The 56,682-nt window shown below is 62.2% G+C and carries 54 protein-coding genes and 4 tRNA genes (1 of these 58 cut by a window edge); 8 read left to right on the top strand and 50 right to left on the bottom strand.

From position 1 onward, the window contains the following. The 21 genes from carB to HMPREF2757_RS00970 form a co-directional block, all read right to left on the bottom strand. Positions 1-2,415: the 5' portion of a carbamoyl-phosphate synthase large subunit gene (gene carB, locus HMPREF2757_RS01070; protein ID WP_070572556.1), read on the bottom strand. It extends 858 nt beyond the left edge of the window; only the first 2,415 of its 3,273 coding nucleotides appear in the window; the start codon lies at positions 2,413-2,415; its stop codon lies beyond the left edge, outside the window. Further along, positions 2,415-3,560 carry a glutamine-hydrolyzing carbamoyl-phosphate synthase small subunit gene (gene carA / locus HMPREF2757_RS01065; RefSeq protein WP_070572554.1) on the bottom strand — a complete coding sequence of 382 codons (1,146 nt, stop codon included), beginning with the start codon at positions 3,558-3,560 and terminating at the stop codon, positions 2,415-2,417. Before carA ends, carB begins: the two co-directional genes overlap by 1 nt. After that, a complete protein-coding gene (locus HMPREF2757_RS01060; RefSeq protein ID WP_070572552.1) occupies positions 3,557-4,039 on the bottom strand; it encodes a PH-like domain-containing protein in 483 nt (160 codons plus the stop codon). The genes carA and HMPREF2757_RS01060 overlap by 4 nt, the downstream gene beginning before the upstream one ends. Beyond that, positions 4,027-5,331, bottom strand: a complete 1,305-nt coding sequence (locus tag HMPREF2757_RS01055) for a dihydroorotase (RefSeq protein ID WP_070572550.1) — start codon at positions 5,329-5,331, stop codon at positions 4,027-4,029. Before HMPREF2757_RS01055 ends, HMPREF2757_RS01060 begins: the two co-directional genes overlap by 13 nt. After that, positions 5,328-6,308 (bottom strand): aspartate carbamoyltransferase catalytic subunit, encoded by a 981-nt coding sequence (locus HMPREF2757_RS01050; protein WP_070572548.1) that lies wholly within the window; start codon positions 6,306-6,308, stop codon positions 5,328-5,330. The genes HMPREF2757_RS01055 and HMPREF2757_RS01050 overlap by 4 nt, the downstream gene beginning before the upstream one ends. Then, positions 6,308-6,868: a bifunctional pyr operon transcriptional regulator/uracil phosphoribosyltransferase PyrR gene (gene pyrR / locus HMPREF2757_RS01045; protein ID WP_070572546.1), complete on the bottom strand. Its 561-nt coding sequence runs from the start codon at positions 6,866-6,868 to the stop codon at positions 6,308-6,310. The genes HMPREF2757_RS01050 and pyrR overlap by 1 nt, the downstream gene beginning before the upstream one ends. 69 nt (positions 6,869-6,937) lie before the next feature. After that, positions 6,938-7,417, bottom strand: coding sequence for a transcription antitermination factor NusB (nusB, locus tag HMPREF2757_RS01040; protein ID WP_070572544.1), 480 nt, complete (start codon positions 7,415-7,417; stop codon positions 6,938-6,940). Then, positions 7,414-7,977, bottom strand: coding sequence for an elongation factor P (gene efp / locus HMPREF2757_RS01035; protein ID WP_070572542.1), 564 nt, complete (start codon positions 7,975-7,977; stop codon positions 7,414-7,416). Before efp ends, nusB begins: the two co-directional genes overlap by 4 nt. A gap of 52 nt (positions 7,978-8,029) precedes the next feature. Continuing rightward, a complete protein-coding gene (gene aroB / locus HMPREF2757_RS01030; protein WP_070572541.1) occupies positions 8,030-9,133 on the bottom strand; it encodes a 3-dehydroquinate synthase in 1,104 nt (367 codons plus the stop codon). Further along, positions 9,130-9,762, bottom strand: coding sequence for a shikimate kinase (locus HMPREF2757_RS01025; protein ID WP_070572539.1), 633 nt, complete (start codon positions 9,760-9,762; stop codon positions 9,130-9,132). Before HMPREF2757_RS01025 ends, aroB begins: the two co-directional genes overlap by 4 nt. Continuing rightward, complete coding sequence (gene aroC, locus HMPREF2757_RS01020; RefSeq protein WP_070572537.1) at positions 9,759-10,943, bottom strand: chorismate synthase; 1,185 nt, start codon at positions 10,941-10,943, stop codon at positions 9,759-9,761. Before aroC ends, HMPREF2757_RS01025 begins: the two co-directional genes overlap by 4 nt. A 10-nt stretch (positions 10,944-10,953) precedes the next feature. Beyond that, complete coding sequence (locus tag HMPREF2757_RS01015; RefSeq protein ID WP_070572536.1) at positions 10,954-11,703, bottom strand: A24 family peptidase; 750 nt, start codon at positions 11,701-11,703, stop codon at positions 10,954-10,956. Beyond that, positions 11,700-12,545: a shikimate dehydrogenase family protein gene (locus HMPREF2757_RS01010; protein WP_070572534.1), complete on the bottom strand. Its 846-nt coding sequence runs from the start codon at positions 12,543-12,545 to the stop codon at positions 11,700-11,702. The genes HMPREF2757_RS01015 and HMPREF2757_RS01010 overlap by 4 nt, the downstream gene beginning before the upstream one ends. Then, positions 12,538-13,671, bottom strand: a complete 1,134-nt coding sequence (gene mltG, locus HMPREF2757_RS01005; protein WP_070572532.1) for an endolytic transglycosylase MltG — start codon at positions 13,669-13,671, stop codon at positions 12,538-12,540. The genes HMPREF2757_RS01010 and mltG overlap by 8 nt, the downstream gene beginning before the upstream one ends. Beyond that, the gene (gene ruvX / locus HMPREF2757_RS01000) at positions 13,668-14,144 is read right to left on the bottom strand and encodes a Holliday junction resolvase RuvX (RefSeq protein WP_070572530.1); all 477 of its coding nucleotides are present in this window, start codon (positions 14,142-14,144) and stop codon (positions 13,668-13,670) included. The genes mltG and ruvX overlap by 4 nt, the downstream gene beginning before the upstream one ends. Next, positions 14,141-16,798 (bottom strand): alanine--tRNA ligase, encoded by a 2,658-nt coding sequence (gene alaS, locus HMPREF2757_RS00995; protein WP_070572528.1) that lies wholly within the window; start codon positions 16,796-16,798, stop codon positions 14,141-14,143. Before alaS ends, ruvX begins: the two co-directional genes overlap by 4 nt. Positions 16,799-16,920: 122 nt before the next feature. Further along, a complete protein-coding gene (gene rpsD / locus HMPREF2757_RS00990) occupies positions 16,921-17,544 on the bottom strand; it encodes a 30S ribosomal protein S4 (protein ID WP_070572526.1) in 624 nt (207 codons plus the stop codon). Between the two features lie 224 nt (positions 17,545-17,768). Further along, positions 17,769-19,193, bottom strand: a complete 1,425-nt coding sequence (locus tag HMPREF2757_RS00985) for a replication-associated recombination protein A (protein WP_070572524.1) — start codon at positions 19,191-19,193, stop codon at positions 17,769-17,771. Continuing rightward, on the bottom strand, positions 19,194-20,975 hold the full coding sequence (gene aspS / locus HMPREF2757_RS00980; RefSeq protein WP_070572522.1) for an aspartate--tRNA ligase: 1,782 nt from the start codon (positions 20,973-20,975) through the stop codon (positions 19,194-19,196). 66 nt (positions 20,976-21,041) lie between these two features. Next, positions 21,042-22,385, bottom strand: a complete 1,344-nt coding sequence (gene hisS / locus HMPREF2757_RS00975; protein ID WP_070572520.1) for a histidine--tRNA ligase — start codon at positions 22,383-22,385, stop codon at positions 21,042-21,044. A gap of 47 nt (positions 22,386-22,432) precedes the next feature. Continuing rightward, positions 22,433-23,083, bottom strand: coding sequence for an MBL fold metallo-hydrolase (locus HMPREF2757_RS00970; RefSeq protein WP_070572518.1), 651 nt, complete (start codon positions 23,081-23,083; stop codon positions 22,433-22,435). Positions 23,084-23,096: 13 nt separating this feature from the next. Here HMPREF2757_RS00970 and HMPREF2757_RS00965 point away from each other — a divergent pair, with 13 nt between their 5' ends. Further along, the gene (locus HMPREF2757_RS00965) at positions 23,097-24,647 is read left to right on the top strand and encodes a DUF349 domain-containing protein (protein WP_226829181.1); all 1,551 of its coding nucleotides are present in this window, start codon (positions 23,097-23,099) and stop codon (positions 24,645-24,647) included. Positions 24,648-24,734: 87 nt separating this feature from the next. Continuing rightward, positions 24,735-25,304, top strand: a complete 570-nt coding sequence (locus HMPREF2757_RS00960) for a hypothetical protein (RefSeq protein ID WP_070572516.1) — start codon at positions 24,735-24,737, stop codon at positions 25,302-25,304. 62 nt (positions 25,305-25,366) lie between these two features. Here HMPREF2757_RS00960 and HMPREF2757_RS00955 read toward each other — a convergent pair whose 3' ends face one another. The 13 genes from HMPREF2757_RS00955 to HMPREF2757_RS00895 form a co-directional block, all read right to left on the bottom strand. After that, entirely contained in the window at positions 25,367-27,673 is a 2,307-nt protein-coding gene (locus HMPREF2757_RS00955) for a RelA/SpoT family protein (RefSeq protein ID WP_070572514.1), read from the bottom strand. A gap of 89 nt (positions 27,674-27,762) precedes the next feature. Beyond that, on the bottom strand, positions 27,763-28,782 hold the full coding sequence (secF, locus tag HMPREF2757_RS00950) for a protein translocase subunit SecF (RefSeq protein ID WP_070572512.1): 1,020 nt from the start codon (positions 28,780-28,782) through the stop codon (positions 27,763-27,765). Next, positions 28,782-30,707, bottom strand: a complete 1,926-nt coding sequence (secD, locus tag HMPREF2757_RS00945) for a protein translocase subunit SecD (RefSeq protein WP_070572510.1) — start codon at positions 30,705-30,707, stop codon at positions 28,782-28,784. Before secD ends, secF begins: the two co-directional genes overlap by 1 nt. Before the next feature lie 20 nt (positions 30,708-30,727). Continuing rightward, entirely contained in the window at positions 30,728-31,162 is a 435-nt protein-coding gene (gene yajC, locus HMPREF2757_RS00940) for a preprotein translocase subunit YajC (RefSeq protein WP_070572509.1), read from the bottom strand. 105 nt (positions 31,163-31,267) lie between these two features. Next, positions 31,268-32,338, bottom strand: coding sequence for a Holliday junction branch migration DNA helicase RuvB (gene ruvB, locus HMPREF2757_RS00935; RefSeq protein WP_070572507.1), 1,071 nt, complete (start codon positions 32,336-32,338; stop codon positions 31,268-31,270). Beyond that, entirely contained in the window at positions 32,335-32,937 is a 603-nt protein-coding gene (gene ruvA, locus HMPREF2757_RS00930) for a Holliday junction branch migration protein RuvA (RefSeq protein ID WP_226829183.1), read from the bottom strand. The genes ruvB and ruvA overlap by 4 nt, the downstream gene beginning before the upstream one ends. 49 nt (positions 32,938-32,986) lie before the next feature. Next, entirely contained in the window at positions 32,987-33,589 is a 603-nt protein-coding gene (ruvC, locus tag HMPREF2757_RS00925) for a crossover junction endodeoxyribonuclease RuvC (protein ID WP_070572503.1), read from the bottom strand. A gap of 1 nt (position 33,590) precedes the next feature. Beyond that, positions 33,591-34,346, bottom strand: coding sequence for a YebC/PmpR family DNA-binding transcriptional regulator (locus HMPREF2757_RS00920; protein ID WP_070572502.1), 756 nt, complete (start codon positions 34,344-34,346; stop codon positions 33,591-33,593). Positions 34,347-34,420: 74 nt separating this feature from the next. Continuing rightward, positions 34,421-34,918: an NUDIX hydrolase gene (locus HMPREF2757_RS00915; protein WP_070572500.1), complete on the bottom strand. Its 498-nt coding sequence runs from the start codon at positions 34,916-34,918 to the stop codon at positions 34,421-34,423. Then, positions 34,915-35,529, bottom strand: a complete 615-nt coding sequence (gene pgsA, locus HMPREF2757_RS00910; RefSeq protein WP_070572498.1) for a phosphatidylinositol phosphate synthase — start codon at positions 35,527-35,529, stop codon at positions 34,915-34,917. Before pgsA ends, HMPREF2757_RS00915 begins: the two co-directional genes overlap by 4 nt. Further along, positions 35,516-36,097: an HIT family protein gene (locus HMPREF2757_RS00905; RefSeq protein ID WP_070572496.1), complete on the bottom strand. Its 582-nt coding sequence runs from the start codon at positions 36,095-36,097 to the stop codon at positions 35,516-35,518. Before HMPREF2757_RS00905 ends, pgsA begins: the two co-directional genes overlap by 14 nt. Continuing rightward, the gene (gene thrS / locus HMPREF2757_RS00900) at positions 36,097-38,049 is read right to left on the bottom strand and encodes a threonine--tRNA ligase (RefSeq protein WP_370919376.1); all 1,953 of its coding nucleotides are present in this window, start codon (positions 38,047-38,049) and stop codon (positions 36,097-36,099) included. The genes HMPREF2757_RS00905 and thrS overlap by 1 nt, the downstream gene beginning before the upstream one ends. A 249-nt stretch (positions 38,050-38,298) precedes the next feature. After that, on the bottom strand, positions 38,299-39,462 hold the full coding sequence (locus HMPREF2757_RS00895; RefSeq protein ID WP_070572492.1) for a DUF4190 domain-containing protein: 1,164 nt from the start codon (positions 39,460-39,462) through the stop codon (positions 38,299-38,301). 407 nt (positions 39,463-39,869) lie between these two features. Between HMPREF2757_RS00895 and HMPREF2757_RS00890 the strand changes: the two genes are divergently transcribed. Then, the gene (locus tag HMPREF2757_RS00890) at positions 39,870-40,700 is read left to right on the top strand and encodes a DUF4352 domain-containing protein (protein WP_070572490.1); all 831 of its coding nucleotides are present in this window, start codon (positions 39,870-39,872) and stop codon (positions 40,698-40,700) included. A gap of 160 nt (positions 40,701-40,860) precedes the next feature. On the opposite strand, the gene HMPREF2757_RS00885 is transcribed toward HMPREF2757_RS00890, so the two are convergent. The 12 genes from HMPREF2757_RS00885 to hrcA all read right to left on the bottom strand — a co-directional run bounded on the left by HMPREF2757_RS00885 (position 40,861) and on the right by hrcA (position 49,118). Further along, positions 40,861-40,932, bottom strand: a tRNA-Val gene (locus tag HMPREF2757_RS00885). A 35-nt stretch (positions 40,933-40,967) separates the two neighbouring features. Next, a tRNA-Val gene (locus HMPREF2757_RS00880) sits at positions 40,968-41,039 on the bottom strand. A 13-nt stretch (positions 41,040-41,052) separates the two neighbouring features. Beyond that, positions 41,053-41,123 (bottom strand) — tRNA-Cys (locus HMPREF2757_RS00875). 29 nt (positions 41,124-41,152) lie between these two features. After that, positions 41,153-41,225, bottom strand: a tRNA-Gly gene (locus tag HMPREF2757_RS00870). 137 nt (positions 41,226-41,362) lie between these two features. Beyond that, complete coding sequence (zapE, locus tag HMPREF2757_RS00865) at positions 41,363-42,409, bottom strand: cell division protein ZapE (RefSeq protein WP_070573001.1); 1,047 nt, start codon at positions 42,407-42,409, stop codon at positions 41,363-41,365. 73 nt (positions 42,410-42,482) lie between these two features. Then, positions 42,483-43,418, bottom strand: coding sequence for a GTPase Era (era, locus tag HMPREF2757_RS00860; protein WP_070572488.1), 936 nt, complete (start codon positions 43,416-43,418; stop codon positions 42,483-42,485). Then, a complete protein-coding gene (locus HMPREF2757_RS00855; RefSeq protein ID WP_070572487.1) occupies positions 43,415-44,674 on the bottom strand; it encodes a hemolysin family protein in 1,260 nt (419 codons plus the stop codon). The genes era and HMPREF2757_RS00855 overlap by 4 nt, the downstream gene beginning before the upstream one ends. After that, positions 44,675-45,151 (bottom strand): rRNA maturation RNase YbeY, encoded by a 477-nt coding sequence (gene ybeY, locus HMPREF2757_RS00850; protein ID WP_070572484.1) that lies wholly within the window; start codon positions 45,149-45,151, stop codon positions 44,675-44,677. A gap of 13 nt (positions 45,152-45,164) precedes the next feature. After that, complete coding sequence (locus tag HMPREF2757_RS00845; protein ID WP_226829209.1) at positions 45,165-46,115, bottom strand: PhoH family protein; 951 nt, start codon at positions 46,113-46,115, stop codon at positions 45,165-45,167. A 34-nt stretch (positions 46,116-46,149) separates the two neighbouring features. Then, positions 46,150-46,923 carry a 16S rRNA (uracil(1498)-N(3))-methyltransferase gene (locus HMPREF2757_RS00840; RefSeq protein WP_070572482.1) on the bottom strand — a complete coding sequence of 258 codons (774 nt, stop codon included), beginning with the start codon at positions 46,921-46,923 and terminating at the stop codon, positions 46,150-46,152. Next, positions 46,920-48,026 carry a molecular chaperone DnaJ gene (gene dnaJ / locus HMPREF2757_RS00835; RefSeq protein ID WP_070572480.1) on the bottom strand — a complete coding sequence of 369 codons (1,107 nt, stop codon included), beginning with the start codon at positions 48,024-48,026 and terminating at the stop codon, positions 46,920-46,922. The genes HMPREF2757_RS00840 and dnaJ overlap by 4 nt, the downstream gene beginning before the upstream one ends. A gap of 87 nt (positions 48,027-48,113) precedes the next feature. Then, a complete protein-coding gene (gene hrcA, locus HMPREF2757_RS00830; RefSeq protein WP_070572478.1) occupies positions 48,114-49,118 on the bottom strand; it encodes a heat-inducible transcriptional repressor HrcA in 1,005 nt (334 codons plus the stop codon). Positions 49,119-49,350: 232 nt separating this feature from the next. Here hrcA and HMPREF2757_RS00825 point away from each other — a divergent pair, with 232 nt between their 5' ends. Both HMPREF2757_RS00825 and HMPREF2757_RS00820 read left to right on the top strand, forming a co-directional pair. Then, positions 49,351-50,199, top strand: coding sequence for a DUF3097 domain-containing protein (locus HMPREF2757_RS00825; RefSeq protein WP_070572997.1), 849 nt, complete (start codon positions 49,351-49,353; stop codon positions 50,197-50,199). Then, positions 50,199-50,738, top strand: coding sequence for a GNAT family N-acetyltransferase (locus HMPREF2757_RS00820; protein WP_070572476.1), 540 nt, complete (start codon positions 50,199-50,201; stop codon positions 50,736-50,738). Before HMPREF2757_RS00825 ends, HMPREF2757_RS00820 begins: the two co-directional genes overlap by 1 nt. Before the next feature lie 73 nt (positions 50,739-50,811). Here the strand turns inward: HMPREF2757_RS00820 and HMPREF2757_RS00815 are convergent, their stop codons facing one another. The 3 genes from HMPREF2757_RS00815 to HMPREF2757_RS11585 all read right to left on the bottom strand — a co-directional run bounded on the left by HMPREF2757_RS00815 (position 50,812) and on the right by HMPREF2757_RS11585 (position 52,769). Continuing rightward, entirely contained in the window at positions 50,812-51,168 is a 357-nt protein-coding gene (locus HMPREF2757_RS00815; protein ID WP_070572474.1) for a DoxX family protein, read from the bottom strand. Continuing rightward, the gene (locus HMPREF2757_RS00810) at positions 51,165-51,713 is read right to left on the bottom strand and encodes a TetR/AcrR family transcriptional regulator (RefSeq protein ID WP_256278248.1); all 549 of its coding nucleotides are present in this window, start codon (positions 51,711-51,713) and stop codon (positions 51,165-51,167) included. The genes HMPREF2757_RS00815 and HMPREF2757_RS00810 overlap by 4 nt, the downstream gene beginning before the upstream one ends. A 243-nt stretch (positions 51,714-51,956) precedes the next feature. Next, complete coding sequence (locus HMPREF2757_RS11585) at positions 51,957-52,769, bottom strand: hypothetical protein (RefSeq protein ID WP_141750122.1); 813 nt, start codon at positions 52,767-52,769, stop codon at positions 51,957-51,959. Between the two features lie 674 nt (positions 52,770-53,443). Between HMPREF2757_RS11585 and HMPREF2757_RS00795 the strand changes: the two genes are divergently transcribed. Continuing rightward, a complete protein-coding gene (locus HMPREF2757_RS00795) occupies positions 53,444-54,349 on the top strand; it encodes a DUF2268 domain-containing putative Zn-dependent protease (protein ID WP_070572466.1) in 906 nt (301 codons plus the stop codon). Positions 54,350-54,539: 190 nt separating this feature from the next. Further along, complete coding sequence (locus HMPREF2757_RS00790; protein WP_070572464.1) at positions 54,540-55,544, top strand: isopenicillin N synthase family dioxygenase; 1,005 nt, start codon at positions 54,540-54,542, stop codon at positions 55,542-55,544. Between the two features lie 118 nt (positions 55,545-55,662). On the opposite strand, the gene HMPREF2757_RS00785 is transcribed toward HMPREF2757_RS00790, so the two are convergent. Continuing rightward, a complete protein-coding gene (locus HMPREF2757_RS00785) occupies positions 55,663-56,193 on the bottom strand; it encodes a GNAT family N-acetyltransferase (protein WP_070572463.1) in 531 nt (176 codons plus the stop codon). A 118-nt stretch (positions 56,194-56,311) separates the two neighbouring features. Here HMPREF2757_RS00785 and HMPREF2757_RS00780 point away from each other — a divergent pair, with 118 nt between their 5' ends. Beyond that, complete coding sequence (locus tag HMPREF2757_RS00780) at positions 56,312-56,593, top strand: hypothetical protein (RefSeq protein ID WP_070572461.1); 282 nt, start codon at positions 56,312-56,314, stop codon at positions 56,591-56,593. Positions 56,594-56,682: the final 89 nt, after the last annotated feature.

Here is a 56,682-nt window from a genome sequence, read left to right as displayed (position 1 = left end):
TTCGCCCAAGCTGATCGACGGCAGGACAGACGTGGAGTCTCCGGAGTGCACGCCGGCTTCTTCGATGTGCTCGGATATGCCGCCGATGTAGAGCTCTTCGCCGTCGAACAGTGCGTCGACGTCGATTTCGACCGCGTCGTCGAGGAACTTGTCGACCAGCACCGGACGGTCGGACGAAACTTCGGTGGCGGTCTCCATGTAGGAGCGCAGCTGCTCGGAGTCGTAGACAATCTGCATACCGCGACCGCCCAGCACATAGGAGGGGCGCACGAGCACCGGATAGCCGATGTCTTCGGCAATGTCGACGGCCTCATCAAAGGTCACGGCGGTTCCGTGCTTGGGAGCGACGAGATGTGCTTCGGCCATGATCCGGCCGAACTCGCCGCGGTCCTCAGCGAGGTCAATCGCTTCGGGCTGCGTGCCGAGAATCGGCACGCCCGCTTCCTTGAGCGCAGTCGCCAGACCCAGCGGAGTCTGCCCGCCCAGGGTGCAGATGACACCGGCGACCGGGCCGGCCTGCGCCTCGGCGTGGTACACCTCGAGGACGTCCTCGAGTGTCAGCGGCTCGAAGTACAGGCGGTCAGCGGTGTCGTAGTCCGTCGACACGGTCTCCGGATTGCAGTTGACCATGACGGTTTCGTAGCCGGCGGATTCGAGCGCCATCGCCGCGTGCACGCAGGAATAGTCGAATTCGATTCCCTGCCCGATGCGGTTGGGACCCGAGCCCAGAATGATGACGGCTTCCCGATTCCGCGGCGCAACTTCGCTGGTCGCGTCATAGCTCGAGTAGTAGTACGGAGTCTTCGCCTCGAATTCTCCGGCGCAGGTGTCTACCGACTTGTAGACGGGGCGAACGCCCAATGCGTGGCGCACACCCATGACAACGGCCGGGTCAAGGCTGCGCAGCTGTGCGATCTGCTTATCGGAGAAACCGTGCTTCTTGGCTATGACGAGAACTTCGAAGCTGAGTTCTTCGGCTGCGCGGACGTAGTCGGCGACCTCGTTGATCAGCGCAATCTGATCGAGGAACCACCGGTCGATCTTGGTGTGCTCGAAGACCTCGTCAATGCGCATGCCCGACATGAGAGCACGCTGGACCGTGTAGATGCGGTCTTCTGTCGCGTGTGCGAGTTTGGCTTCGACCTCTGCGCGGACACTGCTGTCTTCGAGGTTGAACGCCGCATCGAAGGCGAACTCGGAATTCTTCTTCTCCAGGCTGCGCAGAGCCTTCTGCAGCGCCGTCGTGAAGTTGCGGCCAAGCGCCATGACTTCGCCGACGGCTTTCATGGTGGTCGTCAGGGTCGGGTCGGCGGCGGGGAACTTCTCGAAGGCGAAGCGCGGAATCTTCGCGACTACGTAGTCCAGGGCCGGTTCGAATGCGGCCGGAGTTGTTGCGGTGATGTCGTTTGGAATCTCATCGAGCGTGTAGCCCACCGCGAGCTTCGCTGCGATCTTCGCAATCGGAAAGCCGGTTGCCTTCGACGCCAGGGCCGACGACCGGGACACGCGGGGGTTCATTTCGATGACGACGATTCGGCCGGTCTCCGGGTGGATTGCGAACTGGATGTTGCAGCCGCCGGTCTCCACCCCGACACCGCGGATGATCGCAATCCCGATGTCGCGCATTTTCTGGTATTCGACGTCGGTCAGAGTCAACGACGGCGCCACCGTGATGGCATCACCGGTGTGCACGCCGACGGGATCGAAGTTCTCAATTGCGCACACGACGATGACGTTGTCGTTCTTATCGCGGATGAGTTCAAGCTCGAACTCCTTCCACCCGAGGATGCTCTCTTCCAGCAGCACCTCGTTTGTCAGCGAGTCGTGCAGACCGTCGCCGGCAATTCGGCGCAGGTCCTCTTCGCAATAGGCCATGCCAGAGCCCAGGCCGCCCATCGTGAATGACGGACGCACCACCAGCGGGTAGCCGAGCTTCGCAGCACCGTCGAGCACCTCGTCCATTGTGTTCGCAATATAGGACCGGGCGACTTCGGCGCCGCACTGTTCGACGACGTCTTTGAACTGCTGGCGGTCTTCGCCGCGTTCAATCGCGTCGACATCAGCGCCGATGAGCTCCACACCGTGCTTGGCGAGAACACCCGATTCGTGCAGATTGATTGCGGCGTTCAGTGCCGTCTGCCCTCCGAGGGTGGGCAGGAGCGCATCGGGCTTCTCCTTTTCGATGATCTTTTCGATGACATCGGGGTCGATCGGCTCAACGTAGGTGGCGTCGGCCAGTTCTGGGTCGGTCATGATCGTCGCCGGATTGGAGTTGACGAGCACAACCCGCATGCCCTCACGGCGCAGGATGCGGCAGGCCTGAGTGCCGGAATAGTCGAATTCGCAGGCCTGGCCGATGACAATCGGACCAGAGCCGATCACGAGGACGGTTTTGATGTCTGTACGCAGCGGCATCAGTTCTCCTTGGCGTTGTCAGCCAACAGCTGGGCGAAAGTGTCGAAAAGGGTGCGCGAGTCGTGCGGTCCCGCCGCTGACTCCGGGTGGAACTGCACCGAGAACGCCGGGATGTCGAGGCATGTCAATCCCTCGACTACTTGGTCGTTCATGCCGATGTGCGAAACCTGCACCCTGCCGTACTCAGCGTTCGGTGCCGTGCCCGGATCGCCCAGCGGCGCATCGACGGCAAAACCGTGATTCTGCGTGGTGATTTCGACACGCCCCGATGCGACGTCGAGAACCGGCTGGTTCGAACCGCGGTGGCCGAAAGTCAGTTTGTAGGTGTCAAAGCCCAGTGCTCGGCCCAGCAGCTGGTTGCCGAAGCAGATGCCGAAGAACGGGATGCGCTCTTTCAGCACGTGTTGCAGTACTGCGATCGGCTGCTTCATGGCCGAGGGGTCACCCGGTCCGTTCGAGAAGAACACGCCGTCGGGGGCAAGCTCCGTGAGCTCATCGACCGTCGTGCCTGCAGGCACCACAGTCACTTCGAGGCCGCGCTGGGCCAGCTGGTCCAGCGTTGTCTTCTTCACACCGAGGTCGTAGGCGACAACCGAGAAGCACTTCTCGCCTTCCGCGGGGACGGTGTACGGCTCCTGGCAGGTGACTTCCGAGGCGAGGTCCGCGCCCTGCATCTGCGGGGCCCGGCGGACGATCTCGAGCAGCTCATCCAGGGACTTCTGGGCGTCATCGCCGGAGAAGACGCCCATCCGCATGGCGCCCTTGTCGCGCAGGTGCAGTGTGAGTGCGCGAGTGTCGACATCGCAGATTCCCACGAGCCCAATCGATTTAAGATGCTCTTCGTAGTCGCCTTCGGCACGCCAGTTCGACGTGATCCGAGAAGGGTCGCGGACGACGACCCCGGCGGCCCAGTACCGGCCCGATTCGCTGTCTTCGCTGTTGACCCCGACATTGCCGATGTGGGGGAACGTGTGAATCACGATCTGCCGGTGATACGAGGGGTCCGTCAGGGTCTCCTGGTAGCCGGTCATAGCGGTGGTGAAGACCGCCTCGCCAACCGTTGTCCCCAGGGCGCCGAACGCGTATCCCGTGTAGTGCGTGCCGTCTTCCAGAACAAGCCGGGCCGGCTGTGTGCGCAGGCTCATCGTCTCCTACCTCTGAGTATCTCGATTTCTGCGGCGATGGTCTTCTTAGCGCTGTGTTCCCTTGGGCGGAAGCCGGTGTCGACTTCGTGGTCACCGAGGTTCCAGCGGATGATGACGATTCCGTCTTTCTCTACAAACTTGCCGATCATGCCCGAGCCGAAGAACACATCCACGATGTCTTCGGCGGGAATCCGAAAGGGCGTACGGCCGTCGAGGCTGAACACAACACCGTCATCCTGGATGTCGAGCCCAGCGCCCGTGCGCACGCCGAGGCCGTGGACGCTGATCCTCTCGAGGTGCTGGTCGGCGAAGGTGGTGGCAATGTAGTAGCCGTCATAGCCGCTGTCGGTGGGCTCGGCCGATTGCGGGGCCGGGATGTCCGCCTGGCGATTCTGTCTGGCCTTCCACCCCCAGCGCATGAGCAGCAGGACGGCCACCGCGACTGCAGCGAGGACGAGGACGGGGATCAGGCGATCCACGAGCCCTCCCGAAGTTCGTGTTTGCGCACAATCGAACCGTCTTCGACGATGTGTGTGCCGTACAGGACGGTGTGGACGACGCGCGTGTTGATCTCCAGACCGCGGAAGGGGTTGTTGCGGCCCTTGGTTGCATGGGTGTCGGGTTCGATCACACCGGGTGAGCTCGGGTCGACCAGAATGATGTTCGCACCCGTTCCGACCTCGAGGGAACCGTGTTCTGCGTGCCCGGCGATAGCCGCCGGATTCGCACTCATGACGCGGGCGATATCGGCCCAGCCGAAGTCGTAGTCGCGCATGGCCTCGACCACGATCGGCAGAGCCGATTCCATGCCGACCATGCCCATGGCCGCAGCCGACCATTCGCAGCACTTGTGTTCGGCCGGGTGGGGTGCGTGGTCGGTGGCGACGATGTCGATCGTGCCGTCGGCCAGCCCTTCGCGGACGGCTTCGACATCGCGGCGAGTGCGAAGCGGCGGATTGACCTTGTACACAGGGTCGAAGGTTTCGACGAGTTCGTCGGTGAGCATCAGGTGGTGCGGTGTGACCTCGGCCGTGACCCGGACACCGCGGGATTTCGCCCAGCGCACGAGGTCCACGGAACCTGCAGTCGACAGGTGGCACACGTGCAGGCGCGAATCCACGTGTTCGGCCAGAAGAATGTCCCTGGCGATGATCGACTCTTCGGCAACGGCGGGCCAGCCCGGCAGGCCGAGCTTTGCTGAGATCGTGCCCTCGTTCATCTGGGCGCCCTCGGTCAGGCGAGGGTCCTGCGCGTGCTGGGCGATGATGCCGTCGAAGGTTTTGACGTACTCGAGGGCGCGACGCATGAGAAGCGGGTCGTGGACACACAGACCGTCATCGGAGAAGACGCGCACCTGCGCGGCGCTGGCCGCCATCGCACCGAGCTCTGCCAGCTGGGCGCCCTCCTGTCCGACCGTGACCGCTCCGATCGGCGCGACTTCCGTCAGCCCCACCTCGCGGCCCAGGTGCCACACCTGCTCGACAACACCGGCGGTGTCAGCAACCGGCTGTGTGTTCGCCATGGCGTTGACTGCGGTGAAGCCGCCCCGAGCGGCCGAGGCCGAACCAGTGGCAACTGTCTCGGCGTCTTCTTTTCCGGGTTCGCGCAGGTGGACGTGCATGTCGACCAGGCCCGGCAGGGCCACCAGCCCCGTCGCGTCGATCGTGGTGTCGGCAGCCTCGACAGATTCGACGATCCGGCCGTCGCGCACCGCAATCGAGCCGGTGCTGCCGTCGGGCAGCTGAGCGTTGGTGATGAGCAGCGATGTCATTGCATGTCCTCCGAAGTGCGACCGGTCAAAAGACGATAGAGCGCAGCCATGCGCACGTAGACGCCGTTCTCCACCTGTCCGAGGACAGCGGCGCGGGGCGAATCGGCTGCGGCCGCACAGATTTCAAAACCGCGGTTCATAGGTCCGGGGTGCAGTATTGCGGCAGCTTCAGGCAGTCTGCGGTAGCGCTCCTCGGTGAGGCCCCACAGCCGCGTGTATTCGCGCGGGCCGGGGAAGAATGCCTGATGCATGCGCTCGCGCTGGACTCTCAGCATCATGACGGCGTCGAAGTCGAACTCTTCAAGGGCGGTATCGAAGTCGTAGCGGATTTCACACGGCCAGCCTTCCACTCCCCACGGCAGCAGGGTGGGCGGAGCGATGAGAACGACAGAAGCCCCCAGGGTCTCCAGCAGGTGCACATTTGAGCGGGCTACGCGGGAGTGCAGAACATCGCCCACGATTGCCACTCGCATACCGGCCAGGTCCTTGCCGAAGCTGGTCTCAGAGGGCCCGGAAACAGGTTCGTCAGACAGTATGCGGCGCAGGGTGAAGGCGTCCAGCAGTGCTTGTGTGGGGTGTTCGTGCATACCGTCGCCGGCGTTGAGAATATGCGCGTCCGTCCATTCGCTGCCGGCCAGGAAGTGCGGTGTTCCGGACCCGGGGTGGCGGATGACGATCGCATCAATGCCCATGGCGCCGAGCGTCTGGACGGTGTCTTGGAGGCTTTCGCCCTTGGAAACCGAAGAGCCTTTGGCGGAGAAGTTGATGACGTCCGCACTCAGGCGCTTGGCGGCGGCCTCAAAGGAAATGCGCGTTCGGGTGGAGTCTTCAAAGAACAGATTGACAACTGTGCGCCCCCGCAGGGCGGGCAGCTTCTTGACCGCCTGCCCACCGGAAACGGTCATGGCTTCGGCAATGTCGAGCAGGTCGACCGCATTGGCCTTGCCCAGGCCCGAGGTGCCAAGAAGGTGGCGCATCACCCCTCACCTCGTTCTGGGGAGGTGATGATGACCCGGTCGCAGGCGTCGTCGGTTTCTGACAGCGACACCGCGACGCGCTCTTCGGCAGAGGTCGGCAGGTTCTTGCCGACAAAATCAGCGCGGATGGGCAGCTGACGGTGCCCGCGATCAACGAGAACAGCCAAGCGGACCGCCTGCGGGCGTCCGTAGTCGTGCAGCGCATCGAGTGCTGCGCGCACGGTGCGCCCCGAGTAGAGAACATCATCGACCAGGACGACGGTACGTCCGTCGATTCCGCTTTCGGGCAGCTGAGTGGGCAGCGCTGGGCGGAGCCTGCCGGTGTTGAGGTCGTCCCGGTGCATCGTCGCGTCAATGCTTCCGACGATCCTGTCTGAACTCACACCGGGTTCGATCGCGGCGATCCGCTGGGCCAGTCGCTGCGCCAAAGGCACACCGCGGGTTGGAACGCCAAGGAGCAGGAGGCCATCGGCACCCTTGTTGGATTCGAGAATTTCGTGGGCAATGCGTGTCAGCGCACGCGAGATCTCACTCGCGTCGAAAACTTCGGCTGTGCGCATCAGTCCCCCTTCCCCGCCTCACTGGACGGTCATTAAAGGAGCGATTTTCATCAGCATAGCCGAACCGGTTCAGTCCTGTTCGGCTGAGCCTTCGTCGGACTGTGCTGATTCCGGCTGCGGCTGCTGCACAGCCTGGTCTGGAGTGCTGCGGTCCTTCTTGCCCTCTTTGCTCACACGGTCAAGCAGCGCGTTGATGAAGGCCGGTGAATCATCGGTCGAGTAGGCGGCAGCGAGGCTGACGGTTTCGTCAATCGCAACGGGATCGTCGAGTTCGTCATTGTAGAGAACTTCCCACAGGCCCATGCGCAGCAGAGCGATATCGACCTTCGGCAGCTGGTCGACGTTCCATTCCGAATACTCCCGCAGAGTGGCGTCGATGGCGGTGCGGTGTTCGACAACACCGCGCACGATCTCGACGGCGTATTCCTTCATGGGGTATTCGGGGTCACCGGAGCGCAGCTGGATGAGCTCGTTTTCATCCAGCTTGCGCTCTCCGGCTTCAAAGAGAAGTTCAAGCGCCCTGCGGCGGGCGCGACTGCGGGCGCTCAATCGCGAACGCGCCCGAGGTACTCACCGGAGCGGGTGTCGACGCGCACAGCGGTGCCCTCTTCGAGGAAAAGCGGAACCTGGATTTCGTATCCGGTTTCCAGGGTTGCGGGTTTGGTGCCGCCAGAGGAGCGGTCGCCCTGCAGACCGGGTTCGGTGTGTGTAATCGTGAGTTCGACGATCGGCGGAAGTTCCACGTACAGCGGGCTGCCGTCGTGGAAAGCGATCTGCAGCGACTGGTTTTCCAGCATGAAGTTCGCGGCGTCGCCAACGAGTTCAGGACCGATGGAGACCTGGTCGTAGTCCTTTTCGTCCATGAAGACGTAGTCGGTGCCGTCGTTGTACAGGTACTGCATGTCCCGGCGATCGACCGTGGCGGTCTCAACCTTGGTGCCCGCGTTGAACGTGCGGTCGACGATCTTTCCAGACAGAACGTTTTTGATCTTAGAGCGGACGAAGGCCGGGCCCTTGCCGGGCTTGACGTGCAGAAACTCAAGCACCTGCCACAGTTCGTTGTCGAGAACCAGCACCATGCCGTTCTTCAGATCATTCGTCGTTGCCACGTTTCTCCTTCATCCGATGAATGGCCGAAAACCCCGTCGATTGTATCAGTGCTCAGCTCAGCCGCGTGACGGGCGAATCCGTTCCGATTGCGGTGTAGGCGCTGAACGGCAGCGATGTGTCCGCTGCTTCAAGAACAGCTGGACGCCCGATGTCCTCCAGGACGATGAATCGCAGGAGAGAGCCGCGAGCCTTCTTGTCCCTGCGCATTGTGTCCAGCAGCTGCGGCCACTTGTCGCCGCGGTAGCCGGTCGGCAGACCCAGGTGCTCAAGAACGGTGCGCAGCCGGGTGACGTTTTCTTCCGACAGGTTCTTGGTGAGAACCGACAGTTCTGCGGCGAACATCATGCCGACGGCCACAGCGGCCCCGTGGCGCCACTGGTAGCGTTCCAGGCGTTCGATGGCGTGACCGAGGGTGTGCCCGAAGTTGAGGAACTCACGCTTGCCAGATTCCTGAAAATCCTCGCTGACAATGTCTGCCTTCACCGCGATGGAACGGCGAATGATCTCAAACAGCTCCGGCGATGCGGGATCTGTGAGTGAATCCTTGGGTGTATTTTCGATGAGGTCAAGGATTTCGGGGTCGGCAATGAAACCGCACTTCACACTTTCGGCCAAGCCGGTGAAGAGCTCATTCGGCGGCAGTGTGGCGAGTGTTTCAAGATCACACAGGACGCCTGCCGGCGCGTGAAAAGCGCCGACCAGGTTCTTGCCCTCCTCGGTGTTGATGCCGGTTTTGCCTCCGACGGCGGCATCGACCATGCCGAGCACGGTCGTGGGGATGTTGATATAGCGGATTCCGCGCAGCCACGTGGCGGCCACGAAGCCCCCCAAATCGGTCACCGCTCCCCCTCCCACATTGACGATGACATCAGTGCGGGTGAAGTCAGACTGGCCGAGGATCTTCCAGCAGAATTCGGCCACCCGGCCGTGCTTGGCTTCTTCGGCATCGGGGATTTCTGCGGCAAGGGCCTCGTAGCCTGCCGCCTGCAGGTCATCGCGGACCAGATCCCCCGTCGTCCGCAGAGCTCGCGGATAGATCACGAGCACTTTCTGCGCACGACCGCCGATGAGCTCCGGCAGTCGGTGCATGAGCTTGTGCCCGATCACAACGTCGTAGTCCCCCCCGGCGCTGACCGGCACGACTGCTTCTGTCACTGAAACTCCTGTTCCTGGCTGCTTTCACGGAATTTTTCGTATTCTTCGGCCCGCTGGAGACCGGTGATGATCCCGACGATGCGGTTGACCGCCGTAGACGGCGGGCCATCATCGGCCTGAATGACTGCCGTTGCGGCTTCTTCGTAAAGGCTTCGCCGTTCGTCGAAGACTCGCTGCCAGCGCGCTGCGGGATCATCACTGTCATCCAGCAGGGGCCTTTTGGAACCGCCCAGGCGCTGCACGGCGGTGGTGCTGTCGATCTCAATAGCGATCGTCTTGATCGCGGGGTGTTTCAGCTGAGCCCTCGTACCCGGGTTGAGCACAGCTCCGCCGCCAAGTGAGACGACTCCCGGCCGCTCGAGCAGACGCCGCAGCTCGCGGCGCACAACAGCACGTTCGTATTCCCGGAATCGGTCTTCGCCGCGTTCTGCGAAGATCTGCGGGATAGGGCCGTAGAGATCGGCAATCCGATGATCGGTGTCCACAAAGGGCACGCCGAGCCGCTCGGCGATCAGCCGCCCGATTGTTGACTTTCCGGCCGCGGGAGGGCCGACCATGACAATGCGCGCTCCGGCCGCCGGGACGGGATCGACAGGCGGGGTCGGTCGTGGCAGCGGCCGTTCGGTCATGTCGTTGGGAAGTTCAGCTGGGCCACGTAGGCGTCAAGGTTGCGCTTGGTCTCCTCGAGGGAGTCCCCACCGAACTTTTCGGTCACGCTTTCGGCGATGACGAGCGCCACCATGGCTTCGGCAACAACACCCGCGGCTGGAACGGCACAGACGTCTGAGCGCTGATGGTGTGCCTTGGCTGTTTCTCGCTTCTGCACGTCGATTGTGCCCAGGGCGCGCGGCACAGTGGCGATCGGCTTCATGGCCGCCCGCACTGCAAGAGGTTCGCCGGTCGTCATACCGCCCTCGGTGCCGCCGGCGCGGTTGCTTGCGCGTACGGCTTTGTCGCCGTCGAGGCCGATCTCGTCGTGCGCCTGCGATCCGCGGCGGCGAGCGGTTTCGAAGCCGTCGCCGACCTCGACGCCCTTGATGGCCTGAATGCCCATGAGGGCCCCTGCCAGCCTGGAGTCAATGCGACGGTCCCAGTGCACGTGCGAGCCCAGACCGACCGGCAGTCCGTACGCGATGACCTCGACCACGCCGCCCAGGGTGTCTCCTGACTTTTTGGCGTCATCAACCTCAGCGACCATGCGGGCTGACAATTCCTGGTCAAAACACCGCATGGGATCCGCATCGAGAGCTTCGACATCAGCGGCCGTCGGCCGTGCCGCAGCGCGCGATCCTTCGACCGGCCCAAGCGACACGGTGTGCGAAACCAGCGTGATGCCCAGTTCGGCAAGAAACGACTGCGCAACGGCGCCCAGAGCAACGCGCATGGCGGTTTCGCGGGCAGATGCACGCTCGAGGATGGGCCGGGCTTCGTCAAACCGGTACTTCTCCATGCCCACCAGGTCAGCGTGTCCCGGGCGAGGGCGCGTGAGGGCCTGTGCCCGCGCCTGACCTTCGAGCTCAGCGGGGTCGACGGGATCGGGGCTCATGACCTTTTCCCACTTGGGCCATTCGGTGTTGCCGACCTCAATTGCAATCGGCGAACCGAGGCTGCGGCCGTGGACAACGCCTCCGAGCACCCGAACGGCGTCAGCTTCAAACTTCATCCGCGCCCCGCGCCCGTAGCCCAGACGCCGCCTGGCCAGCGCGTTGGAGATCATTTCCGATGTCACGGGAACGTGGGAGGGCAGGCCTTCGATAATGCCCGTCAGAGCTTCGCCGTGCGATTCACCGGCGGTCAACCATCTCAACATTCTCCACAGTCTACAAAGCCAGCGGCGTCAGCAGGACGGCAGTCCACGTGCCGATGAGAAGATGCGGGCCGAACGCGATGTGGGTGATCTTGGTGCGCTTGATGAACTTGGTGTTGATCCAGTACACGAGCGCTGATGCGTTGGCGACCACAAGCACCACAGCGAGTCCCCACAGGCTGACCATGCCGACGGCCAGACCGATGAGCGCGCCGAGCTTCACATCGCCCAAGCCGATCGTCTCCCAGCGGCCCACACGTGCTGCGAGGTTGAGGATCCCGAAGACGGCAACGACGATCACTGCGCCGATCAGCCCGCGAACACCGGCTGTCTGCGCGGCCTTGACCGTTTCGAAATAGCCCACAACCAGACCGATGGCGGTGACAAGGAACATCGCTGCGCCCAACGGAAGCACGAGTCTGTCCGGCAGACGGTGGATTCTGCTGTCAATCCAAAACAGCCACCCGGTGGCTCCTGCAAGAAGTGACAGGGCGGATACGGGAAAGAGAGTGCCCAGTTCATTGCCGAAGACGACCGGGGACATGAAAGCAGCCAGCCACGCGAGGACAAAGGCAACAGCCGTAAACACCACCGCGAGGAACCGCGGCGGTTTGTGCGGCCAGGTCGTCTGGCCGATCAGCAGGCGCAGTCCGGCTTCGTCGTGGATGATTTCGGCAAAGCGAAAGCGGATGACATAGCTCGTTCCGACACTGAGAGCCGAGCATATGAGCAGAGCCAACCCAAGCGTCAGAGTGTCATTCACAGTGCCTGTGCCTCCTTCGTCATCGTCTTCTCCAGACTGGTGACGGTCTCGGCGTCAAACGTGCCGGTCAGCGCTGCCCGGGCGATGCCGAACAGCTCAATCTGGCGGATGGCCTGGTGGATGAGCATGCGCTGACCCGGTATCGCCGTGCCCCCGCGCTCGGCGGCGGCTGTGGCGAGGGAAAAGCCCCCGGGGGCATAGCCCGCTTCGAAAACCGCTGTTGTGCAGTGCGCTGGCAGTCGGAGCGAATCCTCCGTCAGAACTTGCGAGGGCAGAGTCGACAGGACTGTCGACCAGTCGTCCAGCTGGAGCTGCCCAAGTGCCGCTGTCCCCGTCCGCGCCCCGAGCGACTGAGCGAAGTCGGCGAGTGTTCGGGCCTTGTGCTGCGATCGGGCGAAGATCTCAATGTGCTGTGCTCCAAGCCGCGCGGCAGCCAACACGGCAGACTTCGCTGTGGCTCCGCTGCCGAGAACCGCGCAGCGTGACACATTCGCCCCGGCTTCGCGCAGAGCCTGTTCAATGCCGTGCACGTCGGTGTTGTAAACGCCGGGCACCGGGCCGTTGACCCACGTGTTTGCGCCGCCGGTCAGCCGTGCGGTGTCGTCGACGGCCCACCCGCGCTCATCGGCCAGGCGAACAAGTTCCGTCTTCAGCGGCATCGTCAGAGAAAAGCCCGCCCAGTCGTCGTGCGCGTCGAGAAACGAGGCGAGCTCGGCCTCGGCCACCTCGAAACGCCCGTATTCCCAGTCCAGCCCCAGGGTGCGATAGGCAGCGACGTGCAGCGCCGGTGACTGCGAGTGGTCTATCGGCGAACCGAGTACAGCAAGCCGTGCGTCAGCCATTTTTCTCGCGGTGCTCCCTAAGCCACTTCTGATACTCCTCGACGTTCTTTTCATGCTCCGAATAGGTTTCGGCGAACTTCACTTCCCCCTTGTCGGGATCAGTCGCCACGAAGTACTCCCATTTGCCCTCCGCCGGATTCTTCGCCGCGGCAAAGGCACCGTCAGACGGGGAGTTCACGGGACCGGGCGGCAGACCCTTGTGCTTGTAGGTGTTGTAGGGGTTGTCGGATTTGCGCTGCTCCGGCGTTGTCGTGAGGTCTTGGCGGGCCCCGAAGATATAGGCCACGGTTGCGTCTGACTGCAGATAGCCATCGGTTTCGGAGTCCTTGGACAGGCGGTTGATGAACACCCGGGCGACCTTGGCGCGGACTTCGGGGTCGCCGGTTGCTTCGATCTCGATCAGGCTGGCCAGCGTCATGAAGTAGTTCGCATCATCATTGGTGATGGCCTGCTCGTTGAGCATGTTCTTCGTGCCGTCAACCATAGACTGCACGAGCTTTTCCGGCGTCGTGTCACCGTGGATTTCGTAAGTCGCCGGGTGCAGGTAGCCTTCGAGGCTGGGTGCGTCGACTTCGAGTCCGTAGTCCTTCGGCTTTTTGTCGTCAAGTGCCGCGTTGATCTCGGATTCAGAGAATTCGTGTTCTCCGAGCTTCTTTTTGAGGTCATCGATGGTGTTGCCTTCGGCCAGCGTGATCTTGTTGGCCGCGTCGGCTTGCTCGAGGACGTCTGCGGCAGCCTGGGCGCTCATTTCGCGGCGCATGGTGAACGTTCCGGTCTGAATGACGATGTTGCGTTCCTCGATCTGCTTAAGGAACGGGCCAGCGGCTTTGATGACCCCCTCTTCAACCAACTGGTTGGCAACCTGGCGGGCAGATGTTCCAGGCGCGATCGTGACCTTGACTTCTTCTTTTCCTTCGCCCTCGTAGTCTCCCCGGCTGAGAAACACATTGCCCAGAGAGTTCTTTGTCGAGAGCAGGCCGACAACGGCGCCGCCGCCGAGCAGGAGTGTGGCGACGACGAAAATCGCCACCATGCGCCGCCTGCGGAACTTCCTGCGCCGCTCTTTCGCCCTGCGTTCGGCCCGGGTCATCGGGACCGCGTCGAATTCCTCCGCGAGGCTGTTCATGCTTGCCCTTCCACAGCACCGACCGATTCTGCCAGCGGCCCGTTGGCGCGCTCATATTCGAGTGCGCTCTGCAGGATGATGACAGCGGCCTGTGCGTCGACGATTTCGCGGCGCTGCTTTGAATTCCGCCCCGCTTCGGCCAACTGTGCGTGCGCCTGCGAAGTGGAGAAGCGTTCGTCCATGAGTTTGATCGGCATACGGGCGGCACGGGACAGCGCTTCGGTGAATGCCAGTGCCTTGTGCGCTGAGGCCCGCTGTTTTCCGTCGAGCGAGGTGGGTTTGCCGCTGATGATCTCGATCGGCTCGTACTCTTCGATGAGCTGCGCAAACTGCCTCAGCACCGTGTCATCCCCTTCGCGCCGATACAGGGTCCCGACGGGACTTGCGAGAATGCCGTCGGGATCGCACGCGGCGACCCCCACGCGCACCGTACCGACATCAACCGCGACTCGTCTTCCCCGTCGAAACGTCACCCGTGATCCTCCAGTGCACGGCGAACAGCCACAATGGCCTCGTCGATCTTCGAAGCGTCCTGACCGCCGCCCTGAGCGAGGTCGGGCTTGCCGCCGCCACCGCCGCCGAGCACCCCGGTTGCGGTCTTGACAAGCTCACCTGCTTTAAAGCCCAGTTCCTGTGCGGCGGGGCTGACTGCCACAACGACCGTCGGGCGTCCGCCGGCCGCACCGAAGGCTGCGACGACGGAAGCCGTGTCCCCTAGCCGCTGCTTGACGTCCTGCGCGAATGTGCGGACGTCACCGCCGCCGGCTTCGCCGAGGTTGACGCCGACAAAGCGCACACTGCCGACAGTCTGCGCTTCCTGGGCGGCCTGGCCCGCACCGGCAAGGACCTTGTCGCGTTCGAGCTGTGCAATGGTCTTTTCGGCTTCCTTGATGCGCCCGAGCAGACCGCCGACCCGGTCAAAGACTTCCGCACCGGGCACTTTGAGAAGGTCTGAGAGGGCCTGCACGATTGCGCGCTCTTTCGACAGGGAGCGGATTGCGTCAAGACCGACGCTGGCTTCAACACGGCGGGTGCCGGAACCTACCGAGCTTTCGGAATACAGCGAGATCGGGCCGATCTCGGCGGTCGACTTCACGTGCGTGCCGCCGCACAGTTCCCGCGACCACAGACCGCCGATGTCGACGACGCGGACGGTCTCGGGATACTTTTCGCCGAACAGCGCGGTGGCGCCGGACTTCTTGGCGTCCTCGTAGGACATGTACTCATACCCGACTTCGAAGTTATTGCGCACCGCCAGGTTGGCGGCTTCCTCAACTTCTGCGCGCATCTGCGCGGTCATGGCCTCCGGGTAAGAATAGTCAAAGCGCAGATAGCCGGGCTGGTTGAGCGAACCGGCCTGCGTTGCGGTCTCGCCGAGAACCTCACGCAGGGCCGCGTGGATCATGTGGGTTGCCGAATGGGCCTGCTGGGCCTGGTAGCGGTGTTCGGAGTCGACCTGCGCCGACAGGCTGGCACCCGCTTCGAGTTCGCCCTCCAGGATTTCGATGCGGTGGGCGGCAAGACCGGCAACCGGGTTCTGAACATCGTGGACCCGGGCTTTGAAGCCGTCGCCCACGAAGATGCCGATGTCAGATGTCTGACCACCGGATTCGGCATAGAACGGCGTGAGGTCGAGGACAGCGTCTACTGTGTCACCGGCGCGTGCAACCGGAACCGCCGTGCCGTCGGCAACCAGGCCGCGCACGGTCGAATCAGCAACGAGGGCGTCGTATCCGACGAATTCGCTCGGACCGTTTTCACGCAGGGCGGCAAAAGCGCTCAGATCGGTCTGCAGGCCGCCCTTTTTGGCCTTTGCATCGGCTTTGGCGCGTGTGCGCTGCTGCGCCATGAGCGCTTCAAAGCCTTCGCGATCGACTTTCACCCCGGCTTCTTCCGCCATTTCGAGGGTGAGGTCAATCGGGAAGCCGTGTGTGTCGTGCAGGGCGAAGGCGACATCGCCGGACAGCGTTCCGCCGCTGCTGATCTGTGCGACGGAGTTCTCCAGCAGCTGGGTGCCGGATTCCAAAGTGCGCAGGAATGCCCGCTCTTCGGCGTAGGCAACCTGAGAAATGCGCTTGAAGTCCTTTTCCAGTTCCGGATAGGAGTCTTTCATCGCATCCCGTGACACCGGCAGCAGCGAGGGCAGAACCTCGTCTTTGACGCCGAGCAGCCGCATAGCGCGAATCGAGCGACGCAGCAGACGGCGGAGGATGTATCCGCGGCCTTCGTTGCCGGGACGCACACCGTCGCCGATGATGACAAGCGCAGAGCGGACGTGGTCGGCCACAACGCGCAGCCGCACATCGTGCTCTTCATCGTCGCCGTAGGAGATCCCTGCCATGCCAGCCGCAGCCTTGATGACGGGAAAGACTTCGTCGACCTCGTACATGTTCTCGACGCCCTGTTTGAGGAACGCCACGCGCTCCAGGCCCATCCCGGTGTCGATGTTCTTGGCGGGAAGCTCGCCTTTGATGTCGAAGTCGGTCTTCGAACGGACCGCGGAGAGTTCGAACTCCATGAACACGAGGTTCCAGATCTCGATGTAGCGGTCTTCGTCGGCTTCCGGGCCGCCCTCCACACCGTAGGCGGGGCCGCGGTCAAAGTAGATTTCCGAACAGTAGCCGCCCGGGCCGGGCTGGCCGGTGTGCCAGAAGTTGTCTTCGCTGCCGCGGGACTGGATCCGCTCACGCGGAATATCGGTTTCTTCCAACCACAGTTCGATCGACGCTTCGTCTTCGCGGTGGACGGTGACCCACAGGCGTTCGGGGTCGAAGCCCAGGCCGCCCTTGTCTTCCGGTGTGCTCAGCAGCTCCCACGCGAATCCAATCGCTTCGCGCTTGAAGTAGTCGCCGAAGCTGAAGTTGCCGTTCATCTGGAAGAACGTGCCGTGGCGGGTGGTTTTTCCGACCTCTTCAATATCGGCCGTGCGCACGCACTTCTGCACGCTCGTAGCCCGCGGGTAGGGGGCTGGAACGTCGCCTGAAAGGTAGGGAATGAACTGCACCATGCCCGCGATGTTGAACAGAATCGACGGATCGTTGCTGATCACTGAGGCCGAGGGAACAACGGTGTGCCCTTTCGACTCGAAGAACTCGAGCCACCGGCGCTTGATCTCAGCAGTTTTCATTCCGGGCCTTTCCATTCGGGTGTCTGCAGCCTGCAAGGCAGGATACGTGCGCTGTCGAGTCTAGTGCACAGACAAACAACAAGTGCCCGGGCCGACACGGCCCGGGCACTTGAATCAGCAGATCAGCGCGAGTAGTACTCGACGACCATCTGGACGTCACAGGTGACGGGAACTTCTTCGCGCTTGGGGCGGCGGGCCAGAGTGGCCTGCAGAGCCTCAAGGTTCACGGTCAGGTAGCCGGGAACGGTCGGAAGAACGTCGCGGTGTGCACCGGCAGCGGCAACCTGGAACGGGTCCATGCTGACCGAACGTTCGCGTACGCGGATCATCTGACCCGGCTTGACGCGGTAGGAAGGGCGGTCGACCAGCTGGTTGTCCACCATGATGTGACGGTGAACGACGAACTGGCGTGCCTGCGCGATGGTGCGTGCGAATCCGGCGCGCAGGACGAGGGCGTCCAGGCGCATTTCAAGCAGCTCGACCAGCGTTTCACCGGTCAGACCGGGGGTGCGGGCTGCTTCTTTGAAGAGGTTGAGCATCTGAGCTTCGCGGATGCCGTACTGAGCGCGGAGGCGCTGCTTTTCCTTCAGGCGGACCGAGTAGTCGCTGTCGTTGCGGCGACGAGCACGGCCGTGCTCACCGGGAGCGTAGGGACGGCGTTCGAAGTACTTTTCAGCCTTCGGTGTCAGCGGGATGCCGAGAGCGCGCGACAGGCGGACCTGTCGGCGTGAACGTGACGGAGCCATGTTCACCTTTCATTTCAGAGTATTGTGCTTCGGCCGACATGCCTCGGTCGGATCAGAAGCTGTTGTTTCCCCCTGTGGGAAAGAGGTGATCATCGCGAGGTCGAATGATCACGACCGCCTATTCATATGAGGCACAACAGCGACCAATCTTAGTTCATTCGCCTCCCGCGACACAACGCGGGTTGGCGTGTCAGCGCCCACACTCCTCTGACGAGGTGCCGCTGTCAGTCTTCCTGTTCGCCTTCTGCCTGTGCCGGCTCACCCGTTTCAGCGTCGGCCGTGCGGGGCGATCTTCCGCTGCGCAGCTGTTCGAGGGCAATCAGACGGTCCTCCATGGAGCGCTCTGCGCCGTTGCCGGTGGGCCGGTAGTAGCGCCTGCCGCGCAGCGGTTCGGGCATGTACTCCTGCGGTGAAACTGAGAACGGGTAGTCGTGTGAGTAGCGGTAGTCGACGCCGTGACCGAGTGCTTTTGCACCGGGATAGTGGGCATCGCGCAGCGGTTTGGGAACTTCGCCGAAGCTGCCCTTCTTGATGTCGGCCAGCGCTTCCCCGATTGCTCGGTAGGATGCGTTCGACTTCGGCGCGCAGGCCAGGTAGACAACTGCCTGCGCCATGGGTATGCGTCCTTCTGGCATGCCGATCCGCTCAACCGCAGTCTGTGCTGACACTGCCACCGTGAGTGCCTGCGGGTCAGCCATGCCGATGTCTTCGGATGCGGAGATCACTATTCTGCGGCAGATGAACCGCGGGTCCTCCCCCGCCGAGATCATGCGCGCAAGATAGTGCAGCGCGGCATCGGGGTCGGAGCCGCGAATCGACTTTATGAACGCCGAGACGACGTCGTAGTGCTGGTCCCCCGCGCGGTCATAGCGCACGCGGGCTTCATTGGCGGCTTCGCGGACCTCAGCTTCTGTGATCACCGGAGTTCCGGCATCTGCGCGAGCCTCTGCGATGCCTGCGGCGGCCTCGAGGACGGTCAGTGACTTGCGTGCGTCACCGGACGCGGTCTGCACAATGTGCTCGAGGGCTTCGTTCTGAAGTTTGTAGCCGTCGGCCAGACCGCGCGGTGAGTGCAGAGCGCGGTCAATAAGTGCGCGGATGTCGTCTTCTGCCAGCGGTTCGAGCTGCAACACCAGCGATCGCGAAACGAGCGGGGCGATAACGGAAAAGGACGGGTTCTCGGTTGTCGCGGCAACCAGCACCACAAGCCGGTTCTCCACCGCCGGCAGCAGTGCGTCCTGCTGGGCTTTTGTGAATCGGTGGATCTCATCGAGGAAGAGGACTGTTGTGCGCCCGTAGAGGTCGCGATCATTGCGCGCGGTTTCGATGACCTGGCGCACGTCCTTGACAGTTGCCGAAATGGCTGAGAGTTCGACAAAAGAACGGTCTGGGGCGTGTGACACCACGTGGGCGATTGTGGTCTTGCCGACCCCCGGCGGGCCGAACAGGATGACGGAGCTGGGGCCGGCCTTTGAACCGGCCTGCGAGGTGGCCAGCTGCTGCAGCGGGGACCCCGGATAGGTGAGGTGCTTCTGCCCTGCTATTTCGTCCATTGTCCGCGGGCGCATGCGCACCGCCAGCGGGTCGAGAGCAGACGCGGAGCCCGAACCGTCTTGCGGTTCGGGCTCCGCGGAGAACAGGTCAGCCAATCAGGCGTCCTTTGATTCCTTCGGCCCTGCGTCAACGCCGGCGTCCTTGCGCTGCTGAGCGGTGATCGGCGCTGGTGCAGCCGTCAGCGGGTCGAAGCCCGCACCGGTCTTCGGGAAGGCGATGACGTCGCGAATCGAATCGGTGCCCGCCAGCAGGGCCACAATGCGGTCCCATCCGAAGGCGATGCCGCCGTGCGGGGGCGCGCCGTAGCTGAATGCCTCGAGCAGGAATCCGAACTTCTCCTGCGCTTCTTGTTCGTCCAGCCCCATGACTTTGAAAACGCGCTCCTGCACGTCGCGACGGTGGATGCGGATCGATCCGCCGCCGATTTCGTTGCCGTTGCACACGATGTCGTAGGCGTTTGTCAGAGCCGAAGCGGGGTCCTGGTCGAACGTGTCGAGGTGTTCGGGCTTGGGTGCTGTGAAGGCGTGGTGAACGGCCGTCCACTTTCCGCTGCCGACAGCGACGTCGCCGGCGGCTTCGGCCTCTTCGGCTGATTCGAACATGGGGGCGTCGACAATCCAGACGAAGGCCCAGTCACCGTCTTTGATCAGGCCGGTGCGTTCGGCGATTTCACCGCGCGCAGCCCCCAGCAGGGCCCGCGATGCGCCCTTTTCGCCGGCGGCAAAGAAGATTGCGTCGCCGCCCGACGCCCCGACTGCCTCCTGCAGGCCAGCGCGTTCGGTCTCCGACAGGTTCTTGGCGACGGGACCGCCGAGTTCGCCGTCCTCGCCGATGAGCACATAGGCCAGCCCCTTCGCACCGTGCTGCTTGGCCCATTCCTGCCAGGCATCCAGCTGACGGCGCGGCAGCGAAGCACCGCCCGGGTAGACGACAGCGCCGACGTAGGGAGCCTGGAACACACGGAACGGCGTGTCCTTGAAGAATTCTGTCAGTTCGGTCAGTTCGAGGTCGAAGCGCAGGTCCGGTTTGTCCGAACCGTAGCGGGCCATGGCCTCGTGGTAGGTCATGTGCGGAATTGAGGCGGGCAGTTCCACATCGATAAGAGCCCACACTTCGCGCAGGATGTCTTCGGCGATGGCGATGACGTCTTCCTGTTCGACAAAGGACGCTTCGATGTCCAGCTGTGTGAATTCCGGCTGGCGATCAGCGCGGAAGTCTTCGTCGCGGTAGCACCGGGCAATCTGGTAGTACTTCTCGATGCCGCCGACCTGAAGCAGCTGCTTGAACAGCTGCGGAGACTGCGGCAGGGCGTACCAGGAACCGGGCTTGAGGCGGGCCGGCACGAGGAAGTCGCGCGCACCTTCAGGGGTGGAGCGGGTGAGCGTGGGGGTTTCGACTTCGATGAAGCCGTGGTGATCCAGCACGCGGCGAGCCGCGCGGTTGGCGTTGGAGCGCAGGCGTATTCGCTTTGCCTGCTCGGAACGGCGCAGGTCGAGGTAGCGGTAGCGCAGGCGGGTTTCTTCGCCCACCTGGCCTGAGTCTTCGGCGTGGTCGGAAACCTGGAACGGAAGGGCTTCTGCCAGGCTGAGCAGTTCGACCTGGGTGTCGACCACTTCGATGTCACCGGTGGGCAGCTGCGGGTTGGCGTTGCCTTCCGGGCGCGCTTCGACGGTTCCTGTCACTTTGATGACGGATTCACTGCGCAGGCGGTCGGCAACGTCTTCGCGGACGACCACCTGCACAATGCCCGAGGCATCGCGGAGGTCGATGAATGCCACACCGCCGTGGTCACGGCGCCGATCGACCCATCCGGTGAGGGTGACGGTCTGACCTTTGTCGGTCAGACGCAGGGATCCTGCTTCGCGGGTTCTCAGCACTGCGCGGTCTCCTTGGGGTTTGTTTCGAGGGTGTCTGTGTTCAGTTTAGCCGTCACGGCAGTGGGCTCACTCAGCGTCGACGCGCAGCACGCGCGGCCAGATGTCGTCTTCTGGCGGTGCCCACAGGTCCGGGTCAGCAGAAACCTGTTCGCCTGTCCGAATGTCTTTGACTTCGCTGCCGGTTTCGGCCGAAGGGAACCACACGAATGGAATCCCACGGCGTTCTGCGTAGCGGATCTGCTTGCCGAACTTGTCAGCCGACGGTGAGACATCGACCGGTATGCCCCTGCTGCGCAGTGCCGCGGCGATCTGGTCGGCTTCCGGTCTCTGGTCTTCTGCGGTGACTGCGACGAGAACTGCGGTCGGCACGCCGCGAGTTGCGGTGAGTGTCCGGTTGGCGCCGACGAGCCGGGACATGAGCCGGGAAACCCCCAGCGACATGCCCACGCCGGGGTAGACCTTCTTGTCAGTCTTGGCCAGTGCGTCATAGCGACCGCCGGAGGCGACCGAGCCCAGAGATTCGTGGCCCTTGAGGAAGGTTTCGTACACGGTTCCCGTGTAGTAGTCGAGACCGCGAGCGATTTTCAGCTGCGCTTTGACGGCTCCGGGGTGTAGACGATTCGCAGAGTCGAGAAGGGTGACAAGGGTGGCGATCCCCTCGTCCAGCAGCGGGTGCTCCACACCGAGGGCGATGACGTCTTCGGCAAAATCCGAACTTGCAGATTCGATTTCGGCCAGACGCAGGCACTGCTTGGCCTGGACGTGATCAGCGCCAGCGGTTTCGATCAGCAGTTCCTCGACCTTTTCCAGTCCGATCTTGTCGAGTTTGTCGATAGCGCGCAGAACCGAGGTGACATCCTCCAAGCCGAGCCCACGGGCAAAGCCTTCGAGGAGTTTGCGGTTGTTGGCGACAATTCCCGCTTCCGGTACGCCCAATTCGCGCAGCGCGTCAAACGCCTGCACCATGACCAGCGGGATCTCGACTTCGAAGTGGTCGGCGAGAACTTCGTCCCCGATGACGTCGATGTCGGCCTGGATGAATTCGCGGAACCGCCCGTCCTGCGGACGTTCACCGCGCCACACCGGCTGGATGGAGTAGCGCTTGAACGGAAAGTTCAGGTGGCCGGCGTTTTCCAGAACGTAGCGGGCGGTCGGCACTGTGAGGTCGAAGTGCAGACCCAGCGGGTTGCGCTCCCTGCCCTCCGAGTGCAACCTGCCGAGGGTGAAGATCTCTTTGTCGATTTCACCGTCTTTGGCGAGGATCGACAGCGGTTCGACAGCGCGCACGTTCACGGCGGCGAATCCGTTGAGCTCAAAGGTGTGTTTGAGCAGATCGAGGACGCGCTCCTCAATGATCCGGTCCTGCGGAAGCCATTCGGGGAAACCCGAGAGCTTTGCGGCTTTGGACATGACAGTGCTCCTTGAAAGATCCGTGGTTCGAAAAAGGTGGATCGGGCTCAGCCGACAAGAAACGGGTTGGCAGCGATTTCGCGGGCCAGTTCAGTGCTGGGACCGTGTCCGGGATAGACCGGCGCTGGGGTGAAGGTGCGCAGCTTCGACAGGGACGCCTCCATCGTGGCGTGGTCTCCCCCGGGAAGATCAGTCCGGCCGATGGATCCGGCGAACAGAACATCACCGCTGAAGTAGACCGCGTCAGAGTCATCTGTGACGCAGAACACGGTAGAGCCCTCCGTGTGGCCGGGAAGATGGTGGGCCGCGATGCGCAGACCGGCAAGCTCCCATTCACGACCATCGACAAATAGCTCGACCTCCGGTGGCTCCCAGCCGTGCAGAACGTCGGCAAGCATGGGCTGGAACTGCGCGGACATGGTCGCCGCGGGATCATCCAGCCGGTAGACGTCGGCCTCGTGCAGCCACACCGGAACATCCCAGTGCCGCCGGTAGTCGGGCAGACCCAAAACGTGATCGATGTGGCCGTGAGTCAGAAGAACAGCCACGGGGGTCAGCCCGTGCTGCTTCAGTCCCTCTGCAAGAGCATCCGTGTTTCCGAAACCGGCGTCGAAAAGCACGCATTCGCCGCCTGTGTCCGCGGCGGCGGCATAGCAGTTGACGCCTAGAAAAGGGGCCTCTGAATTGAGGATGCGCATAGCCGACAGTCTAATGACCGTCGCCGACACGGCGCACAGCGGGTCCAGCCCCGCCGCTTTCGGCCCGCGCTTAAGCCGCCCGGCGCAGAAGAACAGGAGGGAAAACGGCGCCCCGGCTGCCGAACAGGCCGCCGCATTCGAACAGAAAAACGGAAGAATCGCTATGCTGGCAGTGTTTCGCGCCGCAGGCGCCGTCCGACAGACAACCCGAAGGCAGACGATGACCGACTCACCCGCTCCCAAACCGCGCCCCGTCCCCAAGCCGGCTCCTCGCCCAGCCGCCGCAGCCCCCGCTCAGCCGAGCTCGCAGGCGCTCATTGCGGCAATGAACTGCGGACGCGCAGATGACGAAGGCAATGTGTACCTGACAACCTCCAAAGGCGAAGTCGCAGTCGGCCAGTACCCGTCGGCCTCGAAAGAGCAGGCGCTTGAGTTCTACGCGCGCAGGTTCCTCGAACACGCCTCAGCGGTTGACCTGTTGGAAGAGCGCTTGGCCGCCGGCACGAAGGCGGAGGACATCATCCGCTCGGCGGCAAAGGCGCGAACCGACCTTGAAGAGGCCCGTGTTGTCGGCGACGTCGAAGGGCTCAAGGAGCGCCTCGACGCACTCGAGAAGCGCGCGGAGGACGCTGCGAAAGACCAGGCCGCAGATCACGAGAAAGCACGCGAAGAAGGCGTGAAGAAGCGCGTGAGCGTCATTGAGCGTGCAGAAGGGCTCATTGCCCAGGCGCCCGGCAGCATCCACTGGAAGAACACCTCGGCGAAGATGAGCGAACTCTTCGACGAATGGAAGGAGATCCAAAGGAGCTTCCCACGCATTCCCCGCGCACAGGACACAGAACTGTGGGACCGCTTCAAATCAGCGCGCGGAACCTTCGAAAAGATGCGCCGCGAGTTCTTCGCCGAACTCGACAAGCGCAGCGCTGAAGGCAAGAAGATCAAAGAGAAGATCGTCGAAGAAGCCGAACAGCTCGCTGATTCGACCGCGTGGCGCGAAACCAGCAGCCGCTTCCGCGAACTCATGAACCAGTGGAAGGCCTCACCGCGCGCCCAGCGCAAGGACGACGACAAACTGTGGGAGCGCTTCCGCGCCGCCCAGGACACGTTCTTCGGTGCGCGCAGCGCTGATCAAGCCGAGCGCGACGAAGAATACCGCGGAAACCTCCAGGTGAAAGAGGAGCTGCTGGCCCAAGCGCAGGCGCTTCTGCCGGTTGAAGACCACAAGAAGGCCAAGCAGCAGCTGCGCACCATTCAGGACAAGTGGGAAGAAGCCGGTCCTGTCCCCCGGGCTGACATCAGCCGCATGGAAAGCGGACTGCGCGAAGTCGAACGCGCAATCGACCAGGCAGAACACGCCGAATGGAAGCGCACCGACCCAGACAAGCAGGACCGCGCCTCGGGCATGCTCGCCCAGCTGGAGCAGCAGACCGCCCAGCTGAAGGACGAGGCCGACAAGGCAGAAGCCGCCGGCGATTCTGCCACGGCCGCAGAACTGCGCGAAGAGCTGGCCACCAAGGAGCAGTGGCTCGATCAGCTGCGCCGCACAGCTGCTGACTTCAGCTGACCGCTAAACGGCTGACGGCCCCCGGAAGTTATCCACAGCTTTCGGGGGCCTCTTGTTTCGTCGGCGCTGACCTCAGAAAGTGGATGCATGGACACGATCATTCGCACCGGGCATCCGCTGAGCGCACTCCAACTGTATTCGCTCAGGCGCGATGGCCTGCTGATACAGCTGACTGACACCGCGTGGATTCGATCGGGCGCGGTGCTGACCCCTGCGCTGCGCGCGGCAGCTCTGGGAGCCCCGCCCGTGCACGGCACCGCCTTTTCACACGCTGCGGCGCACTGGGTGTGGTGGGGCACAGCGCAGGCTCCGGCGCTGTTGGACGTCACGACTCTGAGCCGGCGCCGCGTGCGCAGAGCCCCCGAAGGCACCGCGGTGTGGGAGCGCAGTCTCAGCCGCGAGGAGTATCGCCAGTTGGGTGAGTGTCGCCTGACCGAACCGCTCAAAACGCTGTTCGACCTGGTTGTCGACTGCGTTCTGCCGATCGAGGACCTCGCTCGGCGCAGACGGGCTGCCCGCGCCGTTCTTGCACCGACCGCCCCGCAGCAGCGCAGAGCCCTGGCAGCATTGGCCGAAGACTCCTTTCGTCGTCCCGGGGTTGTTGAAATCCGCAGACTTCTGCGCTCGGTCGATCCCGCCTCGCACACGGGGCTGTGACCTGCGCAGGCGGTTTCGGCAGTCGCCCCGCGGCCACCAGCGGTGGCCGGTGACCGCGGCTATCAGCCGGTGATGCGATAGACGTCGAACACACCATCGACTTTGCGCACCGCCTTGAGAACCGTGTCCAGATGGCCCGAGTCCCCCATTTCGAAGACGAAGCGCGACTGGGCAACGCGTGCTTTCGACGTGGCGATCGTTGCCGACAGGATGTTGACGTGATTGTCGGTGAGCACCTTGGTGATATCCGACAGCAGACCCGCTCGGTCGAGTGCTTCAACCTGAATCTGCACCAAGTAGACACCGCGAGCGTCGGCCACCCATTCGACGTCAATGATCCGCTCGGGCGAGGCCTTCAGCTGAGCCACGTTGCGGCAGTCCTGCCTGTGCACCGAAACCCCGTCACCCCGGGTGACCCAGCCGATGATCTCGTCACCGGGCACGGGAGTGCAGCACCGTGCGAGTTTGATGAGGATGTCGTCCACACCCTTCACCCGCACACCCGCGGTCGACGAATGGTGTCCGCGGGACCGGCCAGAAGCATTCGACAGCGGGATGGCTGTGGTCTCTTCGGCATCCTCACTGTCGTTTTCGACTTCGCGAGCCAGCAGGTCGACCACGTGGGCGGCAGAGATGGTTCCGTTGCCGATGGCGGCGTAGAGGGCGGAGACATTGTCATAGTGCTGTCCGGTGGTGACGGCTTCGAGCGCTTCGCTGCTCATGAGCCGTTCGGCAGACAGGTGGTGCCGGCGCATGGCTCGGGCCAGCTGTTCGCGGCCGGTTTCAATGGCCTCTTCTCGGCGCTCCTTGGAGAACCACTGGCGGATCTTGTTGCGCGCTCGGGCCGAAGCCACAAAGGTCAGCCAGTCGCGGCTGGGGCCCGCGTTTTCGTCCTTTGAAGTCAGCACTTCGACGACATCGCCATTGCTCAGCGGGGTATCCAGCGGAAGCAGACGGCCGTTGACGCGCGCGCCGATTGTCTTGTGTCCCACCTCGGTGTGCACCGTGTACGCGAAGTCCACCGGGGTTGCCCCGGATGGCAGGGACACGATGTCGCCCTTGGGAGTGAAAGCGTAGACGTCCTGCGCACTGACCTGATAGCGCAGGCTGTCGAGGAATTCATCGGGGTCCTGGACGTCCTTCTGCCAGTCCATCAGCTGGCGAAGCCACGCGACCTGATCGACTTCCCCGCCGTCGCCGACTTTAGCGGTGCGGGCACCGGCAGTGCCCAGAGTCGAGGCGTTGCCGCCCCTGTTCTTGTACTTCCAGTGGGCCGCAACGCCGAACTCTGCGCGGCGGTGCATTTCGCGGGTGCGAATCTGAATCTCAACAGGTTTGCCGTACGGCCCGATGACCGTCGTGTGCAGGCTTTGGTACATGTTGAACTTCGGCATCGCAATGTAGTCCTTGAAGCGTCCGGTGACGGGGCTCCAGTGAGAGTGGACAAGGCCGAGCACGGCATAGCACTCGCGGACTGTTTCAACCAGCACGCGAACGCCCACAAGGTCATAGATGTCTTCGAAGTCGTGGCCGCGGACGACCATCTTCTGATAGACCGAATAGTAGTGCTTGGGTCTTCCGGTGATGTCGGCGTCGATGTTCGCCTCGGCAAGTTCTGCGCCGAGCTCTTTGGCGACGATGCCCAGGTACTTGTCGCGTTCGGGTGTGCGCTCGGCCACGAGACGCACGACCTCCGAATACACCTTGGGGTACAGCGCCTGGAAGGACAGGTCCTCCAGTTCCCACTTGATGGTGTTCATACCCAGGCGGTGAGCCAGCGGAGCATAGATGTCGAGGGTCTCACGGGCTTTGCGGGACGAAGATTCTGCCGATACGTACTTCCACGTGCGGGCATTGTGCAGCCGGTCGGCCAGCTTGATGACGAGCACTCGAATATCGCGCGACATCGCGATGACCATCTTGCGCACCGTCTCAGCCTGCGCGGCCTGTCCGTACTCGATTTTGTCGAGTTTTGTCACGCCGTCGACCATGACGGCGATTTCGTTCCCGAACTCTTCGCGAACATAGTCAAGTGAATAGTCCGTGTCTTCGACGACGTCGTGCAGCAGCGCAGCCGCAAGCGTAATGGGCGGCATGCCGATTTCAGCGAGGATAGTCGCGACCGCCACCGGATGTGTGATGTAGGGATCGCCGCTTCGGCGCATCTGCCCCTTGTGGGCCTTGTCTGCCAGGCGGTAGGCCCGAAGGATCACGTCCGTGTCGAGCTTCGGATGGTTCTCTTTGACGATCTGCAGCAGCGGCGCCAGGACTTTCGGCGTCTGCGGACTGTTCTGTGCGCGCGCCGTCCAAAAAGCAAAGCGACGGCTGAGTCCGCGTCGACCGGAACCTGAGTGTGGCTGTTGAGTCATCTTCCCCTCTGAAACGCCGAAGGTGCTTCCCCATTGTACGCGCGGGGAAGCACCTTCGGGGTCAGAACACGAGCCGCCGGTTCAGCGCGTCACGAAGCGACGCGCTCCTTTTCGCTTCCGGCTTCTGCAGCAGTCTCCACCAGGCGCTCCTGCTGTCGGACTTTGTGCTCTGTCCTGCGCAGAACCGCGTATAGGGGCGAGGCCACGAACAGCGTCGAAACTGTGGCGACGATCGTGCCGACGAACAGCGACAGGGCGATGTCAGTGAGAGTTCCCGCTCCCAGGAGGAACACGCCGATGAACAGAATCGCACCGATCGGCAGCGCGCCGATGGCGGTCGTGTTGATCGACCGGACAGTGGTCTGGTTGACGCCGAGTTCGACAAGCGATGAGAACGTCTGCTTGCGGTTCTTCTCAAAGTCCTTCGTGGTCTCGCGGATCTTGTCGAAGACCACCACCGTGTCGTACAGCGAGAACGAAAGCACCGTAAGGAAGCCGATGATCGCCTCGGGAGTGATCTCAAAGCCCGTTGCCGCGTAGATGCCGGTGGTGAGCACCATGACGAAGAACAGGCCGACAATCGCAGCCAGCGACATCTTGAAGGTCCGGAAGTACAGCGCCATGATGATGAGCGCAAGACCAACATAGATGACTAGTGCGAGCGTCATCTTCTTGGTGATGTTCTGCCCCCACAGCGGACCGACGAAGTTCGAGGTGACGTTCTCGGGGCTGACTTCGAAGGACTCAATGAGCGAATCGCGCACTTTCTGCATTTCGTCATCATTGAGCTGGCGCGTTTCGATCTTCAGCGAGTCGTTCGACGTCGGCACCGTGCGCGGTTCGGCACCGGGCACCGCGTCGTTGACGGCCTTGTTGGCCTGCGCTTCAGCTGAGGAGTCAACGTGGTCGACCTGGAATTCCGAACCGCCGGTGAAGGCGATGCCCAGATTGAACGGCTCGGCGCCGGCTGCACCGCGGACAACGGGAACCAGCAGCGACAGGACCGTCAGAAGGGCGGCAAGACCCAACCACAGCTTGCCTTTGCGCACGAACGGGATCGAAACTTCGCCCGAGTGCAGCTTGTTGCCGAAATCAAAGAACTTCTTCATCAGTCTTCTCCTGCCTGTTCGGCGGCTGCGGCTTTGCGTGCGGCAAGCGATGACGATGTGTCGCGCTCCCGGCGCCTGCGCGCACCTTCTCGCCGCTGAGCTTCCTCGGCGGAGCGTCCGGTGGTCTTCTGTCGCGCTTTTTCGAGGTCAAGGCCCATGGCACCGCGGTAGGCGGCCGGCTTGACGCCCAGCTGACGTGGATCCATACCGGACATCGGGTGGCCTTCACCGAAGAACTTCGTCCGTGCCAACAGCTGCAGCATCGGGTGGGTGAAGAACACGACGATGATGACGTCGACGATCACCGTAAGCCCCAGTGTGAAGGCGAAGCCGCGCACCGAACCGACGGCGAGGATGTACAGAATGACCGCCGCCAGCATGTTGACTGCCTTCGAGGCGTAGATTGTCTGGCGGGCGCGCACCCAGCCGACTTCGACGGCAGACGTCAGACGACGGCCGTCGCGGATCTCGTCTCGGATGCGCTCAAAGTAGACGATGAACGAGTCTGCCGTCATGCCGATGCCGATGATGATGCCGGCCAGACCGGCCAACGACAGGCGGTAGCCGTAGCGCCAGGATGCGAACAGCAGCAGGAGGTAGGTGAGGATTCCCGCCGCCACGAGGCTGGCGATTGTCACAGTCGACAGCGCGCGGTACTGCAGCACCGAGTACAGGACCACGAGCAGCAGGCCGATTGCGCCTGCGATGAGACCCTTCTGCAGGTAGTCAGCACCGAGGGTGGGCGAGATCTGCTCTTCGGACTGCACCTGGAAGGAAATCGGCAGGGCACCGTTCTTGAGCTGGTTCGACAGCGTCTGGGCTTCTTCTTCAGAGAAGCTTCCGGTGATCTGCGCCCGACCGTCGGTGACAGCTGACTGCGATGCCGGTGCTGAGAGCACGAGCCCGTCGAGTTCGATTGCGAACTGGTTGTACGGCTGCTGCAGGCCGGTGATTGTCTGCGTGATTTCGCCGAACACTTTGCGGCCGACGTCGTCGAACTCCATAGTGACGGCCAGGCGGTTGGTCTGCTGACCCGACGACGAGGTTTCGAAGCCGTAGGAAGCGTCTTTGACGTGTTCACCGGAAAGCTCAACCGGGCCGAGCACGAATTTGGCCGATCCGTCTTGCGCACATTCAACGACGACTTCGTCAGCCGGGGTTTGCTTGCCGCCTGTGCGGTTGGCCGGATCGGTGCAGTCGAGCTCGGTGAATTCCTTCATCACCTTCTGCGACTGCCAGCTGTTGTCGGTCATCGGGTCAAAGCGGGGACGCTTGCCGTCGTCATCTTTGCCCTCTGTGCCTTTGGGCTCGGCAGAGGGCGATTCTTCAGCGGGCTTCTTGGCGTCTTCGCCATCAGCCGGAGCGGATGCGGTTCCGCCGCCCTGGGGCGCTTCACCGTCCTGCTGCTCACCTTCCTGATCTCCGATGAGGTCCTCAATCCGCTTCTGGTCTTCTTCGGACAGCTCGTCGGATTTCTTCTTCTGTGAATCCTCTTGTTCTTTCTGCTGCTTTTCCTGAGCAGCAGCGGATTCGGGCGGGCCGACGAAGGCTACGCGGCGGAAGGACAGCTGAGCTGATGAGCGGACGAGGTCTCGGGTCTTTTCGTCAGGGTTGCCCGGCAGGTTCACGACGATGTTGCGGTCGCCCTGAGTGGAGATCTCAGCTTCCGACACGCCCGTGGAGTCGACGCGCTGTCGGATGATCTCGACTGCCTGTTCCAGCTGTTCTTTGGTCACCTGCTGATCTTTGATCTGGGGTTCCAGGATGATCGAGGTGCCGCCTTCGAGGTCGAGGGCGAGCTTCGGGGCCCAGGTTGCCGAGGAGAACACGGCCCCCAGGGCAACCAGGCCAGCCAGCAGTGCTGAGAAGACCCCAAGCACTGCGAAGCTGCGTCCGGGGCGAGCTTTTTTATCTGAAGCGGACACGGTCTGCTTTCTGGTTGGTGTTACTTGGTGTCGTCTGAGCTGTCGGCGTCGTCGCCCTTTGCGCGCTTGGCTTCGTTGTGAGCGTCGAGTTCGGCGTCGGTGATGCTGGGTTCGGAGTTCTTCAGCGGCGATTCATCGGCGTCGTCACGCTGAATGGGTCCCTGATGGGAACTCTGCTCCGCAGGTGCTGCCGGTTCGTTCGCTTCGATATGGCCGATGGACCGACGGTGGATGATGAGCTGGGTTCCGGGGCCGGATTCGATTGTCACCTGGTTGGTCTCTTCGTCAACCGAGACGACGGTGCCGAAGATTCCGGCACCGGTCATGATGCGTGCACCGGGTACGAGACCGCGGGCGATCTGCTCCTGGTGGGCCTTCTGCTTGCGGCGGGAGCTGACCATCATAAAGATCAGCAGCGCGCCGAGGGCGAGCATAATGAGGACATTGGGGTTCACCGGAAACCTCTTTCGCTTATGGGGTCAGAACAAACCTCGGATATTCTACCGTCGACGTCAATCACTCCGAAAACCGTCGTCGAGCGCCCCTGTTGGCAGGCCTTCTCAGAACATTTGAGAAAAAGCACCCTCGGGCGGGGTGAGGCCGATGTGCTCCCACCCTTCCGCGGTTGCTATTCGGCCGCGCGGGGTGCGCGACAGCAGGCCTTCGCGCACGAGGAACGGTTCGGCGACCTCTTCGACCGTTTCGGATTCTTCGCCGACTGACACCGCGAGGGTCTGCAGACCCACCGGTCCCCCGCCGAAACGACGACAGAGTGTGTCGAGCACCGCGCGGTCCAGGCGGTCGAGACCGCGACTGTCGACCTCGTAGACTTCCAGGGCCGACTGGGAAGCGTGCAGATCGATGACGCCGCTTCCGCGCACCTGGGCCCAGTCGCGTACGCGCCGCAGCAGGCGATTGGCAATGCGCGGAGTGCCGCGAGAGCGTCCGGCGATTTCTGCCAGCCCTTCAGAATCGGCTTCGATGCCGAGCATGCGCGCTGATCTGCGCAGAACAATGAGCAGGTCTTGCGGCGAATAGAAGTCCAGGTGGCCCGTGAAGCCGAACCGGTCGCGCAGGGGCGCGGGAAGCAGACCGCTGCGAGTAGTCGCACCGACCATAGTGAACGGCGGAAGGTCCAGCGGAATCGCGGTGGCGCCGGGGCCTTTGCCCACAATGACGTCGACCCGGAAGTCCTCCATGGCCACGTACAGCATTTCTTCGGCGGCACGGGCCATTCGGTGCACTTCGTCGATGAAGAGCACCTCGCCTTCTTCGAGCGAGGACAGGATCGCGGCGAGATCCCCCGCGTGCTGCACAGCAGGACCCGAAGTGATGCGGATCTGCGAGTTCATTTCGTGGGCGATAATCATCGCCAGCGTTGTCTTGCCCAAGCCCGGCGGCCCGGAGAGCAGCACGTGATCGGGAGCCTTGCCGCGAGCTCGCGCTGCATCGAGCACAAGAGACAGCTGCTCGCGAACCTGGGGCTGTCCCGTGAAGTCATCCAGGCCCTTGGGGCGAAGGGCGGCTTCGGCTGCGCGCTCATCCGAACCGGCGCCGGCGCTCATGAGCCGTTCAAGTTCGGCCGGCGTCGGTTCGTCGCCGCCGAAGTCGATTTCGTAGCCGTCGCTCATCGCTTCTTCCCGAGAGTGCGCAGGCTGGCTTTGAGCAGGCTGCTGACATCGCTGTTGGCATCGTCTTCAGCCGCCGCTTCCACAACAGGTTGGACGTTTGCCTCTTTCCATCCCAGGCCGATAAGCGCCTGCACGACTTCTGCGATGATCGACTGTTTGCCAGCAGCCCGTGGAGCAGAGCCCGCACCCGTCGGTGCGGCCGTGATCTTTCCGGATAGCTCCAGCACCAGGCGTCCGGCGACCTTCGGCCCAACACCCGGTACGCGCGTAAGGGCCTTGGTGTCTCCGTCTTCTACCGCGGCGGCGAGCTCGCCGGGGGTGAGGACCGCCAGCACCGCCATGGCCAGCTTGGGGCCAACACCCGATGCCGACTGCAGGGCAACGAAGGTGTCTCGTTCATCACGGGAGGAAAAGCCGAACAGCGTCAGCGCGTCTTCACGAACAACGAGCTCCGTGTGAATGCCGACCTCTTGACCGTGCCGAACGCCGCTCAGAAGCGACGGGCTGACAAAGACTTTGCGCCCAATCCCGTAGGTGAGAACGACAACGGAGTCAGCGTGGATCGATTCAACGCTTCCCTGAATAAAGCTGATCAACAAAAACCCTCAGAGTTTTAGAACAGGTGTGCGAAAACAGTATGCCACTTCGTCAGCGTGATTTGGCGGTCCGAATCGCCGCGGCCCACTGTTCCTGCGCCTTTGTCATGCCCGAACCCTGCAGACCCTGCGCCCGCCGGGCCAGGACGTCCTTTGTCGAACCGGGGGTCGACTGCGCTCCCACCGCCCCGCGCCACAGGTGGCAGATGGCGACTGCCAGGGCGTCTGCGGCATCGGCGGGCTTGGGAGGAGCGTTAAGTCTGAGAATACGGGTGACCATGCTCGTCACCTGCTTCTTGTCCGCTCGCCCGTTGCCGGAAACAGCTTTTTTGATTTCCGATGGGGTGTGCATGGCCACCGGGATTCCGCGACGAGCCGCAAGGCCCATGGTGAGCCCCGAAGCCTGCGCTGTTCCCATAATCGTCGAAACGTCCGAACGCGCAAACGGCCGCTCGATTGCAACGACGTCCGGCCTGCAGTCGTCGAGAAAGCGGTCGAAGGCATCCGCAATCAGGCCCAGCCTGACATCTGACGCTCCGTAGGCGTCGGTGCGAATGACGTCGACTGCCACGAGCGACGGCCGGGATGCGCGCCCGGAGTCGATGACCCCGATACCGCAGCGGGTCAGCCCGGGATCGACGCCGAGGACACGCATGTCAGTCTTCGGCTAGGGCAGCCGCTGTGTCGTCGGAGATGTCAGCGTTGTCGTAGATGTTCTGCACGTCGTCGAGGTCTTCGATCGCATCGACGAGCGCGGCAAGCTTGCGTGCGTCTTCGACCGACAGCGGAACTTCGACGTTCGGGACGAAGGCAAGGTCAGCGCTGTCGTAGTCAATGCCGGCTTCCTGGAGGGCAGATCGGACGGGCACCAGATCGGTGGCCTCCGAGATCACCTCCCAGGTTTCGCCCTGGTCTTTGACCTCTTCGGCACCTGCGTCCATTGTGGCTTCGAGGATCGCCATGTCATCAGCCGCAGACTGCTTGACCACGACGACGCCCTTGCGCGCAAAGTTGAAGGCGACCGAACCGGGGTCGGCCAGGTTGCCGTTGTTGCGGCTGACCGCAACGCGGACGTCAGAGGCGGCGCGGTTCTTGTTGTCGGTCAAGCACTCGATGAGCAGGCCAACGCCGCCGGGCCCGTAGGCTTCGTAGGTGATGGGGAAATATTCGACGCCGTCGCCGTCGAGACCGCCGCCGCGCTTGACTGCGCGTTCGATGTTGTCAGCCGGAACGGAGTTCTTCTTGGCCTTCTGAATCGCATCGAACAGGGTGGGGTTGCCTTCGACGTCGGGACCGCCGGCGCGTGCCGCGACTTCGATGTTTTTGACCAGCTTCGCGAAGAGTTTGCCGCGCTTTGCGTCAATAGCGGCCTTCTTGTGTTTAGTCGTAGCCCATTTTGAGTGACCTGCCACGAAATCTCTCCTCGCGTTCGATTGATGTCCGGTCTACATTGTAAGACCACCACCGGGGCAAAGCGGCCGGCCGTCTACTCCGCACCGCCGGGACCGTTCAGGGGCAACGGCGATACGGGCTCCACGCCCGCACAGACAAGGTCGATGAGGAAAGGCAGTTCGGGCGGGTAGATCACCTCGGAAGACTTCTCGACTTCCTCTTTCGACCACCAGCGTGCACCCGTGATGGCGGCCTTTTCCCTATCACTCCACATGGCTTCGTCAAGATCGATGTCTTCGGTGAAGCGCATGCCGAAGTACACCTCGTCCTGCACCAGCACACCGGTTGAGAACTGGATGGACACACGGCACGTGGCCAAGGGGCCCAGAAGATCAGACGGTTCACATTCAATGCCGGTCTCTTCGGCGAGTTCCCGGGCCGCAGTCTGCTTCGAGGTCTCCCCCAGTTCAGCTCCGCCGCCTACGGTGAACCAGTAGCGTCGCGAATGATCCCCCAGGTCGCGGCACTGGAGCATGAACACTTCGTCTTCAGCATTGAGAAGCACCACGCGGGCAGCCGTGCGGACCTTCATACCGTGTCCTCCGATTTCACGCTCAGGAAAACCGAGCGCATTCTCTGAAAAACAGTCACAAGGGCACCGGCGGCAACCAGTGCAAGTGCGCTAGTGAGCACACTATACGGCGCCCCGAGGCCGACACAACCGGCGGCGACGAGCACCACGATCAAACGCTCCGTGCGCTCCATCAGCCCTCCGGACCCATCGCCTCCGACAGCTTCACCTCGGGCGCGGGTGTACGAGACCGTGAACGCGAAGACCAAAGCCGACAGAGCCAGTCCTCCCGCGGCCGCCCGGCCGCTGAGGAAGGCCGCTGCGGCCAGGCTGCCGAACACCGCCCCGTCGGCAATCCGATCCAGTGTCGAATCGAGAAAGGCGCCCCACCTGCTGGTGGTGCCGCGGAGTCGGGCGAGTGTCCCGTCGAGCATGTCGAACAGAACAAAGAACGTCACCGCGAGAGTACCCAGAAGGTAGTGCTGCAGCGGGTACAGGACGGCAGCCGACACTGCGGTGCCAACGGTCCCGATCACCGTGATCGCGTTAGGCGTAAGCCCCAATCGGCCGAGTACAGCCGCAACTGGTCGCGTGCAGACTTCGACCGCACCTCGGAGCTTAGAGGTGAGCATCGCCGTTATGGGGTTCCTGCCGGTTCCATTCTTCGCTGTAGAGCTTCTGCACCTGCCCGTGGACCAGCGGCAGCGCCTTAGTCTCGGCGATGATCGGGAAGAAGTTTGCATCCCCTCCCCACCGCGGCACGATGTGCTGGTGCAGATGAGCGGCAATCCCCGCACCGGCGACCGCACCCTGGTTCATGCCCAAGTTGAAGCCGTGCGGCGAGGACACCGCCCGGATCACGCGCATCATCTTCTGCGACATCTGCGCGACTTCAACGGTTTCCGCGGGTGTCAGGTCCGTGTAGTCGGCAACATGGCGGTACGGACACACGAGCACGTGGCCCGGATTGTACGGGTACAGGTTCAGGATGACGAAGGCGTGTTCTCCGCGAGCCACGATGAGACCGTCTTCGTCGCTGCGCTCAGGTGCGGCACAGAACGGGCAGGACTGCTCGCTTGAGTCGGCGGGCTTGTCTTCGCCGCCGACGTAGACGAAGCGATGGGGAGTCCAGAGTCTCTGCAGCCCATCGGGTTCGCCGGGAAAGCCGGCAGCCGCTTCAGGTTCGGGAATGCCCGTCATCAGACCTGCGCCCGATCTTCAATGGCCTTGACGATCCGCTCTACGGCTTCGTCTACCTGCACGCCGTTGTCCTGACTGCCGTCGCGGAAGCGGAAGGACACCGCACCGGCGTCACGGTCTTCGCCGCCTGCAATGAGTGTGTAGGGGACCTTGGACTTCGAAGCGTTGCGGATCTTCTTGGGGAAGCGGTCATCGGAGGTGTCGACTTCGACGCGCACTCCCCTGGCCTTGAGCTTTTGGGCAATGTCCCAGCAGTAGTCGTCGAACTCATCGGCCACCGGGACGAGCACCGCCTGCACCGGTGAGAGCCACACGGGGAACGCGCCCGCGTAGTGCTCGGTGAGCACGCCGATGAAGCGCTCAATCGAACCGAACTTGGCCGAGTGGATCATGACGGGGCGGCGGCGCGTGCCGTCTGAGGCGCTGTATTCGAGGTCGAATCGCTCCGGCTGGTTGAAGTCCATCTGGACTGTCGACATCTGCCAGGTGCGGCCGATGGCGTCACGGGCCTGCACGGAGATCTTCGGGCCGTAGAAAGCGGCACCGCCCGGGTCCGGAACAAGCTCAAGTCCCGTGGCTTCGGCGACTTCGCGCAGGGTGTTTGTTGCGATTTCCCACTGTTCGTCCGTGCCGATGAACTTGTCTTTCTTCGCACCGTCGACTTCGCGAGTGGACAGTTCGAGGTAGAAGTCGTCCAGGCCGAAATCCCGCAGCAGGGACAGCATGAAGTCCAGCAGGTGCTTGATTTCAGCTGCCGCGTCCTCTTCTGCAACGTAGGAGTGCGAATCGTCCTGGGCGAAGCCGCGCACGCGCGTGAGACCGTGGATCACACCGGACGGTTCGTCGCGGTACACCGTGCCGAACTCGAACAGCCGCAGCGGGAGATCGCGGTAGGAGCGCCCGCGGGAACGGTAGATGAGGTTGTGCATGGGGCAGTTCATCGCCTTCAGGCGATAGTCAGTGCCCTCGTGGGTGACGGTGCCGTCCTCGGCGATGTGCTTGTCGACGGTGAACGGCGGAAACATGTTCTCGCCGTAGTACGGCAAGTGGCCCGAGGTGTAGTACAGCGCTTCTTTTGAGATGTGCGGGGTGCCCACGTACTCGAAGCCCTCTTCGATGTGGCGCTGGCGGACGTAGTCCTCCATAACCCTTTTGATGACGCCGCCCTTGGGGTGGAATACCGGCAGGCCCGAGCCGAGTTCGTCCGGGAAGGAGAACAGGTCGAGCTCCGCTCCGAGTTTGCGGTGGTCGCGCCGTTCAGCTTCTGCGATGCGCTCCTGGTATGCGCGCAGTTCGTCTTTGGAGGGCCAGGCGGTTCCGTAGACGCGCTGCAGGCTCGCATTGGACTGATCGCCCCGCCAGTAGGCGGCGGAGGATTTGGTGACCGCAAAGCCGTTGCCTATGAGCTTGGTTGACGGCAGATGGGGTCCCCGGCAGAGGTCTTCCCATACGATGTCGCCCTTGCGGCTGCGGTTTTCGTAGATGGTCAGCTGGCCGCCGCCGACTTCGACGCTCGCGCCTTCAGCGCCCTTGCCTTTGTCTTCGACGAGTTCGAGTTTGAAGGGTTCGTCTGCCAGGCGGCTGCGGGCTTCGTCGTCGCTGACTTCGACCCGGTGGAAGGTCTGACCTTCTTTCACAATCCGCTGGCAGCGCTTTTCAATGGCTTTGAGGTCCTGCGGTGTGAACGGCTCTTCGACTTGAAAGTCGTAGTAGAAGCCGTCGGTGATGTAGGGGCCGATGCCCAGTTTGGTGCCGGGGAACAGCTCCTGCACGGCCTGGGCAACAACGTGTGCGGTGGAGTGGCGAAGAATGTTCAGTCCTTCTTCGCTGCTGATGCTGATGGGCTCAACAACATCACCGGGCTGCAGCTGACGGACCAGGTCGCATGATGCGCCGTTGATCCAAACTGCCACTGTCGTCGGGTCGGATGCAAAGAGCTCGGTGCTCGTCATCCCTTCGGTGTAGGGAATTTCTTCTCCGGCGACAGTCAGCGTGTCAGACACGGCTTCTCCTTATACGTGGTCGTTTCAGCGCTTCTACTGTACCCGCTGGCGGCTGTGGTCTCGTTGCTGATCGGCACTCGATTAGGAAACTCCGCCGCAGCGCGGGGGCACTGAGTGAGTGATCTGCCCGATGACGAGCGAAGCGGGGCGGGAACACAGTGTTCCCGCCCCGCGCTTATAGCCGTGCTTCGGCTGGTGTCACTTGATCTTGAAGGACTGCTGGTCGCGGTAGTCCTCACTGGTCATCAGCAGTGTGATCTCAGCCTCTTCTGCAGCTTTAGGCTCAATCGCCTGTGCAGTGTAGAACTCTTCGACTTCGTCAGGCTTGATCGGGTTCTTGTCGAAGTCGAGGATCGGGCTCGACATCTCCCTGTCCCCAACCTGTCCATGAACGGAATTCGAGCAGTCGGCGCCGCCTGCGAAGCATTCGACCCTGCCCTTGCCGGGCTTCAGCGGCTTGTCCGAGACGTTCTTCATGAAGTACTTGATAACAAGAACTTCACGGTTGGCGAACGTCTGGGGGCTGACGGTGTCTGCAGCCTTGCCGCTGGTGATCAGCGCATGAATCTCAATGTCCTTGAATGTGCCGATTTTGGTGGCCTTGTCGATCTCTGCATCGAAGTCGCCGCCCTTAGCACCTTCACCCTCGGGCGCAGAGTCCCCTCCAGCTTCGTCATCTTCCCCGGGAACGGCCGGAGCTTGGGTCTCACCGCTGGGGCTGCTCGGCGAAGCAGTGTTGCTTTCGGATCCGATGCCGACAGCCATCATGATGATGAGAACCACAATGCCGATCAGGCCGAGCGCGGTGGTCACGAAGCCCAGAATAAGTCCGGTCAGGCCCATGCCCCTGTTGTTTGCCTGTCCGTTCTTGACCGCTTTGAGGCTCATAAAGCCCGTGACGATCGCGACGATGCCAGCAAGCGAGACAACGAAGCCCACAACACCGGAAACCAGCGAGATGACGCCGAGGCTGTTCTTCTCGGTTGAACCGGCCGCGCCGGCAGCACCGTACATGTTGTTGCCATCATAGGCCTGCGGGCTCTGCTGGTAGTCCGCGAAATCACCCTGGCTGCCGACAGGCTGCTGGGCCGTCTGAGGCTGGCTGTTGCCGAAGTCAGCCTGCGAATACTGGTTGCCGTAGTCGCCCTGTCCGTAATTGCCCTGGCTGTAGTCGCCCTGGCCGGAGCTTCCGGTGCTGCTTCCTGACGGGTCGGGGTTGGCCCCGTTGGATCCGTCGTAACTGCCCTGGCTGTAGTCGCCCTGACTGGGGTTTCCGGTGCTGCTTCCTGACGGGTCAGGGTTGGCCCCGTTGGAACCGTTCTGCGGGTTGGAGTCGTTCTGACCTGAAGGGGTATCGCTCATAGGGCTTCCTTACGTTTATAGTCGGGCGTTTCATTCGAGACCGATTTTCATCGAACTTTCAGGACCTCATCAGCATAGCGCCAAACGGACCCAGAATTTCCAGAGCAGATCATACCCACGTGGGGCACCGTCGTGATGCGTTCGTCGCACCAGCAGGCACGAGGAGCAATTCCCAGTTGAGCACTACGGCCCATTCTTCACCCGTGAGACTTCGACAGAAGCTGCCGATACGCAGCCGCGTATCCTCACTGACAACTCGGGGATTCGCACCCAGCTGTCGGTCACCCGGACCTATTTTCTAAACTCTGCGCGCCTAGGCCCGTGGTACTAATTTTCTGGGTACTATGCACGCAGACAGATGCCTTTGGGCCTGTCCTCAATGCGCTCTACCCGAAAGGCATGAAGACTTGAACGCACCCTATGCACCCGGCCCCGCAGCGCCCCGGTATGCCCCTGCCCCCGCACTCCCGGCGAAGGAAAACAATACGATCGGCCTAATCGGCTTCATCGCCGCCGTGGTCGGCTTCATTTTCGCGTGCATTCCCTTCGCGCTGATCGTCGGTTGGATTCTCCTGCCGACTGCCTTCATCTTGAGCATTGTTGCCCTGTGCCTGAAGGACAAGAAGAAGGGCTTCGGCCTGGCCGGCCTCATCATCTCCATTATCGGCACCATCATCGGCTTCATCGTGTTCATCGCCGTGGTTGCAACAGCGGTTGGCGGTGCCTTCTCCGACGACACCTCAGTCTCGGCGCCTGTTGAAAAGCCGACCTCAGCTGACGATGCCCTCGAGGCTGAAGAAGCCGACGAAAAGGGCACCCGCACCAACCCGCACCCGCTGGGCAGCACGGTCTCGACCGATGAGTGGACGGTCAAGGTCAACAGCGTGAACCTCAACGCCAACAAGGCCATTGCCTCCGAAAACGAGTTCAACGAACCTGCATCCAAAGGTGAGGTTTATATCCTCGCAAACGTAACGATCAAATACACCGGCACCAACCCGGACGGAGCCATGCCTTTCGAGATCATCGAATACGTGACCGCGAGCGGCACCACGGTCGACTCTTATGACACGCTCGTTGTCGCACCGGATGAGCTCGATTCGACGACCACCCTGTACGAAGGCGCTTCGATCACAGGCAATATCGCATTCTCTGTTCCCGCCGACAGCGCAGACGAGGGCGTACTGGCCGTCGCTCCCGGACTGTTCGGAGACAAGGTGTTCGTCGCCGTAAAGTAACGACGCAGACAGCAACGCGGGGCAGAATCGTTTTGCCCCGCGTCTGTGCTTTCCCGCTCGGACCGGTGAGTCCGACAGGATCCCTGAGCGCCACTGTCCGAAGCGCGCGGATTTCCCGTGTTTGCAAAGAAAAAGCCGGGGCAGAAGCCCCGGCTGTCTGTGCGCGATACTGGGATCGAACCAGTGACCTCTTCCGTGTCAGGGAAGCGCGCTACCGCTGCGCCAATCGCGCCTGTTTAAGGCTATTCAGTTGTAGAGCGAACTCCGTGCGCGATACTGGGATCGAACCAGTGACCTCTTCCGTGTGAAGGAAGCGCGCTACCGCTGCGCCAATCGCGCCAGCCCTGTTTCGAGGTGGCGACGGGATTCGAACCCGTGTATACGGCTTTGCAGGCCGCTGCCTCGCCTCTCGGCCACGCCACCAGAGGCGACCGCCATATCTGGCGAACCAGAGCGGATGACGGGACTCGAACCCGCGACCCTCACCTTGGCAAGGTGATGCTCTACCAACTGAGCCACATCCGCGCAGTGCACTTGTGAAGTTTTCCTTCGCGCCGTGCAACAGAACTAAACTTTACACACCGTTTGCCCCAAAGCCAAATCGGCGCACAGTGACGCTCGTCACCACGCACTGATCTGCCTGCAAGAGTGCGGAAGCTCGGTCAACTGCCGCCCTGATCAGCCCGGTCAGCCGATTTCGACGACAGCGCCGTCATGCGCGAAAGACAGCGCATGTACTTCTTTCGGTAGCCTCCGCCCAGCATTTCCTCGGAGAAGATCTGGTCCAGGCGAATGCCGGAGTTCACGATCCCGATGTCTGCGTCGTACAGCCTGTCCACGAGCGCCACAAAGCGCAGTGCGACACCTTCGTTGCCGATCGGCTCGACCTGCCTCCACGCCGCGAACTGAACACCGTCAATGAGCCTGCGGTACTTCGACGGGTGGATTCGCTGCAGATGCTCAACGAGGCCGGCGAAGTCATCTGCTGCAAGCGTCCGTCCACTGCGCAGCAGACGATCTTCAGCAGTTTTGAGTTCATCTTCGCTCAAGGGCGCTGGCGGTTGGGTGATCTCGCGGTGACGGTAGTCCTCTCCGTCAATGCGCAGCACGTTGAATTGATTCGACAGCGCCTGGATTTCGCGCAGGAAGTCCTGTGCCGCGAAACGCCCCTGCCCCAACGCGCCGGGCAGGGTGTTGGACGTTGCGACGATCTTCGTGCCGGCGTCGGTCAGTTCGCGCATCAGCCGCGACATCATGACGGTGTCGCCGGGATCATCGAGTTCGAACTCGTCAATGCAGACGAGCTTCATCTTCTCCAGTTCGGCCTTTGCCGTCGGAAAGCCCAGAGCGCCGATGAGGTTGGTGTACTCAACAAAAGTGCCGAATGCTGCGGGCTTGTCCGACGCGTGCCACGCTGAGGCCAGCAGGTGCGTTTTGCCCACCCCGTATCCGCCGTCCAGGTAGATGCCCTTCTCGGCTGGCTTTCCGCCCTTGCCGAAGAGCTTTTTGAACAGCCCTCCCCCGCCTCGGCCCGTGTTCGCAAAGGCCTGCAGGCTGTCTCGCGCCTGAGATTGAGACGGCTGTGCCGGGTCCGGCCGGTAGCTGTCGAAGGACACACCTTCAAACTGTGGAGGTGGAACGAAGTCGGCGAGGAGTTCGTCGCGGTTGACGCGGGGATCACGGTCGGTGAGATGAACGGCTTGAGTCACGCGGGCAAGTGTAGCCCGGTGCGGCAAACACCGCGGACGTCAGCCCGTGCGCCCTCTTGCAGTGACACTCCCCCTATTCGAAATCGAAGCCCAAGCGCCCAAGCGCCCGCGGGTCCCGCTGCCAGTCTTTGGCGACCTTCACGTGCAGGTCTAGATAGACCGGCGTTCCGAGAATGCCCTCGATGTGCTGCCGGGCTCGGCGACCGACCTCTTTGAGGCGAGATCCGCCTCGGCCGATGATGATGGCCTTCTGACTCTGCCGCTCCACGTACATGTTGACGTAGACCTCCATGAGGGGGCGGTCTTCCGGCCTGTCTTCACGGGGTCGGATCTCCTCAACCTGCACTGTCAGGGAGTGCGGCAGTTCGTCGCGAATGTCCTCAAGTGCGGCTTCGCGGACGAACTCGGCAATGAGCACCCGCTCGGGTTCGTCCGTGATGTCCCCGTCAGGGTACAGCGGAGGGCTCAGCGGCAGGTGCTTGGCGAGCACCTCGTCGACCGTGTTGACCTGGAAGTCATCGATGGCGGAGACCGGAACGATGTCGGCGAAGTCCATGAGGTCACCAGCTGCGGTCAGTGCCTCCACAAGCCCGGCGCGGTCGACCTTGTCGGCTTTTGTGACTATGCAGACAACAGGTGTTGAGCCCCTGGAATCTGCCAGCTGTTCGGCAATATAGCGATCCCCGGGACCGATCTTTTCGTCTGCTGGGATGCACAGGGCGATGACGTCGACGCTGCGCAGCGTGTCGGCCACCAGGTCGTTCAGGCGCGAGCCCAGCAGAGTGCGCGGACGGTGCAGGCCGGGAGTGTCAACGAGTACCAGCTGGTGGTTGTCTCGGTGGACGATCCCGCGGATGGTGTGACGCGTAGTCTGCGGCTTTGACGATGTGATGGCAATCTTCGTGCCGACCAGAGCATTCGTCAGGGTCGACTTTCCCGCGTTGGGGCGGCCGACAAAGCAGGCGAAACCTGCGCGGAAGTCATCAGGAACTTCGCGGAACAGACTCATTCTTCCTCCCGGGTGATGATGACGTGACTGATGCGGTGGCGGCGACCCTGGCCGGGCTCGGCTACCAGCCGCAGCCCGCTGATGACGGCTTCGGAGCCGGCGATGGGAACTTCGCCGAGTTCGCTGGCGAGGAGACCGCCGACGGTGGTGACGTCCTCATCTTCGATCCGCACGTCAAAGTACTCTGCAACATCTTCGATGTCTGTGCGCGTGGCGACGCGCACAGCCCCACCGTCAAGCGGAACGATTTCGTCTTCGTCCCTGTCGTACTCATCGGCGATTTCGCCGACGATCTCTTCGACGATGTCCTCAATGGTGACCAGCCCGGCGGTGCCGCCGTATTCGTCGACGATGACGACCATGTGCGTGGCTTCGAGCTGCATAAAGCGCAGAAGCGAATCCACGGTCTTCGTATCGGGCACAAAGGTCACGGGGCGGGCGATGTCGAGAGCCAGCTGGTCGCGATCGTCCGGGTGGGTGTGCAGGCGACGGGCGACGTCTTTGAGGAAGACGATGCCGCGGACGTCATCGAGGTCCTTGCCCACAACGGGGATGCGCGAAAAGCCCGAGCGCAAGAACACGGTCATGGCGTGTTCGAGCGTGCTCTCGGACCGCAGGTACACAAGATCGGGCCGGGGCACCATGACCTTGTACGCCCGGGTGTCGCCCAGGTTGAAGACGCTTTCGATCATGTCTCGTTCATCGTCTTCGATGATGTTTCCGGCACTGGCACGGTCCACGAGGTCGCGCAGCTGTTCTTCGGTCACAAACGGACCGTCGCGGAACACTTTCGCCGGTGTGAGCATATTGCCCAGCCACACAAGAACGCGGGCCACCGGGCCGAGCGCTTGGCGCAGGCCGGACACCAGCGGCGCGGAGGCGAGCACCACCGTCAGGTTTTTGCGCCGCCCGATTGTCCTGGGCGACACGCCTGCGATCACGAACACGGCAACGGCCGATGTCAGGGCTGTCACGATCAGCGCTGTCGGCAGGCTGTCGATGAAGCCGGTAAAGCCCAGCAGGGTGAATACGACGGCGGCGGTTTCGAACAGCTGCCGCACAAAGGTCAGCACGTTGATGTGCGTGGGCAGGTCGTTCAGGATCCGCTGGGCCTGCGGGGCTGTGCGCTTGCCGTCTTCAGCGGCTTCCTCAACCTGGTGGTGGCTGACGGTGGAGAACGCGGCGTCAGCCGCGGCGAGCACCGCCGCAAGCGTCAGGCTCAGCAGCGCCAGCATAAAGTCCACGGCTATGTCCACTTATGACTCCGTAGGGATCGGCAGATGGGTTCGGCCCGGTTCGGTTCGAGCGAACCAGGCGCGGAGGACATCGGCCTGTTTGCCGAACATGTCCTGTTTTTCTTCGGGGGTTTCGTGGTCGTAGCCGGCCAGGTGCAGCACCCCGTGGACGGTGAGCAGCTGGATTTCGTCAGCTTGGCTGTGGCCGTTGGCCTCAGCTTGACTCTGGGCAACATCGGGGCAGATGACGATATCGCCGAGCATGCCGGACTGAGCGCCCGGCTGCAGTTCGTCCATTGGGAAGGACATGACGTCGGTGGGACCTTCGAGATTCATCCACTGAACGTGCAGCTGGCTCATCTGCTCAGTGTCGATGAACTGGATGGACAGTTCGACGTCCGGGTGGATCTGCAGCTGTTCAAGAGTGAGGGCCGCTATGCCGCGCACCGCCTCAAGGTCGATTGCCGCAGGTGTTTCGTTGTGGATTTCAATGCTCATTGCCGGTGCTGCTCTACGCCCATTCTTCATAGGCCTGGACGATTTTCGTCACGAGTGAGTGGCGGACGACGTCCTTGGCGGTCAAACGGTGGAAGCTGATGTCCTCGACATTGCCCAGAATGGACTGGACCACGTTGAGTCCGGAGTTCGTCCCGCCGGGCAGGTCGATCTGGCTGGTGTCACCGGTGACGACCATGCGGGAATTGAAGCCCAAGCGGGTGAGGAACATCTTCATCTGTTCGGGTGTGGTGTTCTGAGCTTCGTCGAGGATGATGAAAGCGTCGTTGAGCGTTCGGCCGCGCATGTATGCCAGTGGGGCCACTTCGATGATGCCCTGGTCCAGCAGCGAGGAGATGCGCTCGGCCTCGATCATGTCGTGCAGCGCATCGTACAGGGGCCGTACGTACGGGTCGATCTTCTCATCAAGGGTGCCGGGCAGAAATCCAAGCTTCTCACCGGCTTCGACCGCCGGGCGGGCGAGGATGATGCGGGAGACTTCCTGATTCTGCAGGGCGCGCACGGCCATGGCTATCGCCAAGTAGGTTTTGCCGGTGCCGGCCGGGCCGATTCCGAAGGTGATGGTGTTTTCGCGGATCGACGTGACGTATTCATGTTGGCCGTAGGTTTTGGGCCGCACGGTCTTGCCGCGAGTCGAGAGAATGTTGTCGGTCATGACCTTTGCCGAGTCCTGCCCGTCGTCGAGCATTCCCGCCACGCGGGACACGGCTTCTGGGTCCAGGCGGCCTCCGCTGGCGATGATTTTGCGCATGTGGCCGAACACTTCGGTCACGCGGGCCACGCTCGTGGGATCGCCGGTCAGCTGAATGGTGCGCTGGCGAACGTGGATCTTCACGTCCGGGAACAGCTTTTCGACTGTCCGCAGGTTCTGGTCCTGCGGCCCGTACAGTGCGATGAGGTCAACGGATTCGGGAACAGACAGTGCGGTGCTCTGGTCAGTGTCCAGGAGAGCTTCCTTTCCTCAGTTGTCTTCTACCAGCCTAGCCGTTGTCCGCCGGTCCCCAACGGCCCAGTTCCTGTTGGGTCAGGGCCAGTGCGATCGGCCCTGCCGAAGAGGCCCGCAGAACCGTGGGCCCGAGCACCGCGGTGAGGGCTCCGGCTTCTTCCATCTGCTGGCGTTCAGCATCGGCTATGCCGCCTTCGGGGCCCACGACCACGTAGATCTCTTCGACTGTTCGCCTGCTGAGTTCACTGCGCAGGGTCTGCACAAAGGGCCGGGTTCCGGCTTCGTGCAAGACGATGACGAGAGCGCCTTCGCGGGCCTTCTGGGCCGCGAACGAGGTGGAGCTCAGCTGCTCGAGTTTCGGAAAGTTCACGCGGCGGGACTGGAGTGAGGCGGCCTGGATGAGATTGGCCCACTTGTCGTGTGCTTTGGCCGCTTTCGCACCTTTCCACTGGACGATTGAGCGCTGTGCTTGCCACGGCACGACGACGTCGACGCCGACTTCCACCGCGGTTTCAACTGCCGCCAGATCGCGGTCGCCCTTAGCCAAAGCCTGGATCAGACCCAGCCGCGGTGTGGGCGGCTGCTCGTGCTCCACCTCGTCGGCAGCGAGAACGGCGACTTCTTTAGAAGCCGATTCAAGAACTCCGCGAACCCGCAGACCGGCCCCGTCGGTGAGTTCGAGCGCTTCCCCGGCCTTCATCCGGCGTACGGTCACGGCGTGGTGCAGCGCCTGTCCCGTAATCGGCACGCGCTGCCCGGGGCGAACCTCTGACAGCGGGGCGTCAGTGTAGAAGACCGGAAGCGTCACGACTTGTGGGCGAACCTTTCGCGGAAGCGGCTGAAGGCGCTCTTGGACTTCGTCTCCAGGCCGTGCTCAACGGTGTCTTCGCCGCGCATTTCTGAGAGCTGCTGGAGGAGCTTCTTCTGTTCGCCGGTGAGCTTGGTGGGCGTCTGCACGACGACCGTCACCAGCAGGTCGCCGCGGGTTTCTCGGCGCAGGCGGCCCGCACCGAGCCCTGCCAGGGTTTCGACCGTGCCGGTCTGTGTTCCCGGTTCGATGGTCAGTTCGCGCGGACCGTCAAAGGTTTCGAGTGTCACGGTGCTGCCGAGTGCCGCTGTGGTCATGGGCACGGACAGTTCGGCGCGCAGATTGTCGCCGTCGCGAGTGAACACATCGTGTTCGCGGACGGTGACTTCGATGTGGAGGTCACCGGCGGGACCGCCGCCGGGGCCGACTTCTCCGTGGCCGGACAGCAGGATGCGGGTGCCGTCGTGCACGCCTGCCGGAATTTTGACTGACAGAGTCTTCTCTTCGCGCACGCGGCCTTCGCCACCGCAGCTGTTGCACGGATCTTTGATGACATCGCCGTAGCCAGAGCAGTTGCTGCACACCTGTTGGGTGCGCATGTCACCCAGGATGGTCCGCTGAACGGTCGAAATGGTGCCCGCACCGTGGCACAGCCCGCAGGTTTCGGGTTTGGTGCCTTCGCGCGCACCGCCGCCGTGGCAGGTTTCACAGGTGACTGCCGTCTGCACGCGGATGTCTTCTTTTCCGCCGAAGACAGCGGTTTCGAGGTCGATCGTGAGTTCCACGAGGGCGTCGCGACCGGGGCGCACACGCTGATTCGGCGGGCCTGAACGGCGTGGTCCTCCCCCGCCGAAGAAGGTGTCGAAAAGGTCGGAGAAACCGCCGAAGCCGCCAGCGCCAGCGGTGGATCCACCCATGTCGTACTGGCGTCGCTTGTCCGGATCGGACAGTGTTTCGTAGGCGACGGAGACTTTTTTGAATTCGTCTTCGTGGCCGGGGTTGACGTCCGGGTGGTACTTCCGGGCGAGCTTCCGGTATGCCTTTTTGATGTCTTCAGCGGAAGCGTCTCGTTCAACGCCCAGTGTTTCGTAGTGATCGCTCACTGCTTCTTCTTTCGTTCAGATGCGTCTGCACAAGGTCGGGGATTCGGGGGTGCTGTCACTAAGTCATCGGTCAGGTCAGTCAGCTGGTCAGTCCGACAGAATGGTCGATACGTATTTCGCCACGGCTCTGACGGCGGCCATGGTGGTGGGATAGTCCATGCGGGTGGGGCCGAGCACTGCCAGTGAGGCTGTTGTGTCTTCTGTTCCGTAGCCGGTTGCGATGAGCGACGCCCCTGCCAGCGCCTCAAAGCGGTTTTCGCTACCGATCTGCACGGCAATGCCGTCGGCCTGCATATCTGCCAGCAGCTTCAGAAGCACAACCTGTTCTTCTATTGCTTCAAGCAGCGGACCCATGTGCGTGCCGAACTCGCTGCCGGCGCGGGCCAAGTTTGCAGCCCCGGCCATGATGAGCCGGTCCTGACGTTTGCTGCGGGCCAGTTCAACCAGACGTTCGGCGATTGCGGTTGCCGTCTGGGCCAGTGATACGGGCACTGCGAGTGCACTGAGGGTGTCTTCGAGGGCATCCAGCCGAGTGTCTTCCAGCGCCTCATTGAAGGCCCGGCGCATACCGCGGACATCGTCTTCGTCAATCGGGTCGAGTGCTTCGACTATTCGCTGTTCGACTTCGCCGGTGTCGGTGATGAGGATGACGAGGATGCGCTCTGGGCTCAGCTGAACCAGTTCCACGCGCCGAATGGTGGTCTGGGTGCGCACCGGATACTGGATGAGGGCTACTTGGTGCGTCAGCCGCGACAGCAGGCGGACGGTCTGGGCGAGGGTGTCGTCAATGCTCTGCGTGCTTGAGAGAATCTGGGAGATTGCCCGTTTCTCTGCGCTGGACAAGGGTTTGACATCGTCAATGCGGTCGACGAATGCCCGGTATCCCGCATCGGTGGGGATACGGCCGGCTGAGGTGTGCGGCTGCGCAATGAGGCCTTCTTGTTCGAGGGCGGCCATGTCGTTGCGGATGGTTGCCGAGGAAACGCCGAGCTTGTGGCGTTCGACCAGGGCTTTGGAGCCGACGGGCTCGTTGGTGGCCACATAGTCTTCGACGATCGCCCGCAGAACTCTGCTGCGCCGCTCGTCGTTCATCCCGAATCGCTCCCATCCGCGCCCTGCCCTGCACGGGCACATCGGGCGCTCGCTTTTGGCACTCTCACTCTTAGAGTGCCAATTCTAATGATGCGGGCACGTCTATACAAACGCCTGTTGCTTCTGGGGCTGGCCTCGGTTGCCTTTGGAACTGGTTCAGCGCCGGTTCTGCGAGCAACACCACGGCGCGCTATGTTCTGAACCGCACCAGCGCACGGCTATCGTGGTTCTCATGTCTGATCGCTATGGACGCGATGTCCTCTCCTCTGGCCGCACCCACCAACGACCCAAGACCCAGCGGGTTGAAATCAAACGCGGAATGGTTGTGGAAGAGGTTCAGACCGGCTATGTCGGCGCCGTGGTGAAGCTGGAGAAGACCAACGGCGGTTTTCTCGTCCACCTGGAGGATCGTCGCGGCCGCACGCAGGCCTTCCCCTTGGGCTTCGGCTATCTGCTGGAAGGCAAACCGGTCGAACTCGTACGGCCCCGCCCGGCAGTCCAGAAGCAGCCCGGCCGCACGGCTTCGGGAAGCAGAGCCGTGCATACCAAAGCCCGGGTTGCCAGGGGCAGCCGGATTTGGGTTGAGGGAAAGCACGATGCGGAGCTGGTCGAGAAGATCTGGGGTGACGACCTGCGGGTCGAAGGTGTTGTCGTCGAACCTCTGGGAGGTCTCGATGACCTCATGGAGGCGCTGGTCGAGTTCCAGCCGGATGCACAGCACCGGGTGGGGGTTCTTGCTGATCACCTGATCGAAGGCACGAAGGAAACGCGGATTGTCAGCGAGGTTGCCAGCCAGCCGTGGGCGGAGCACGTGAGGGTCACTGGCCACCCGTACGTCGACATTTGGCAGGCCGTGAAGCCGTCTGTGGTTGGGATTGCCGAATGGCCGCAGGTGCCGCGCGGAGAAGATTGGAAGCTCGGGGTTCTGCGCAGAATCGGCTGGCCGCACGAAGACCACCGTGACTCCGCCCGAGCGTGGCAGCGGATTCTCGGCTCAGTGAAATCCATTGGGGATGTCGACTGGACACTGTCGGGCCGGGTGGAAGAGCTCATTGACTTTGTGACAGTCGGCAGGCACTGATGGCACCTGGCGCAACTCCTTTTCTCGGCTCTGGAAAACTGTCCGGCGGCGGCGTGGTTCTCCGCGGATTCCGGCAGGGTGATGCGGACAACCTTTTCGCAGCCTGCCAGGACCCTGCGGTTGTCGAATGGACGCAGGTGACACATCAATACACCCGCGACATGGCGTTTGATTGGTGCACGAACCCGCCGGAACCGTCGTGGGTCATCACCGCCCCGGGAACAGAGCACTCTGACCGCTTTTTAGGGCAGGTCAATCTGCGCATCCACAGTGCTCATTATGTGTCTTTGGGGTATATGACCGCCCCGTGGGCACGCGGGCAGGGATTCATGACGGCAGCAGTGCGACTCGTGACCGATTTTGCCTTTGAGCGCGGCGCACAGCGGGTTGAACTGTGTGTGCACCCTGACAATGCAGCGTCCCGCAGAGTTGCAGAGAAAGCGGGTTTCGAGTTCGAGGGCATTCGCCGCAATGGAGAGCTCCTTCGCAGCGAAGTCCGCGATCTTGCGGTGTATTCCGCCATCTCGGACAAGGTCTGAGTGTTCTGCCTGTGGATCAGCAGAACAGCCTGTTGTTGCTGAGCCTGCGTGCGCCGAGACTGGGCGACCGTGTCTATAGAAAGCTCAATGCCAGAGTGACGCAGGACAGCACCAGCATCCCCAGGCAGTTGATCCAGAAGGCCGTGCCGGTGGCTTTTGCTCGGATGTGCCCCACGGCCGCGCAGAGGAAGTAGGCGATGACCCCGGCGTTGGCCGCGAAAGCCAATCCGGGCACCCATATTCCCGCAATGAGGCCACTTGCTGCGAGCACCTTGATCACGAGCAGCGACCACCACCAGTTTTCGGGGAAGTTAACGCTGTGAAGACAGTCGCGGATGAATCGGACTGGCTTGATGGACAGGGCGACATCCCCAAGGAGGACAGCGGCCAGCAGCGTCGGCAGCATCCAGAACGATGGGATCAGGGTCATGAGTTGCCTCCTGTATGTGGGCAGATTGCCGCGAAGATGTCGCGCAGCTGAGTCAAGAACTGCTGTGCGGAGGTTTCAGGCGTTGCAGCCCATATGAATAGGCTGCCGATGTAGGCAGCGTGAAGTGCTTCGGCGCGTTTGACTGCTTCAGCCGCATTTGAGCACCCGCAGACTGTTATGACCTGCTGGAACACTGCGGTCAATCTCTGTGCGAGGTCTGTGAAGACCACGGATGCGTGTCGTCCACTGACAAGGATCGAAGCGTAAGCCTGGGCGAGGCTGCGGCGCTCCTCGAACAGCGCCGCGAACGGCTCGACCACGGCGACTGCGTCTGCGCCGCAGCGGACATCGGCGGCATAGTTCTGCGCATCAGCATGGGCTTGACGTTCCGCAATGAGGCCGTCGAAGAGCTCTACGAGCAGGGCTTCTTTGTCACCGACAGACATGACCGTTCCGGTACTCACGCCCGCATTCCGAGCGATGTCGCGCACAGTTGTCGCCTGGAAGCCCCGTTCATGGAACAGACGATCCGCTGCGTCTAACACGGCGCGGCGGGTTTCATTGCGTGCCGCGGTGCGAACACCAGCCAACTAAACCTCCCTGAACATGTTCACTGAACACGTTCAGTATAGACTCACGGCCTCGTTCTACAACCTAGACAATGCGACTTTCAGCATCCGAAGCATGGGCATGCCACCGTGCCTCATAGAGAGAAGATCGGAGCACGGCCGCCAAGACGGGATAAACAAACCAAGATTTCTAGGTTTTCCTGGCGCTGGTTTAACCCACTAGCCTCCGGCGGGCGGGTCGGGCAGAAGCGCAAGATGGTTCGGACTTTCAAGGGTCACCCAGGGCGTATCGTGTTTCGTCATCCTGAAAAGACCCTCGACGATGAAGTGGAATGAGCCGCGGTCGCCAGGATTGAGATCAGCAAATTTCTCTAAGTACACTCGCCCGAGGACTTCGGCAATGAACTTTTCGCGTACCAGTACGGCAGGAAGCTCCTCTTCCCGATAGCCGCTGTTAATCCAGCCGTTTTGTGCCGCGACAACCGGACCCCACACAACAACACGTTTGCCAAACCGATGAACGTAGTGAGAGACATGGGTGCAGGCTTCTTGGATGCTGCTCTGGGTTTCGTCCGATAGAGTCAATGGCATTGTCGACGCGCGAAATGATGGGTCATCTCGCAGTCGACGCAAAAGCGGCCGCAGACCGATAGAACTCGCATGCGTATGACGTTCCCCGCGCCGGGGATTGTGTCTGCGCCCCCGTTGCGTCACCGTTGGTCCTATTCCGTCAATGACGGAGGCTCTATCGGTTTTGGGGCCGTCAAGACGGAGCACGAGTTCGCTGGCATCGTTCCAGATCGCTTCATCTTCCCTCTTTTCGCCTTCAAGGACGGCCTGTTTGGTTTCCGGAGATTTTTCGGTGCAGAACGGGGCATGCTCATTGGAGTAGAAAAGGGGCGGCCTGCCATCGACACTGCGAGAGCGGAAGTGGACCGGAGCAGCACATGCATGGTCGGGGCAGGATAAACGTCCACGGAGCTCCTCTCGTTCACCAGCGCTCAACTTCGCATACTCGATGGCAACGATCAATCTTTGTCCGTCAACGCAGGCTGTGTGCATCAGCACTCCTCAGTCAGAGACTGCCAACATTAATGCGACCCTACCAAGCAGATAATACCGACAAGATCATTTAACCAGCCCAACTGACTGATAATGAATAGCCGCAGAACAGGCTCTTGCGTTGTGTATCGGAACGATAAGCCTCATTACTGACAGATCATTAGAGAGCACAGCCAGACTACGAACTGCGGCGAGTTTGCACATTCCACTCGCATCTGTACTGGCAAATAGCAACGTGGTCAGGGACGAGCACAGAGAACTGCGCTACACAGCTGCGACCATCTCTTATTCCCGCACAACTAAGGAGAGTGGCTGAAGGTACCCCCGGTTGAATACGGTCACCCAGTCGGGCGAGTAATTGGCGCAGGTTCGCGAATACTCAGCGGCGACCTTGCTGTTCTTCGAACCGGGCTTCCAGGCGGCAGCTCCTAAAACTTCTTAGATTGGACCTTGTGAAAGACGGTCTGTGCTTTCCGACGATTCAGCTCACCGACTGTTCTGCAACTGATGACACGACCAGTTTTCAGATCTGGTTCAATGAGAGGCACTCCTTACCAGAATCGGTGCACAGCTGTACTGATCGCTCGCGCGGATCTTCTCGCCCAGTTGACCCTGCCGCAACGTCAGGCTTTAGCGTCAGCTGCATGACAATCTCAATGATCGACAGTGCCGCCAAGATGCGCGCCATGCTGGACTGCCCTCCCGAAAGATGGCAGGAAGCTGCCCGCCGACTGTGGGAACCCATGAGCGGCATGTATTTTTTCAATCCCGGCGAACTTGACTTGGCTGCCGTCCACCGCCAGAACTTCGGCTTTGGCCCGGAAGCCCCACGCCAACAAGTGGTCGATGCGCTGCGCAGGCTGGAAAAGGCCGATGCATGGCACCGCATCGAAGCGGCCCTGGCACAGGGTGCGGCCGATCTGGCTGCTGCAAACCCAAGTCTGCGGATTCCCGACGTGACTGCGCTGCTGGTTCTTGGTGACCCAACGAACCGACACTTCATGGACGAGATCAAAGGCCTGTCAGCCTTTGGCGGGATCAGCGGATACATCGCGATCACGCTCTGGCCGACCGACGAAGTCCTCAACCGCCTGGAAGCGATTGCCCTTCACGAACTCCACCACAACGTCCGCTACTCACCCGGAGGCATCATGTGGAACCCACAGACCGTCACTGTTGGGGAGCACGTCATAGCCGAAGGGCTTGCTGACCTTTTTGCCGCCCATTCCTATGGTGACCGCGGCTATACGCACTTTGTTGCTGACGAGACCAGGACGAGCGACGAGGTGCTGCAGCGTGTGGTCCACGGGCTCGAAGTGACAGGCATGCAGGACTTCGCCGCATGGGTTCTAGGAGACGCAACCGCTCGTTTGTTCGGCTCTACGCCGGTGGGCCTGCCCACCGGGGCCGGATATGCCGCAGGAACCCGCATCGCGCAGACCTATCTCGATACGACCGGCCGCACTGCAGCAGAGTGTGTCAGCACACCGGCTGAGGAAATCTTAGACGTGACCTTGCCGCAGTTGGGCCTAGAACGGCACGGCAATTGACTCAAGAGTCGTGCTGGCAAAGCCTGCTCGATCGGCTACAAGCCGTCGCACACTGTCAAAGACCGTCATGAATCCGCCCCAAGATGACGGAATCTTTCTTGCCGTGACAGCGGAACCGCGGCAGGCACCTCGTCAGTGTCTAGCGTCGGCAATGACCAGAAATCGACATACAGATTGCCGAGGCAAACCCATGACCACCGCACAGCTTCCCATCCTCAACCTCAGCTTGGCCGACGATCCCGCAACAGCCGAGCAGTTTCGTGAAGATCTGCGCCGGGTCACACACGAAATCGGGTTCTTCTACCTGACCGGGCACGGAATACCCGCTGAGGACTTCGCACAGATTCTCGAGGTCTCACAGAAGTTCTTCGACCTGCCGGAAGAAGAAAAACTCGCAATTGAGAACACTCACTCCAAGCACTTCCGCGGCTACACCCGCACCGGCGGCGAACATACCCGAGGTGTTGTCGACTGGCGTGAACAGATCGACATCGGCGCTGACCGTCCTGCCGTTGCTGAGCCTGACCATGATTACGACAATCTGCGCGGCCCGAACCAGTACCCGGAGTCACTTCCGGAGCTCAAAACCATCACCGACAGCTGGTTTAAGCAGCTGACAGCGGTCGGCGACAAGCTGCTGCGCGAATGGGCGCTGAGCCTGGGGCAGCCGGCTGATCACTTCGCACCCGCATTTGCGAATGAGCCGGAATCGTTCATCAAGATCGTCCACTACCCGGCTGCCGTTGATGATTCCGTCACGCAGGGTGTGGGCGAACACCGCGATGCGGGCACCCTCACACTGCTGTATCCACAGCCGGGGACCTCGGGGCTGCAGGTGCTGACAGCTGATGGGTGGATCGATGCCGAGCCGATTGAGAACACGTTCGTCGTCAACATCGGCAAACTGCTGGAAGTGGCTACCGACGGCTACCTCAAGGCCACCCTCCACCGGGTGCTGCCAACCAAGCCCGGTGAGGACCGGATCTCAGTGCCGTTCTTCTACAACCCAGCACTGAGCGCACAGCTGCCTGCCGTCAGCCTCCCGCCGGAACTTGCATCTCAAGCGCGCGGAGTTTCAGTCGACGAACTCGATGTCTTGCACACCGTCTACGGCGATAACGCTTTCGCTTCCCGCGTGCGCAGTCACCCCAATGTGACCGAGAAGCACTATCCGCACCTCGTTGGGGCGCAGTGAGGGGTGCTGTTGCGGTGTCTGTTCAGGCGCGAAGCCGATAAGTTGGCGGCTAGCTTGCCGATAAGTTGCCTGGTATCGAGGCGATAAGCTGACGGCTATATCCTCGATAAATCGGCGGTTAGCCGTCTTCACGCATAGGGATGCAGTCGTAATTCGGGCGCGGGTCAGTGGCCAGCCGCCCGTAAGTGTCAACGTCGATCCGCTGCCCGTCAATGAGGAACTTCGCCCGCTCGGTGCCCTCTTTGATGAAGCCGGCGGATCGCGCCACATGTCCTGATGCCGGGTTGTTCACCCGATGGCCGAGTTCGAGCCGTTCCAAGCCTTCGTGGTCGAGTGCCCAATCTGCCACTGTGGCGGCTGCCCTGCTTGTCCAGCCTCGGCCGCGGGCTCGTGCGGTCATCCAGTTCCAGAACCAGCCGGAACGGTTTTCGTCGTCAACGGTCACGCAGACCAAACCGACAAGAGAATCGCTGTCGCAGACTGCCCATGGGCGGTGGGGCGAAGAAGCTTCGCACAGTTTGCCGACATAGCGCTCAGCATCCGCGAGGGTCGTCACATCGCCTTGCCGGGCCATATCCGGGGCGGACAGGAATGCGTCCAAAACAGCGGTCACATCGGAAGTGCGCAGGCGGCGGAGAGTCGGTGTCAACGCGGACTTCCTTTCGCGGGTCGGTTCCGGGGGCTGGGTTTTCGTGCGCCAAGTGGCGGCGCACAAAGCCAGAATTGGAATCTATCGCGTTTTGATCACCCGTGATACAAGAAGATCTATGAAACTCTGCAGACGCCGCACCACCTATCTTGAAGTCGAGGGTCATCGCTTTCGCGTGGTCGCGACCCCGCGGACACAGCACGTGGATTGGCTGACCTGTCCGAGCGAGGAGTTCCCCAGCGGGTACTCATCGGGTGCATACGTCGCGGCGAACAGCGGATTCACCTATTGGATCGAATCGCTGAAGCTGATGTTCTTCGGCCCGCTGCCGACTGATGAGCAGCTGCGCGATGAAATCGCGGGCTGGCTTTCGTTCACGCTCTCCGAAGACGGAGACTGACTTGGGCCTAGGGTTTGCTCCGAATACTCTTTCCGGTGCCGCAGCGTGGAGCCGAGGGTGTCTGGTTTCAGGACATCGTTCACCCCTGC

The sequence above is a fragment of the Brevibacterium sp. HMSC063G07 genome, assembly GCF_001810665.1.
GTDB lineage: Bacteria > Actinomycetota > Actinomycetes > Actinomycetales > Brevibacteriaceae > Brevibacterium.
This window is presented reverse-complemented; position numbering and strand designations above follow the sequence as displayed.

What these genes read in the sequence shown, in the direction of transcription:
- carA (WP_070572554.1), bottom strand. Translation starts at nt 3,560, where the DNA reads ATGAGCCTGCGCACACAGCCGGCCCGGCTTGTTCTGGAAGACGGCACG.
- HMPREF2757_RS01055 (WP_070572550.1), bottom strand. Translation starts at nt 5,331, where the DNA reads ATGACATCGCTGCTCATCACCAACGCTCAGCTGCCCGACGGCAGCACC.
- HMPREF2757_RS01050 (WP_070572548.1), bottom strand. Translation starts at nt 6,308, where the DNA reads ATGCGCCACCTTCTTGGCACCTCGGGCCTGGGCAAGGCCAATGCGGTC.
- pyrR (WP_070572546.1), bottom strand. Translation starts at nt 6,868, where the DNA reads ATGCGCACAGCCGAAGTTTTCGACGCGAGTGAGATCTCGCGTGCGCTG.
- HMPREF2757_RS01025 (WP_070572539.1), bottom strand. Translation starts at nt 9,762, where the DNA reads ATGACCGAACGGCCGCTGCCACGACCGACCCCGCCTGTCGATCCCGTC.
- aroC (WP_070572537.1), bottom strand. Translation starts at nt 10,943, where the DNA reads ATGTTGAGATGGTTGACCGCCGGTGAATCGCACGGCGAAGCTCTGACG.
- HMPREF2757_RS01010 (WP_070572534.1), bottom strand. Translation starts at nt 12,545, where the DNA reads ATGGCTGACGCACGGCTTGCTGTACTCGGTTCGCCGATAGACCACTCG.
- mltG (WP_070572532.1), bottom strand. Translation starts at nt 13,671, where the DNA reads ATGAACAGCCTCGCGGAGGAATTCGACGCGGTCCCGATGACCCGGGCC.
- alaS (WP_070572528.1), bottom strand. Translation starts at nt 16,798, where the DNA reads ATGAAAACTGCTGAGATCAAGCGCCGGTGGCTCGAGTTCTTCGAGTCG.
- rpsD (WP_070572526.1), bottom strand. Translation starts at nt 17,544, where the DNA reads ATGGCTCCGTCACGTTCACGCCGACAGGTCCGCCTGTCGCGCGCTCTC.
- hisS (WP_070572520.1), bottom strand. Translation starts at nt 22,385, where the DNA reads ATGTCCAAAGCCGCAAAGCTCTCGGGTTTCCCCGAATGGCTTCCGCAG.
- HMPREF2757_RS00970 (WP_070572518.1), bottom strand. Translation starts at nt 23,083, where the DNA reads ATGCGCATCCTCAATTCAGAGGCCCCTTTTCTAGGCGTCAACTGCTAT.
- HMPREF2757_RS00965 (WP_226829181.1), top strand. Translation starts at nt 23,097, where the DNA reads ATGACCGTCGCCGACACGGCGCACAGCGGGTCCAGCCCCGCCGCTTTC.
- HMPREF2757_RS00960 (WP_070572516.1), top strand. Translation starts at nt 24,735, where the DNA reads ATGGACACGATCATTCGCACCGGGCATCCGCTGAGCGCACTCCAACTG.
- HMPREF2757_RS00955 (WP_070572514.1), bottom strand. Translation starts at nt 27,673, where the DNA reads ATGACTCAACAGCCACACTCAGGTTCCGGTCGACGCGGACTCAGCCGT.
- secF (WP_070572512.1), bottom strand. Translation starts at nt 28,782, where the DNA reads ATGAAGAAGTTCTTTGATTTCGGCAACAAGCTGCACTCGGGCGAAGTT.
- ruvB (WP_070572507.1), bottom strand. Translation starts at nt 32,338, where the DNA reads ATGAGCGACGGCTACGAAATCGACTTCGGCGGCGACGAACCGACGCCG.
- ruvC (WP_070572503.1), bottom strand. Translation starts at nt 33,589, where the DNA reads ATGCGTGTCCTCGGCGTCGATCCCGGGCTGACCCGCTGCGGTATCGGG.
- HMPREF2757_RS00915 (WP_070572500.1), bottom strand. Translation starts at nt 34,918, where the DNA reads ATGAAGGTCCGCACGGCTGCCCGCGTGGTGCTTCTCAATGCTGAAGAC.
- pgsA (WP_070572498.1), bottom strand. Translation starts at nt 35,529, where the DNA reads ATGCTCACCTCTAAGCTCCGAGGTGCGGTCGAAGTCTGCACGCGACCA.
- HMPREF2757_RS00905 (WP_070572496.1), bottom strand. Translation starts at nt 36,097, where the DNA reads ATGACGGGCATTCCCGAACCTGAAGCGGCTGCCGGCTTTCCCGGCGAA.
- thrS (WP_370919376.1), bottom strand. Translation starts at nt 38,049, where the DNA reads ATGACGAGCACCGAGCTCTTTGCATCCGACCCGACGACAGTGGCAGTT.
- HMPREF2757_RS00895 (WP_070572492.1), bottom strand. Translation starts at nt 39,462, where the DNA reads ATGAGCGATACCCCTTCAGGTCAGAACGACTCCAACCCGCAGAACGGT.
- era (WP_070572488.1), bottom strand. Translation starts at nt 43,418, where the DNA reads ATGAGTCTGTTCCGCGAAGTTCCTGATGACTTCCGCGCAGGTTTCGCC.
- ybeY (WP_070572484.1), bottom strand. Translation starts at nt 45,151, where the DNA reads ATGAGCATTGAAATCCACAACGAAACACCTGCGGCAATCGACCTTGAG.
- hrcA (WP_070572478.1), bottom strand. Translation starts at nt 49,118, where the DNA reads ATGAACGACGAGCGGCGCAGCAGAGTTCTGCGGGCGATCGTCGAAGAC.
- HMPREF2757_RS00825 (WP_070572997.1), top strand. Translation starts at nt 49,351, where the DNA reads ATGTCTGATCGCTATGGACGCGATGTCCTCTCCTCTGGCCGCACCCAC.
- HMPREF2757_RS00820 (WP_070572476.1), top strand. Translation starts at nt 50,199, where the DNA reads ATGGCACCTGGCGCAACTCCTTTTCTCGGCTCTGGAAAACTGTCCGGC.
- HMPREF2757_RS00815 (WP_070572474.1), bottom strand. Translation starts at nt 51,168, where the DNA reads ATGACCCTGATCCCATCGTTCTGGATGCTGCCGACGCTGCTGGCCGCT.
- HMPREF2757_RS00795 (WP_070572466.1), top strand. Translation starts at nt 53,444, where the DNA reads ATGACAATCTCAATGATCGACAGTGCCGCCAAGATGCGCGCCATGCTG.
- HMPREF2757_RS00790 (WP_070572464.1), top strand. Translation starts at nt 54,540, where the DNA reads ATGACCACCGCACAGCTTCCCATCCTCAACCTCAGCTTGGCCGACGAT.
- HMPREF2757_RS00780 (WP_070572461.1), top strand. Translation starts at nt 56,312, where the DNA reads ATGAAACTCTGCAGACGCCGCACCACCTATCTTGAAGTCGAGGGTCAT.